48 protein-coding genes and 1 tRNA gene (2 of these 49 cut by a window edge) are annotated in these 57,671 nt (G+C 41.4%); 18 read left to right on the top strand and 31 right to left on the bottom strand.

The window, feature by feature from the left end; all coding sequences use genetic code 11:
• From metK to serA, 5 genes are all read left to right on the top strand, one after another.
• On the top strand, positions 1-836 hold the 3' portion of the coding sequence (metK, locus tag PSH54_RS10130; protein ID WP_004586168.1) for a methionine adenosyltransferase. Its footprint begins 316 nt before the window's first position; the window shows 836 of its 1,152 coding nt (coding positions 317-1,152); its start codon lies beyond the left edge, outside the window; the stop codon is at positions 834-836.
• 308 nt (positions 837-1,144) lie between these two features.
• Entirely contained in the window at positions 1,145-1,687 is a 543-nt protein-coding gene (locus tag PSH54_RS10125; RefSeq protein WP_273606067.1) for a hypothetical protein, read from the top strand.
• A 19-nt stretch (positions 1,688-1,706) separates the two neighbouring features.
• Complete coding sequence (locus PSH54_RS10120; protein ID WP_024033134.1) at positions 1,707-2,303, top strand: 5-formyltetrahydrofolate cyclo-ligase; 597 nt, start codon at positions 1,707-1,709, stop codon at positions 2,301-2,303.
• Between the two features lie 37 nt (positions 2,304-2,340).
• Positions 2,341-2,994, top strand: a complete 654-nt coding sequence (gene rpiA, locus PSH54_RS10115) for a ribose-5-phosphate isomerase RpiA (protein WP_121637870.1) — start codon at positions 2,341-2,343, stop codon at positions 2,992-2,994.
• 9 nt (positions 2,995-3,003) lie between these two features.
• Positions 3,004-4,233 (top strand): phosphoglycerate dehydrogenase, encoded by a 1,230-nt coding sequence (gene serA / locus PSH54_RS10110; RefSeq protein ID WP_004586164.1) that lies wholly within the window; start codon positions 3,004-3,006, stop codon positions 4,231-4,233.
• 118 nt (positions 4,234-4,351) lie between these two features.
• On the opposite strand, the gene PSH54_RS10105 is transcribed toward serA, so the two are convergent.
• The 3 genes from PSH54_RS10105 to radA form a co-directional block, all read right to left on the bottom strand.
• The gene (locus PSH54_RS10105; RefSeq protein WP_273606066.1) at positions 4,352-5,203 is read right to left on the bottom strand and encodes a tetratricopeptide repeat protein; all 852 of its coding nucleotides are present in this window, start codon (positions 5,201-5,203) and stop codon (positions 4,352-4,354) included.
• Positions 5,204-5,395: 192 nt separating this feature from the next.
• On the bottom strand, positions 5,396-6,328 hold the full coding sequence (locus PSH54_RS10100; RefSeq protein ID WP_029774278.1) for a hypothetical protein: 933 nt from the start codon (positions 6,326-6,328) through the stop codon (positions 5,396-5,398).
• 75 nt (positions 6,329-6,403) lie between these two features.
• Positions 6,404-7,789, bottom strand: coding sequence for a DNA repair protein RadA (gene radA, locus PSH54_RS10095; protein ID WP_004586161.1), 1,386 nt, complete (start codon positions 7,787-7,789; stop codon positions 6,404-6,406).
• A gap of 359 nt (positions 7,790-8,148) precedes the next feature.
• Here radA and PSH54_RS10090 point away from each other — a divergent pair, with 359 nt between their 5' ends.
• The gene (locus PSH54_RS10090; RefSeq protein ID WP_273606065.1) at positions 8,149-10,626 is read left to right on the top strand and encodes a PilZ domain-containing protein; all 2,478 of its coding nucleotides are present in this window, start codon (positions 8,149-8,151) and stop codon (positions 10,624-10,626) included.
• A gap of 189 nt (positions 10,627-10,815) precedes the next feature.
• Here PSH54_RS10090 and serB read toward each other — a convergent pair whose 3' ends face one another.
• Positions 10,816-11,832 carry a phosphoserine phosphatase SerB gene (gene serB, locus PSH54_RS10085; RefSeq protein WP_273606064.1) on the bottom strand — a complete coding sequence of 339 codons (1,017 nt, stop codon included), beginning with the start codon at positions 11,830-11,832 and terminating at the stop codon, positions 10,816-10,818.
• A 151-nt stretch (positions 11,833-11,983) separates the two neighbouring features.
• On the opposite strand from serB, the gene PSH54_RS10080 reads away from it, so the two are divergent.
• Entirely contained in the window at positions 11,984-12,604 is a 621-nt protein-coding gene (locus tag PSH54_RS10080) for an AhpA/YtjB family protein (RefSeq protein WP_004586158.1), read from the top strand.
• Here PSH54_RS10080 and PSH54_RS10075 read toward each other — a convergent pair.
• From PSH54_RS10075 to PSH54_RS10045, 7 genes are all read right to left on the bottom strand, one after another.
• The gene (locus PSH54_RS10075) at positions 12,571-13,338 is read right to left on the bottom strand and encodes a TatD family hydrolase (protein ID WP_273606063.1); all 768 of its coding nucleotides are present in this window, start codon (positions 13,336-13,338) and stop codon (positions 12,571-12,573) included. The genes PSH54_RS10080 and PSH54_RS10075 overlap by 34 nt on opposite strands.
• A 12-nt stretch (positions 13,339-13,350) precedes the next feature.
• Positions 13,351-13,989: a pyridoxamine 5'-phosphate oxidase gene (pdxH, locus tag PSH54_RS10070; protein ID WP_273606062.1), complete on the bottom strand. Its 639-nt coding sequence runs from the start codon at positions 13,987-13,989 to the stop codon at positions 13,351-13,353.
• Between the two features lie 434 nt (positions 13,990-14,423).
• Positions 14,424-16,166, bottom strand: coding sequence for an arginine--tRNA ligase (argS, locus tag PSH54_RS10065; protein ID WP_273606061.1), 1,743 nt, complete (start codon positions 16,164-16,166; stop codon positions 14,424-14,426).
• Positions 16,167-16,228: 62 nt separating this feature from the next.
• Positions 16,229-17,818, bottom strand: coding sequence for a peptide chain release factor 3 (prfC, locus tag PSH54_RS10060; RefSeq protein ID WP_004586154.1), 1,590 nt, complete (start codon positions 17,816-17,818; stop codon positions 16,229-16,231).
• Between the two features lie 289 nt (positions 17,819-18,107).
• On the bottom strand, positions 18,108-19,142 hold the full coding sequence (locus PSH54_RS10055) for an HlyD family secretion protein (RefSeq protein ID WP_273606060.1): 1,035 nt from the start codon (positions 19,140-19,142) through the stop codon (positions 18,108-18,110).
• Between the two features lie 24 nt (positions 19,143-19,166).
• Positions 19,167-20,711 (bottom strand): MFS transporter, encoded by a 1,545-nt coding sequence (locus PSH54_RS10050; RefSeq protein ID WP_273606059.1) that lies wholly within the window; start codon positions 20,709-20,711, stop codon positions 19,167-19,169.
• Positions 20,711-22,219, bottom strand: a complete 1,509-nt coding sequence (locus PSH54_RS10045) for an efflux transporter outer membrane subunit (RefSeq protein ID WP_273606058.1) — start codon at positions 22,217-22,219, stop codon at positions 20,711-20,713. Before PSH54_RS10045 ends, PSH54_RS10050 begins: the two co-directional genes overlap by 1 nt.
• 239 nt (positions 22,220-22,458) lie before the next feature.
• Here PSH54_RS10045 and PSH54_RS10040 point away from each other — a divergent pair, with 239 nt between their 5' ends.
• Together PSH54_RS10040 and PSH54_RS10035 are read left to right on the top strand one after the other, a co-directional pair.
• A complete protein-coding gene (locus PSH54_RS10040) occupies positions 22,459-23,127 on the top strand; it encodes a TetR/AcrR family transcriptional regulator (protein WP_024033146.1) in 669 nt (222 codons plus the stop codon).
• A gap of 428 nt (positions 23,128-23,555) precedes the next feature.
• Positions 23,556-26,228 carry an ATP-binding protein gene (locus PSH54_RS10035; protein WP_096041250.1) on the top strand — a complete coding sequence of 891 codons (2,673 nt, stop codon included), beginning with the start codon at positions 23,556-23,558 and terminating at the stop codon, positions 26,226-26,228.
• Between the two features lie 48 nt (positions 26,229-26,276).
• Here the strand turns inward: PSH54_RS10035 and rimI are convergent, their stop codons facing one another.
• The 3 genes from rimI to PSH54_RS10020 all read right to left on the bottom strand — a co-directional run bounded on the left by rimI (position 26,277) and on the right by PSH54_RS10020 (position 27,177).
• Positions 26,277-26,744: a ribosomal protein S18-alanine N-acetyltransferase gene (rimI, locus tag PSH54_RS10030; RefSeq protein ID WP_096739172.1), complete on the bottom strand. Its 468-nt coding sequence runs from the start codon at positions 26,742-26,744 to the stop codon at positions 26,277-26,279.
• Complete coding sequence (locus PSH54_RS10025) at positions 26,731-27,036, bottom strand: hypothetical protein (protein ID WP_273606057.1); 306 nt, start codon at positions 27,034-27,036, stop codon at positions 26,731-26,733. Before PSH54_RS10025 ends, rimI begins: the two co-directional genes overlap by 14 nt.
• A gap of 64 nt (positions 27,037-27,100) precedes the next feature.
• Positions 27,101-27,177 (bottom strand) — tRNA-Trp (locus tag PSH54_RS10020).
• 543 nt (positions 27,178-27,720) lie between these two features.
• On the opposite strand from PSH54_RS10020, the gene PSH54_RS10015 reads away from it, so the two are divergent.
• Positions 27,721-29,319, top strand: a complete 1,599-nt coding sequence (locus PSH54_RS10015) for a BCCT family transporter (RefSeq protein ID WP_273606056.1) — start codon at positions 27,721-27,723, stop codon at positions 29,317-29,319.
• A 153-nt stretch (positions 29,320-29,472) separates the two neighbouring features.
• On the opposite strand, the gene guaA is transcribed toward PSH54_RS10015, so the two are convergent.
• A complete protein-coding gene (guaA, locus tag PSH54_RS10010; RefSeq protein WP_024033152.1) occupies positions 29,473-31,050 on the bottom strand; it encodes a glutamine-hydrolyzing GMP synthase in 1,578 nt (525 codons plus the stop codon).
• 96 nt (positions 31,051-31,146) lie between these two features.
• Positions 31,147-32,616 carry an IMP dehydrogenase gene (gene guaB, locus PSH54_RS10005; protein ID WP_004586134.1) on the bottom strand — a complete coding sequence of 490 codons (1,470 nt, stop codon included), beginning with the start codon at positions 32,614-32,616 and terminating at the stop codon, positions 31,147-31,149.
• 134 nt (positions 32,617-32,750) lie between these two features.
• Here guaB and xseA point away from each other — a divergent pair, with 134 nt between their 5' ends.
• Positions 32,751-34,082 carry an exodeoxyribonuclease VII large subunit gene (xseA, locus tag PSH54_RS10000; protein WP_273606055.1) on the top strand — a complete coding sequence of 444 codons (1,332 nt, stop codon included), beginning with the start codon at positions 32,751-32,753 and terminating at the stop codon, positions 34,080-34,082.
• A gap of 11 nt (positions 34,083-34,093) precedes the next feature.
• Here xseA and PSH54_RS09995 read toward each other — a convergent pair whose 3' ends face one another.
• From PSH54_RS09995 to PSH54_RS09985, 3 genes are all read right to left on the bottom strand, one after another.
• On the bottom strand, positions 34,094-34,774 hold the full coding sequence (locus PSH54_RS09995) for a hypothetical protein (protein ID WP_273606054.1): 681 nt from the start codon (positions 34,772-34,774) through the stop codon (positions 34,094-34,096).
• 42 nt (positions 34,775-34,816) lie between these two features.
• Positions 34,817-35,635, bottom strand: a complete 819-nt coding sequence (gene cysE, locus PSH54_RS09990; RefSeq protein ID WP_004586131.1) for a serine O-acetyltransferase — start codon at positions 35,633-35,635, stop codon at positions 34,817-34,819.
• 124 nt (positions 35,636-35,759) lie between these two features.
• Positions 35,760-36,689 carry a sensor domain-containing diguanylate cyclase gene (locus PSH54_RS09985; RefSeq protein WP_273606053.1) on the bottom strand — a complete coding sequence of 310 codons (930 nt, stop codon included), beginning with the start codon at positions 36,687-36,689 and terminating at the stop codon, positions 35,760-35,762.
• A 296-nt stretch (positions 36,690-36,985) separates the two neighbouring features.
• Here PSH54_RS09985 and PSH54_RS09980 point away from each other — a divergent pair, with 296 nt between their 5' ends.
• The gene (locus tag PSH54_RS09980; RefSeq protein WP_273606052.1) at positions 36,986-37,393 is read left to right on the top strand and encodes a hypothetical protein; all 408 of its coding nucleotides are present in this window, start codon (positions 36,986-36,988) and stop codon (positions 37,391-37,393) included.
• A 1-nt stretch (position 37,394) separates the two neighbouring features.
• Positions 37,395-37,709 (top strand): helix-turn-helix transcriptional regulator, encoded by a 315-nt coding sequence (locus PSH54_RS09975; protein WP_024033157.1) that lies wholly within the window; start codon positions 37,395-37,397, stop codon positions 37,707-37,709.
• A gap of 87 nt (positions 37,710-37,796) precedes the next feature.
• On the opposite strand, the gene PSH54_RS09970 is transcribed toward PSH54_RS09975, so the two are convergent.
• Positions 37,797-40,676, bottom strand: coding sequence for a M16 family metallopeptidase (locus PSH54_RS09970; protein ID WP_273606051.1), 2,880 nt, complete (start codon positions 40,674-40,676; stop codon positions 37,797-37,799).
• Positions 40,677-40,935: 259 nt separating this feature from the next.
• Between PSH54_RS09970 and PSH54_RS09965 the strand changes: the two genes are divergently transcribed.
• A complete protein-coding gene (locus PSH54_RS09965; RefSeq protein ID WP_024033159.1) occupies positions 40,936-41,892 on the top strand; it encodes a methylenetetrahydrofolate reductase in 957 nt (318 codons plus the stop codon).
• Positions 41,893-41,969: 77 nt separating this feature from the next.
• Here PSH54_RS09965 and PSH54_RS09960 read toward each other — a convergent pair whose 3' ends face one another.
• The 3 genes from PSH54_RS09960 to PSH54_RS09950 all read right to left on the bottom strand — a co-directional run bounded on the left by PSH54_RS09960 (position 41,970) and on the right by PSH54_RS09950 (position 45,280).
• Positions 41,970-42,947 carry a sensor domain-containing diguanylate cyclase gene (locus PSH54_RS09960; RefSeq protein WP_273587436.1) on the bottom strand — a complete coding sequence of 326 codons (978 nt, stop codon included), beginning with the start codon at positions 42,945-42,947 and terminating at the stop codon, positions 41,970-41,972.
• A 55-nt stretch (positions 42,948-43,002) separates the two neighbouring features.
• Positions 43,003-44,253, bottom strand: a complete 1,251-nt coding sequence (locus PSH54_RS09955; protein ID WP_273606050.1) for a DEAD/DEAH box helicase — start codon at positions 44,251-44,253, stop codon at positions 43,003-43,005.
• A 325-nt stretch (positions 44,254-44,578) separates the two neighbouring features.
• A complete protein-coding gene (locus tag PSH54_RS09950; RefSeq protein ID WP_096739166.1) occupies positions 44,579-45,280 on the bottom strand; it encodes a DUF3581 domain-containing protein in 702 nt (233 codons plus the stop codon).
• 167 nt (positions 45,281-45,447) lie between these two features.
• Here PSH54_RS09950 and PSH54_RS09945 point away from each other — a divergent pair, with 167 nt between their 5' ends.
• Positions 45,448-45,840, top strand: coding sequence for a hypothetical protein (locus PSH54_RS09945; RefSeq protein ID WP_029773896.1), 393 nt, complete (start codon positions 45,448-45,450; stop codon positions 45,838-45,840).
• 4 nt (positions 45,841-45,844) lie between these two features.
• Here the strand turns inward: PSH54_RS09945 and PSH54_RS09940 are convergent, their stop codons facing one another.
• The 5 genes from PSH54_RS09940 to proB form a co-directional block, all read right to left on the bottom strand.
• Entirely contained in the window at positions 45,845-46,144 is a 300-nt protein-coding gene (locus PSH54_RS09940; RefSeq protein ID WP_024033163.1) for a hypothetical protein, read from the bottom strand.
• A gap of 161 nt (positions 46,145-46,305) precedes the next feature.
• On the bottom strand, positions 46,306-47,790 hold the full coding sequence (gltX, locus tag PSH54_RS09935; RefSeq protein WP_024033164.1) for a glutamate--tRNA ligase: 1,485 nt from the start codon (positions 47,788-47,790) through the stop codon (positions 46,306-46,308).
• 45 nt (positions 47,791-47,835) lie between these two features.
• Entirely contained in the window at positions 47,836-48,195 is a 360-nt protein-coding gene (locus PSH54_RS09930; protein ID WP_004586118.1) for a glutaredoxin domain-containing protein, read from the bottom strand.
• A gap of 55 nt (positions 48,196-48,250) precedes the next feature.
• On the bottom strand, positions 48,251-49,225 hold the full coding sequence (locus PSH54_RS09925; protein ID WP_248530597.1) for a GGDEF domain-containing protein: 975 nt from the start codon (positions 49,223-49,225) through the stop codon (positions 48,251-48,253).
• A gap of 349 nt (positions 49,226-49,574) precedes the next feature.
• Positions 49,575-50,678 (bottom strand): glutamate 5-kinase, encoded by a 1,104-nt coding sequence (gene proB, locus PSH54_RS09920; protein WP_024033166.1) that lies wholly within the window; start codon positions 50,676-50,678, stop codon positions 49,575-49,577.
• A 116-nt stretch (positions 50,679-50,794) separates the two neighbouring features.
• Between proB and PSH54_RS09915 the strand changes: the two genes are divergently transcribed.
• A complete protein-coding gene (locus PSH54_RS09915; RefSeq protein ID WP_054982757.1) occupies positions 50,795-51,760 on the top strand; it encodes a DMT family transporter in 966 nt (321 codons plus the stop codon).
• On the opposite strand, the gene PSH54_RS09910 is transcribed toward PSH54_RS09915, so the two are convergent.
• Genes PSH54_RS09910 through pdsO form a run of 3 tightly spaced genes read right to left on the bottom strand, consistent with a single transcriptional unit; the run spans position 51,649 to position 55,005 of the window.
• Positions 51,649-52,248 carry a class GN sortase gene (locus tag PSH54_RS09910; RefSeq protein ID WP_273606049.1) on the bottom strand — a complete coding sequence of 200 codons (600 nt, stop codon included), beginning with the start codon at positions 52,246-52,248 and terminating at the stop codon, positions 51,649-51,651. The genes PSH54_RS09915 and PSH54_RS09910 overlap by 112 nt on opposite strands.
• Positions 52,245-54,227: a marine proteobacterial sortase target protein gene (locus PSH54_RS09905; protein WP_273606048.1), complete on the bottom strand. Its 1,983-nt coding sequence runs from the start codon at positions 54,225-54,227 to the stop codon at positions 52,245-52,247. The genes PSH54_RS09910 and PSH54_RS09905 overlap by 4 nt, the downstream gene beginning before the upstream one ends.
• Before the next feature lie 46 nt (positions 54,228-54,273).
• Positions 54,274-55,005, bottom strand: coding sequence for a sortase-associated OmpA-like protein PdsO (pdsO, locus tag PSH54_RS09900; RefSeq protein WP_024033170.1), 732 nt, complete (start codon positions 55,003-55,005; stop codon positions 54,274-54,276).
• 200 nt (positions 55,006-55,205) lie between these two features.
• Here pdsO and pdsR point away from each other — a divergent pair, with 200 nt between their 5' ends.
• On the top strand, positions 55,206-55,895 hold the full coding sequence (gene pdsR, locus PSH54_RS09895) for a proteobacterial dedicated sortase system response regulator (RefSeq protein ID WP_273606047.1): 690 nt from the start codon (positions 55,206-55,208) through the stop codon (positions 55,893-55,895).
• Positions 55,895-57,671: the 5' portion of a proteobacterial dedicated sortase system histidine kinase gene (pdsS, locus tag PSH54_RS09890; RefSeq protein WP_273606046.1), read on the top strand. It continues 359 nt past the right edge of the window; only the first 1,777 of its 2,136 coding nucleotides appear in the window; it begins with the start codon at positions 55,895-55,897; the stop codon falls past the right edge of the window. The genes pdsR and pdsS overlap by 1 nt, the downstream gene beginning before the upstream one ends.

Genomic DNA, 57,671 nt, shown 5'->3' with positions numbered 1-57,671 from the left:
GTGTTGACCGTACTAGCCCAGAAGAACAAGGTGCTGGCGACCAAGGCTTAATGTTTGGTTATGCATGTAACGAAACAGAAGTACTAATGCCTGCGCCAATTACTTACTCACACCGTTTAGTACAGCGCCAAGCGCAAGTACGTAAAAGCGGCGAGCTTAACTGGTTACGCCCAGATGCAAAATCTCAAGTAACTTTTGCATACGAAAACGGCAAGCCAGTAGGTATTGATGCAGTTGTACTTTCTACTCAGCACGCAGAAGAAATTTCGCAAAATGACTTAGTAGAAGCCGTGATGGAAACCATCATAAAGCCAGTACTTCCTGCCGAGCTTATTACTAGCGCGACTAAATTTTTCATTAACCCAACAGGTCGCTTTGTAATTGGCGGACCAATGGGCGACTGTGGTTTAACAGGTCGTAAAATCATCGTAGATACATACGGTGGTATGGCACGTCACGGTGGTGGTGCTTTCTCAGGTAAAGATCCATCAAAAGTTGACCGCTCAGCTGCATACGCTGCACGTTACGTAGCTAAAAACGTAGTGGCTGCAGGCCTTGCTGATAAGTGTGAGCTACAAGTATCTTACGCAATTGGTGTGGCAGAGCCTACCTCTATCAGCGTTGAAACCTTTGGTACGAGCAAGCTTGAAGAAGGTCGTTTAATTGAGCTTATTCGTGAGCACTTTGACCTACGCCCTTACGGCTTAATTCAAATGCTTGATTTAGAGCGCCCTATCTACCAACCAACAGCGGCATACGGTCACTTTGGTCGTGACGAATTCCCATGGGAACGTACAGATAAAGCAGACGCACTTCGCGCAGCTGCTGGCCTTTAAGCCAAAATGCATTAAATAATAAACGGCCCTTTTAAGGGCCGTTTTTATATCTAAAGCAAAGGCTAATTATGCGCTTTATATCAATTGCATTAATTTAGTTATTTATCATAGCACCCAGTAAAGAGTGCAATAACAAAGGAATTTACGGCGTACAGTTATTTTATATAAATAATTTTAACGCAGTCAGTGCGCTATTTAATACGCTAAACTAATCGTGTTTTGAATTAAATTGGTATTAGCTAGCCCTCGAATTTCGTACGGTTTTAGGTATATACTCTTTGCATAATAAAAGCTTAAGGGATAAGTAAATGGCCAATAATTTTCGCGTTATGTTTGTAGGGCTCGCCGAGGGCACTGAGGCTAAAACGGCCTGCGTTAATTTAGCAAGTAAACTAAAAACGTCTGAAGATAAAGTAACTCAGTTTTTTAATGGCAAAGCACTCTTTGCACCTAGCAATAAAGACAAAGCCTTAAAGCAGGCCAAATTACTGGCAAGCCTAGGCATTAAAAGTAAGTTACAAGCCACAGGTGAGCTGCCCACTCAAAGCCCTAGCGCAGCTAGTCAGCGGGATGAACGGATTTTTGATGCCCTTGATTACATAACGAGCAGCCTGATCCGCCTAGAAGAAAAACTAGAAGAGCTAGAACAAAGGCTTCCAAGCAATGAGCTAAAAAGCCCTACAGACGAAAGCGATGACTGGCAAGAAGATGATCTTATGCTTGACGAGCAGCTCGATGAACCCGTTAAAACGCGTAGCAATACTTTGTTATATTCACTGATTGCCACTGCCGTTTTACTACTTATTGTGCTTGCTGTTTACTTAGCTTTTCCTGATTTAGTGTCTATTTAATCAAAGGTGCGTAATTACAATGAGCAATAAACGTACACACATACGCCAATCTATTCGCCAATTACGCAATAATCTATCAAAAAAACAGCAAGAAAAAGCCGCAGCACAGTTAAAGTTGAATTTTACTCAACAGCTAAATAGCGATAAAACAGCCTCAAAAAAACATATAGCCATTTACTTTAGTAACGATGGAGAATTAGATACATCATTGTTAATTAATGAGTTATGGCGACAAGGCCACACCCTTTACTTACCCGTTATACACCCATTTAATGGGGCTACTTTGCTGTTTCAACGCTATGAAAAAAACTCACCCATGAGGGCAAATCGCTATGGTATCTTGGAGCCTAAGCTGAACTGCTCTCAAATATGCCCATTAACTGATTTAGATTACTTACTGATGCCACTTGTAGCATTTGATAATCAAGGTAACAGATTAGGAATGGGGGGTGGATTTTACGATAAAACACTGGCGCAATTACACGCTTACAATTGGCAAAAACCGCAACTTATAGGCTTAGCACACAGCTGCCAAAAAGTAGATGCACTGCCAATTGAATCGTGGGATGTTCCACTTAAAACCATTATTACTCCCGATAAAATTTATCACTGGTAATAAACACCCACTACACATTTGAAATATGAGCATAACAATGACGCAAGACGAATTAAAAAAAGCAGCTGCGTGGGCTGCACTCGAGTTTGTAAAAGAAAACACCATTGTTGGTGTGGGGACAGGCTCTACCGTAAATCATTTTATTGATGCCCTAGGCACAGTAAAAGACACCATAAAGGGTGCGGTATCTAGCTCTGAGGCTTCAACAGCGCGTTTACACGCGTTAGGTATTGAAGTGTTTGAGCTAAACGATGTAGATGCTCTTGATGTATACGTAGACGGCGCAGATGAAATTAATGCCCAAAACGAAATGATCAAAGGCGGCGGCGCAGCACTTACCCGCGAAAAAATAGTCGCAGCCGTTGCAAAACAATTTGTTTGTATTGTTGATGACACAAAATTAGTAGATACATTGGGCGATTTTCCGCTTCCGGTAGAAGTTATACCCATGGCACGCAGCTACGTAGCGCGTGAATTATTAAAACTTGGTGGCGACCCTGTGTACCGCCAAGGCGTAGTAACCGATAACGGTAACGTTATTTTAGATGTACACAATTTAAGTATTAGTAATGCCAAACAACTTGAAACACAAATTAATTCAATTGTTGGCGTAGTTACCAACGGCCTATTTGCGATGCGCGGCGCTGATAAAGTGATTATCGGCACTAAAAATGGGCCACAAATTAAATAGGATGAGGTTATGAGTAAGGTATCGTTAGCAAAAGACAAAATTAAAATTCTCTTGCTTGAAGGTGTTCACCAAAGCGCAGTAGAAACGCTTAAACGTAATGGTTACAGCAACATCGACTACGTAAAAACATCGCTACCTGAGGACGAACTTAAAGAGCGTATTAAAGATGTGCACTTTGTAGGGCTTCGTTCTCGTACTCATATTAACCAAGCAGTTTTAGACTCAGCTGAAAAGCTAGTAGCCATTGGTTGTTTTTGTATTGGTACTAACCAAGTTGACTTAAACTCAGCTCGCGAGCGCGGTATTGCGGTATTTAATGCACCGTTTTCAAACACTCGTTCAGTAGCTGAGCTTGTACTTGGCGAAATACTATTACTATTACGTGGTATTCCAGAGCGTAATGCAGCAGCGCACCGTGGCGGCTGGTTAAAAACAGCAACCGGCTCGTTTGAAGCGCGCGGTAAAACGCTCGGGATTATTGGTTACGGCCACATAGGTACACAGCTTGGTATTATGGCTGAAAACATAGGTATGAACGTAGAGTATTACGACATTGAAGATAAGCTCTCTTTAGGTAATGCAACACAAATTCATAACCTAACACAGCTTTTACAGCGCGCTGATATTATTAGTTTACACGTACCAGAAACACCGCAAACTAAAAACCTAATTGGCACAGCAGAACTTGCCGTAATGAAGCAAGGGTCAATACTAATTAACGCTTCACGCGGTACTGTAGTGGATATTGATGCACTTGCCGAAGCACTTAGCGAGAAAAAGCTAAGCGGCGCAGCTATTGATGTATTCCCTGTTGAGCCAAAATCTAACGAAGAAGAATTTGTATCGCCACTGCGTGAATTCGACAACGTTATTTTAACGCCGCACATTGGTGGCTCTACCCAAGAAGCGCAAGAAAACATTGGTATTGAAGTAGCCGGTAAATTAGCTAAATACTCAGATAATGGTTCAACTATTACAGCGGTTAACTTCCCTGAGGTTTCGCTTCCAGAGCTTGCTAACCGTAGCCGCTTATTGCACGTACACCACAACCGCCCTGGCGTACTTACACAAATTAACCAAGCGTTTGCCCAGCACGGTATTAATATTGCCGCTCAGTACTTACAAACTGATGAATCAATTGGTTATGTAGTTATTGACGTAGATACCGATCAGTCAGAAGTTGCACTTAAAGAGTTAAGCGCAGTAGAAGGTACAATTAGAGCGCGTATTCTTCACTAAAAGATGAAGTGTAAAAAATAATTAAATAAACACCGTGTTTAAAATAAATACGGTGTTTTTTATTTTAAAGCTAACTTAACTTTAAGCTCTCATTTCAACGCATTTACCTAGGTGCCCATTATAAACCTTGAGTAGCTCCTTGCTTAAACAGTTTCAAGTTTTCATAGCCACTTATACTTTCACAGCTGATGCTATCCACGCATTTACCTCCTTTAATACGACTCGATACGGCGGTTCGCATACTAGGCATATTTTTTATATTAGTGATAAAATTACCCATTGTTTGCTTTTCTCTAACAACGGTTATACGCTCAATATCTTTATTTTCAGGCTCTCTTGGTAAATCAATGCCTAAAGCGGCAAGCTTTAGTTTTGCCCTTGGGTCTTTTATAGCCGCCTTTTTATAATGCTTAATTGCTTTTTCTTTATTGGATTGACCTAAAATTGCTGATTCATACACTTTAGCTAGTAAAAAATTTGCCCTCACATAGCCCTTATTTGCTGCCAGTTCTAGCTTTTCTTTTGCTTCTAAAGCATTATCTTTTGTCGGGTTATTAGTTAGCATATATGCTGCAATATAATAATTTGCTTTTGGTAACTTTTTAGCGGCGTGTCGTAAGTTTGTAAAGCCAAGGCTTTTATTAACTTCACCACCTTGGCCTTCAATCATCATTATGCCAAGTTTAAACTGGCTATTAGGCAGCCCCCAACGAGCGGCGTCATAAAAGTACCTTCTTGCTTTTTTTAAATCTTGCTCTACACCATAACCATTATAATAAAAAGTGCCCAACATCTCTTGAGCAAGTGGGATCTGTTGACGTGAGTATCGCTTTAGTTTCTTAAACTCTTCCTTACATTTTTCTGAAGAGCATGACTCCACCTTGATATTGTGCTCAAAATTAGTTTTTGCTGATAAGGCAGGCGAAAGCGATAAGATTATTACTTGGGTAAGAATTAAAAATAAGCGCATAATTAGGTCCATTTCCGTATGTATAACTAATACACTAGCCAAACAGAGACTAAAAAACAAGCAGTTCAACCAATGAAAAAGCATTTAAAAACAGATTATTATATTGCATAAAAAAGCGTGAGATATACCCACGCTCTAACAACTTCATTGTTTGCAGCCAACCATATAGGCAACTACAAAGCTAAAACGACTTTACTCGCCTTTAACTTCTAAATTAACAAATTTAACTAGCTCTTCTGGCTGGCCAGCTAACATCATTATTTGCTGGTTTACTTCCATCATGGTTTTACCTTCAGGCAATTTTGCCGATATGCTTAATGAGTTTAAACCTTTGGCAAAATCAGTCAGCGCCTGTGCTATTTCTTCAGTTACGGGAGCTTGCTGTAACTGTTGCTGTAGCGTCATTTGCATTTGCTCAAGCGTCATACCTTGTTTTTCAAGCTCGCTCACAAATAGCTCTTTTAATTTGCCTTGGTTATTAAGTACTAAATTAATATTACGTGGCTCAAGCTTGCTCATAGCTTGCATAACTAAGGTTTGCTGTTGTAACTCTTGCTCGTACGTAAGCGGCGTGTCACCTGCTTCTTGCTGTGCTTTGCTTATCGCAAGGGATGCGTCCATTAATGCTTTAGAATTGGCAAGGCCTACATCCATATTAAAACTAGCAATATCTTTTGCATCTAGTTTTAAAACTACGTCACTGTCGCCAGATTGTTCATCGTAATCGAGCGATGAGCTTAAGTCGTAACTTGCAGAGGCAAGCATTTCGTTTGTATCAGCAGGTAGTTTTGCTACAAAGTCTTTATCGAACTGAAAGCTTTTTACTGTAAACGATGTATGTGGCGATATTTTATCGGTTTCGTAACCGGTTACTTCAATACTTTGAATATGCGCTACGTTATCACCTTCAGGGCTAATTACTTCCATGTTAGTAATTTCAACACTTTGAGAAATAACACTTGCCGATAAACCCGCGTATTTAAATGTTGCACCGGTTTGATCGCTCACTAAAGCAAGCTGCTTGTCTACTTCGGTACGTACTTCTTGAGTTGCTACATAGTTTGCGTAGCTAACACCGCCTACGCCAGCTGCAACAATGGCTATGGCTATTACGAGTTTTTTCATGCTATTTCCTTATTCTGATCTGTATATAAATTATATTTGCTCAAGAGTAACATTGCACAGCAGCCGCTGTAAGCGTTAATTAATTAAACTCAGTAACTCGTGCACGGTTTTTACTGGCGTAATTTTAGCCCCTAGTCCTTCCATCGATTTATGGTAATTACGAAACGGAATAAATATTTCAGTAAACCCATGCTGAGCCGCTTCTTTAACCCGTGGTACACCGCTGTCGATTGGGCGCACATCGCCGTTTAAACTAAGCTCTCCCATAATGCAGGTTGTACGCGGTACAACAAACTCGTTTAAGCTGCTTAAAAGCGCGGTTACTAACGCTAAATCAATACAGGTTTCGGTTTCATCGATTCGTAAGCCGCCCACAATATTAAAAAATGTATCGTGAAATATTTTAGTTTTGGTGTGTTTGCGTAAAATACCAGTGAGCATTTTTATTCGGTTCATGTTTAAACCCACGCACACACGCTGCGGAAATTCGGCTTCGGTTTCGGTGGTTAAACATTGAATTTCGAGCAATAAATTACGGTTACCTTTTCGGATACACGTAATAGTAGAGCCTGGTGATTCAGTACTTGATCCCGATAAAAAAATCTCGCTGGGGTTATCAACACTTAGCATGCCGCGTTCGCACATTTTAAAAATGCCTACGGTATCAATATCACCAAAACGGTTTTTATTAGCTCTAAGCGTACGTACTTGTCCATCATTCGTGTCAATGTGCAATAAGGCATCCACTATATGCACTAATGTTTGCGGACCTGCAATTTCGTTGTTTTTGTTTACATGGGCAATAATAAACATAGTGACATCGTTTTGCTTACAATACTGAGTAAGCGCTTGCGCGGCACTTTTTACTTGCGAAGGCGAACCAGGGCTGCCATTTGCAGTATCGGTTACAACCGCCTGAATAGAGTCGATAACAGCAAACTTAATTTTATTTTTATCAAGTTCTTCAATAATGGTTTCTACGCTAGTTTCAGAAAGTAAATAAAGCTCATCGGCGTTATAGTTAAGCTTTAAGCGGTTTACACGGTTTTTAAACTGCGACAACGACTCCTCAGCAGTACAATAAAGTGATGGCATACGCTGCGACATTCTGGCTACTAAATCAGATAACAGCGTTGTTTTACCTGCCCCTGGGTCGCCCGATATAATATTAACCGAGCCCGTGGTTACGCCGCCGCTTAGTACACGGTCAAGCTCGCCTATTTCTGTTAGCTGCTTTTCGGCCTCGGTGGTGGCTACATCATCAATTTTTTTAGAGCCACCACCAATACCACCTGCATAACCACCAACCGTTGCTCGCGCAGCGGCTTTTTTACTTTGCCCTGCAGAGGGTTTAAATTCTGCCAACGTGTTCCACGCACCACAGCGACACTGACCTTGCCAACGTTGGTAGTTCATACCACACTCTGTACAAACAAATTCTACTTTTGCCGCCTTAGCCATTTATAACCTTACCTACTATTCTTTAATTTAAAATGCATACATTTAGTTGTTTATTTTATCATGGGGAGAACGACATAGCAGCGCTACATTGCTAAAGCCAATCAAGGATCTATATTAGAAACAAACACATGTAATTTTCTCTTTTACTTTAAGTTAGGGCATACTTATTGCTTTTAAATACTTTAAAGTAACTTGCCAACAAATTGGCATTTAACACATAATAACAAGAGTTAAACTGTACTTACACGAAAAATCGTACCTATATTAACAACATAGCACGATGTTACGTTTATTGAATTTTTCAAATAAATGGACTTTACAGTATACCTACTTTTCAATTAGACGGTGACGATTTATAAATGGCTGAAGACATACTGCTCAAACACGAAGACCTCGTAAATGAGCTAAAAACCTATTTAGGTAACGCAAAGTTCGACCTAATTTTCAAATCTAAAACGGCAGGTTTAACAAAGCCTGAGCAGTTTTTAATGAAAATGGAAATGTCGCGCCTATCTCAGCCAGTTGCCCGTTTTGTTGACCTGCGAGGCTTAGTAACAGGCCAAGTTCGCCCGTATGAGCACAATGGTAAACAACACTTTATGGATGACACCGCCATAGAAGTATTTGAGGCAGCCTTAAAACAACACGGCGGCTATACTTTAGCGGTATACGAAGCGGTAATGAATACCGAAAACAACCATCGCGTACTACAAAAACAAGCACAAGAGCAAAGTGATACACAAGTTGAAAACGACACTCTGACTACCAGCGTAATAAAATTTGCCTCTTATGAAAGCCGCTCTGAGGAGCGAATGAACTACTCGATTAAAGTTAAAATTGAGTACAACGATAAGAAAAACATTGCCGCGAGTACCTCAGATATCTCTTTGAGTGGTTGTAAAATTAAGCTTCCTACCCGCCAAATTATAAAAAAAGGGCAGCTAATTGCCATGCGGCTAGTAGGGCTTGAGCAAGATTTTGAGCTAGGCCTTAAAAATGGCATTCAATATGAAGTAGTTGCAGTTGAAAACATATCTCGTGAATATAACCACATTCGTTTAAAGCGTACTTTTATAGAAAAAAATGAAGCATTCGATAATTTTTTAGATAGCTTTATAAACGGTAATAAACGCCGCTATAAAGTGAACTTAGATAACACCCTAGATGCTTTGGTTTCAAAGGGTTATGAGCAATATTATATTCCGCGCGTTACCTCTTTATACGTATTTTTAAGTAAAAAAGGCGAACAAATTGTTCCTAGTTTAAGCCTAACCACTGAAAATAATATTTTTATTCAGCGCTATTTTACTGATGAACGAAAAGTGCCCTGCTTATATAGCATTTTAAATAATCAACGTATTAGCCAAATGCTTACCCAAGTAAACGCAGTAAAAGAAGATTACTTATATACGTTTACTCATGTTTCTGCAGGAAAAATCTATTACTACTCAGCCACGCGTACAGAGCTTAATAACAACCCTAAATTAAGAAACCTATTTTTAGGGTTTGGTAGCCAAAAAGACAGCTGGCAATGCTTTAAATTACAAGTTATGCCAAGCCACCCAGATGATTCGTTTATTCCATTATCGTTGCCTAATTCGGCGGGTAAAAACATAGAAAAGCTAAATAAGCCACCTTCTCCAAGAGTGGCAGGCCTTATAAAAGATGTAAAATATATTGCGGTTTTAACCACCATTGGCAACAGTGAAGAACAAGCGCATTATAAGAAGCAGCCCTACGATAAGGCGTTAGTTAACCAGCTTAAACATTTTGGCCACGCTAAGCATAATAAGCCTCCTTATTTAGATATTGTGCCACTAGAGTATGTAAATTTACGCTCTCACAAACGATACTTATATAAAACACCTGCCGAGCTTACGTTTGAGGATAAGCAGTATCAGGCTCATACTCGGGATTTTTCGGTTATGGGTTTGCAATTAGAGTCAGCCTCGCCGGTTAGCTTTAAAAAAGGTGATATTGTTTTACTGTCTTTCCCCGATTTACAAAAAATAACTAAAAAGCATAATTTAAGTGAGCTTAAATACGAAGTGATGGCAATTAGTAAGTCGTTAACGACCATTAATTTAAAAGCCAACAGAGTTGCTGACTTACCACATGCAGGGGTTAACTTTTTTACCCAATTAATTCAAAGTAATAAAGATAAATTAAAAGTGTCTGAAGAAGCGCCTAAAATAGAAGGCCTTTCTACCGCACTGAGAAATATGGTGACCAAAAGTGTGTGCCAATTCCCGCTTTATTTACATAAAGAAGCAAGCCACTTTATTCCAGGTGCCATAGGTTTTGGTTTATATGCCAGCCCAATTCACGTGATTTTACAAAATTTTGGCTTATTAAATAATAAAACTGACCTAAGCCATATTTTAACGCAGCAACAAATTATTGATGTGATCACCCCAAGCATTAAAGATCGTAGCCGACAAGACCCGCCTTTGCCGTTTACACTCGCAATTAATTTTGACCCTAAACAAGATAACATTGAAAAGGCTGTGACGAGCCAATGCGTACTAGGCGAAACCTATTCGAGCTTTAGTGAGCAAATTAGCGCAGGCGTTAAGTCTGAGCTGGTATTTGTTATGCGCTTGTACTTATCGCGAACGGGTCGCCCAGATACAGACTACCTATCAAACGAACTTAAATATGTAAGCCAATATGCAATGCACAAAGCAAAAGACATAGAAGAAGCGCTGTGGGCAGTATCTGGGGTGGGTGATATTGTAGATATAACCGACGAAGCGCTTAGCCATTTAGAGTTAGATCAAAAGCAGGTCGCTCAAATGGGCCGCAGAAAGCTGTTATGGTTAAACCGCTTGCGCTAAGCGGCTTAATACCAATCGACTTAAAAGTTTATAGCGTGCTAAATAAAGCGTTAGCGGCGTTATAAATTTCTCATGTAGAACAACTACATGTCGAAATTTATGCCTTGTTATCACGCTATTTATCTGTCGCTATAAATATCTAATAACTTAACCCGATTGGTATAACTTATTTTGGTGGTTATTCTCAGGTTACTTATTTAAGGGAATAGCCAGCATATACAGCAATTGCAGTAACGAGCCCTGACATATAGCCGCTTGCGCTTGCTCCACCACTTTTGGTTTACCGTGTACGGCAACGCCTAATCCTGCTTTTTCCATCATGAGCAAATCGTTCGCACCATCGCCAATGGCTACCGTTTGCGTATTTGCTAAGCCCAGCTTTTGCTGCAGTGTTTCTAAAACAACCGCTTTATGCTGCGCATCAACAATGGCACCAGAGACTTTTCCTGTCAGTTTATCGTTTGCAAATTCAAGCACATTAGCATGTACTTCATCTAAATTAATCAGCTGCTGCACACGCTCGGCAAAGGGCACAAACCCGCCTGATGCTATAGCAAGATACCAATTATGCTGCTTTAATATTTGGCATAACGCTTTAATACCTGGCATTAATGGTAGGGTGTTTTTTAGATCTTCAATTAAGCTTTGTTCTATGCCGGCTAACTTTGCCACACGCTGATTTAAACTTTCGCTAAAATCTAGTTTGCCTGCCATTGCAAGCGCGGTCACCGAAGCCACATCGTCATATACATCTGCTAAACGTGCAATTTCATCAATGCACTCTATAGTGATGGCGGTAGAGTCCATATCCATAACTAGCAGCCCTGGCTCATATAGGTTAGGTGGCGTTGTAACTTGCACTAGCTGAAAATCAAGCGTGTTTGCAAACTCTCTTAGCGCAAGCGGGTTAATTTTTTGCGCAGCCTCTGGGCTATAAAAACACAGAGCTGGGGCTAACCCTAAGTCGGGCTGATATTGACATACAGCGGTTACTTTGAGCGCGTGCGTTTTTAAAAAGTCGATAATGCTCGTTACATGCTTTAGTTCAAAATCGCCCGCAAACGCAATACTAAATAACCCAACGGCTTTATCTGGTATTGTTTGAGCAGGAGTAAAACTCCCTTCTTTGTAATCAAACCATGTGTTTAGCGTTAAAGAATGTAATGCTTGCTCAGCAGCTGGCTGTGCCATGTTCATTTGCGACATGGGTTCTCCGTGTTTGTTATTTATTTTTCTAATTTGGCGTATCAATTAGGGTATTCATAACGCTAAATTCGCCATCGGGGTAGATTTAAGGTTATAGTTAGCGTAGTTGTAACATCAAATCAAAATGCTGTCAGTAGCATATACGGTGACTATGAAAAATAACCATATAAAAAGCCCTTTGTCTGCATCACAAAGAAAGCGAATCGTTCGCTTGTTATTGGCTGCGGGCTGTTTTGTATTACTGAGTTTTGTAGGTGTTAACAGTAGCTTTGAAAGCCACCAACTACTTTATAATAGTGCCGATAATACTGCCAAAAGCTTAACCTCATTTATGGCACTTAATGCTAAAGAGCCATTGCTTGCTAAAAATAAGCCACAGCTTAGAGCTTTGTGTAATGATATAAGCAAAGACGAGTTTGTACTTTCAGCCACAATTTACGATCAGCAAGGCGTACTTATAGCCAGCAGCGATCACTGGCAATCGCACCATATATTTGGCCAATTGCCAGAGTCCACCCCAGGGATTAGTAAACTAAAAACCCCGTTTGTTGAGCCTGTTGTAAGCGACATAGATAAGCCTTTAGGCTTTGTATCTATTACTTATTTAACCCGCGCGGCAATATCTGACAGCCACAATCACTTTCATGATTTAGGCAGGCAAGTTTTATTAATGCTAGTAATAGCCTGTATTTTTACATGGCAGCTAGGGCGAGGCCTAAAACGTTGGCAGGTAAATCGCTATATGCAAAAAACCTCAGAGCAAGAATCGTAAAGCTGCTGAGCAACTTCGGCTTTATTACTATTTGGCTTTAAGCTGCATAAAACTTCAAATACAGCAGGAATATGCGCAGGGGTGTTAATTTCTCCCTGATGGCCACTTAATGGCATTGAGGGCGCATCCGTCTCAAGCACTAAATGCTGCGGTTCTATTTGAGCAATTACATCACGGGTTTTAGCCGCACGTTCATAGGTAATAACGCCACCCACGCCTAATTTAAAGCCCTGTTTAATATAATATTGTGCTTGTTGCATGGAGCCTGAGTATGCATGTATCACCCCGCCATATTTTGGCTTGCAGCGCTTAAACGCATGCGCAATTAAATCATGGCTTTGCCTGTGATGCACAATAAGCGGCAGCTTGAGCTCGTTAGCAAGGGTAATGTGTTGCTCAAATAGGCTGGTTTGTTTTTCAAGGTCATCAATACTTCTATCAAGCCCGCACTCCCCTATTGCCACCAGCTGCTTTTTATTGGTTTTTGCAAAATCGAATAACTGCGCTAAGTGAGCATCTTTATGCTCATCTAAAAAGTAAGGGTGAAGCCCTGCGGCAATATGTACTTGTGGGTATTTAGCTTTAAATTCAATTAGCAGCTGAGATTGCGCCAAGCTAATACCTGGCACAACAAAGCGCTCAACGCCTTTAGCCATACACTCTTTTATGAGTGATCCGCGGTTTGCGTCAAACTCAGTAAAATCGAGGTGGCAGTGGGAATCTATAAACTTCACAGCATAAACCGGTTAAGGGTTTAAACGTGTTATTTGCCAGCTATTATCAGTTTGGCGCTGATATATAAAGCGGTCGTGTAAACGATGTGCGCCACCTTGCCAAAACTCAATTTTAGAAGGGACTACGCAGTAACCGCCCCAAAAATCAGGCAGTGGAATTTCACCATTAGCAAATTTACTCTTCATATTGACAAAGGTTTCCATAAGTACTTTGCGCGATGAGACTGGCCTGCTTTGCGCTGAGGCCCATGCTGCTAATTGGCTTTCTTTAGGGCGCGATAAAAAATATTTAGCGACTGCAGCCGTCGGTAATGGTTTTGCCTCACCGTATACAATCACTTGGCGCTCCATATGATGCCACGGAAAATGCAGCGATATTTTGTTATTGCCTTTTAGCTCTTGCGCTTTACGTGAGCCGGTATTAGTAAAAAATACAAACCCGTTATCATCTAAATGCTTTAACAATACAATACGCTGTGAAGGTTGGCCGGTTTCATCAACCGTTGCCACAACCATGGCCGTTGGGTCTGGGATATTACTGCCCGCAGCATGCTCAAGCCAGGTTTCAAATTGTTTGAATGGATCATCTTGCAAGTTATCTTCGCTTAGCGCGTCTTGCAGGTATTCACGGCGGATATCTTCGAGTTTCATAAACAAATCCTTCTAAAGAGCTATCAGCTATCAGCTATCAGCTATCAGCTATCAGCTATCAGCTATCAGCTATCAGCTATCAGCTATCAGCTATCAGCTATCAGCTATCAGCTATCAGCTATCAGCTATCAGCTACAAAATTGATGCACCTATAGGAGACGTCAAGTATAAACACCTAACATTATCTGCAAGTGTAGAAGTGCTAGCAAGGCGGTAGAACTATCTATGCCAAGGAGCATACAATTAGTATGTGACTTAGGCTGAAAAAGCACGACAACGTAGTCAAAGCGAACCACACGAAGCAGACGTTCACCTAAGTAGTTTAGCCTAAGACAAGGCATCCAACCCTACTTATCCCTATGAGCATACGGTTTGTATGTGATTAGGGTAAGTCGGATTGGATAACGCAGTATTAGGTTAAAATACGACGGTGATTACATTTGCTCCATGACTTCAATGCCTAACAAATCTAATCCCGTTTCTAGTGTTTTAGAAACCAAATTACATAACACTAAACGGCTGTCACGTACGCTTGGCTCTACGCCTTCTTTTAGTACTGGGCAGGCTTCGTAGAATGTCATGTATAGGCTAGCTAGCTCGTATAAGTAGCTACATAGTACGTGCGGAGTAGCCTCAGAGATCATTAAATCAAGGACTTCTTCAAGCTGTAACAGTTTAAGCGCAAGTGCTTTTTCTTGCGGCTCGGCTATAGCTACATCTGCATTTAGCGTAGCGGCATCGACTCCTGATTTACGGAAAATACTGCGTACACGGGTATAAGCATATTGTAAGTAAGGTGCTGTCGCGCCTTCAAAGCTTAACATGGTGTCCCAGTTGAAAATGTAATCGCTGGTACGATGCTTAGAAAGATCAGCGTATTTAACAGCGCCAATACCTACTTTACGCGCAATTTCGCTGCGATCATGATCTGATAAATCAGATTCACGCTCAGCAAGTTTTGTTGCTGCACGACTAATCGACTCTTCAAGCAAATCAGCAAGTTTTACTGTACCACCAGTACGGGTTTTAAATGGTTTACCATCGGCGCCCATCATGGTGCCAAACGGGCAAAACTCATAGCTTGTTTCATCGCGTAAAAGGCCTGCTTTACGTGCGGTAAGCTCCACTTGATTAAAGTGAAGGCTTTGGCGTGCATCAACAAATATTAAAATACGCTCAGCGCCTAAGGTATTTGAGCGGTAGTTACACGCGGCTAAATCGGTGGTTGCATATAAAAAGCCGCCGCCAGATTTTTGCACGATAAACGCCGATGGCTCACCATCTTTATTGGCAAGTTCATCTAAAAAGACCACTTGTGCGCCTTGCGACTCTACCGCTATGTTTTTATCTTTTAATAGGCTAATAATATCGTTAAGCTCACTGTTGTAAGCACTTTCAGCCATAATATCGTCTTGGGTAAGCGTTACGTTTAGACGTTTGTAAACTTCTTCAGAGTGCTTAACAGAGGTCGCTATAAATAGCTTCCATAGTTTTTCACAGTGCGCGTCGCCGCCTTGTAGTTTAACTACATAGTCACGGGCTTTATCGGCAAAGCCTTCTTCATCGTCAAAACGTTTTTTTGCATCGCGGTAAAACGTTTCTAAATCAGCAAGCGCTACCGACTCTAAGTCTACGCCTTGGCTAATTTGATCTTCTAAATGCGCAATTAGCATACCAAATTGTGTGCCCCAATCGCCCATGTGGTTTTGACGAATGACTTTGTCGCCTCTAAATTCAAGCGCACGTACAATGGCATCACCAATAATGGTTGAACGTAAATGGCCTACGTGCATTTCTTTTGCAAGGTTAGGTGATGAGTAATCTACCACGACAGTTTGTGGGTTAGCGTGTTCGTTTACAGCCAGTTTTGCATCGCTGTTTGCTGCTTTTACACTGTTGGCTAAAAACTCAGGCTTTAAATGAATATTAATAAAACCCGGGCCGGCAATTTCTGTTTTTTCAGCGATGTCGGTTACATCTAGGTTATCAATAATTTTTTGCGCAAGCTCACGTGGGTTGCTTTTCATTTTTTTAGCGGCGCCCATTGCTCCATTAATTTGGTAATCACCAAACTGTGGGCGTGTGCTTTGTGTAACAGCTGGGTTTGTGTCTTCTGGTAGGCCTGCTGCGGTCATGGCGGCAATGGCTTTTTCTACTAAAATAGTACGAATGTTCATTATATTATTTACCTTTGTAAGCCCGCCATAGCAGGCTTTCAGTTAACTTTAGTCAGTCGATTCTAGTTTTCGCGCGTATGGTTAAAGGTTACCTCTGGGTAACGCTCTACCGATAAGTTAAGGTTTACACGGCTCGGTGCTATGTAAGTTAAGTTATCGCCACCATCGAGTGCTAAGTTGCTTTCGCACTTACGTTTAAACTCTTCAAACTTTTTAACATCGTCGCTGCTTACCCAACGTGCCGTATTTACATTTACGCCTTCGTAAATTGCATCTACGTTGTACTCAGCTTTTAAGCGCGCTACAACTACGTCAAACTGAAGAACACCTACCGCGCCTACAATTAAATCGTTGTTAGTAAGCGGTCTAAATACCTGTACAGCACCTTCTTCAGAAAGTTGTACTAAGCCTTTTAATAATTGCTTTTGTTTGAGCGGATCGCGCAAACGAATACGACGAAATAGCTCAGGCGCAAAGTTAGGAATACCGCTAAATTTAAGCTTTTCGCCTTGCGTAAAGGTATCACCAATTTGAATGGTACCGTGGTTATGCAAACCAATAATATCGCCCGCATATGCATCTGCTGCACGCTCACGATCGCCCGCCATAAAGGTTACCGCATCAGAAATACTAATTTGCTTACCAAGGCGTACGTGGTTCATTTTCATGCCTTGGCTGTATTTGCCCGACACAATACGCATAAAGGCAATGCGGTCACGGTGTTTAGGGTCCATGTTGGCCTGAATTTTAAACACAAAACCGGTAAAGTTTTCTTCTGTTGCGATTACTTGGCGGTCATCTGTTTCGCGCGGTAATGGCGTTGGTGCCCATTGCGTCAAACCATCAAGTACATGGTCTACACCAAAGTTACCAAGGGCTGTACCAAAGTACACCGGTGAAAGCTCACCCGCTAAAAACAATTCAAGATCAAACTCATTTGAGGCACCAATTACCAGCTCTAGCTCTTCACGTAATTGCTCAGCGAGTTCTTCACCAATGGCGGTATCAAGCTCTGGGTTATCTAGGCCTTTTACAGTGCGAACTTCTTGAATAGTATGACCTTGGCCTGTTTTGTATAAAACAGCTTCGTCGTTATGAATGTGATAAACACCTTTAAACTCTTTACCACAACCAATTGGCCAAGTAATAGGCGCACAGGCAATATTTAGCTCTGTTTCTACTTCATCAAGTAGTTCCATTGGGTCACGAATATCACGGTCACACTTATTCATAAAGGTAACAATAGGCGTGGTACGTAGGCGCGTAACTTCCATTAGCTTACGGGTACGTTCTTCTACACCTTTTGCGGCATCAATAACCATTAAACACGAATCTACCGCAGTCAATGTACGGTAAGTATCTTCTGAGAAGTCTTCGTGTCCAGGGGTATCAAGTAAATTAACCAGCGCATTGTTATACGGAAACTGCATTACAGAGGTAGTAACCGATATACCACGCTCTTTTTCCATTTCCATCCAGTCAGACTTTGCATGCTGATTAGAGCCACGGCCTTTTACAGTACCGGCTTTTTGAATCGCTTGTCCGAACAAAAGTACTTTTTCGGTGATGGTGGTTTTACCAGCATCCGGGTGCGATATGATTGCAAAAGTCCTTCGCTTGCTAATTTCGTTGATAATATTCTGGTCTGCCATTAATAAGTTCTTTTAGTTTGATGCCAAGTTACATGCATAACATTGAGTGTATGCAAGGCAACCCGTTAAGTTGATCGTTATTAACTGGGCTTTGAGCAATTTAGTGTGAATAAATTGACAACAATTAACGCCATATAGCTAATTTTTTAATAGTGGCAATTGTAACAGGAGTCGGTATAAAAGTGTGCTATCTAACTCAAAAATATCTTGGCTTTATATGCAAAAGGAAGGAGTAACTAATTTTAAGGGCCAGCAACATGGTTACTGGCCCTGTAATTAACGCAATGTGCTACTGCGTTATTGAAATACTTGGCACCACCGACATACCTACTCGTAACTGCTTAAGCGCCGGCTGGTTTGCATCTAAGCTAATTTTAACCGGTAAACGCTGCACAATTTTGGTGAAGTTTCCCGTGGCGTTATGAGCACCAATGGCTGAGTAGCTCACTCCACTGGCAGGGCTTAGGCTATCAACATGGCCGCGTAAAATTTGCCCTGGTAGTGCATCCACTTTTATTTCAACTTCTTGGCCAACTTTTACATTAGCTAGCTGAGTTTCACGGTAGTTTGCACTAACAAACACTTTATCAAGCGGTACAACAACCAATAGCGGGCTGCCTGGGTTTACATACGCCCCTACACGCACCGATTTTTGGCCAACTACGCCATCAATAGGCGCAGTAATTTGGGTATACGATAACTTAAGCTCGGCATCTACTACACGTGCTTTAGCTTGTACAAGCACAGCTTTGGCTTTTTCAATATCGGCACGTAAAATTTCAATCTGCTGCTTTGCTGCTGCAAGGCCTGCTTGGTTTTTATGCAAGTTTGCTTTTTGAATAGCCAGCTTTGCTTGTGCTTCTTCTCGTGCTTGCACAGTGCCTGAGCCATCGCTGGCTAAGTTGGTATAACGCTTTAAATTTAACTGTGCTAATTTAAGTGATGCAGTGTCGGCCTCTACCGCAGCTTGCGCTTGTTGTACCAGCGAATCTTGATAAGTTAGCTTAGCTTGCAAGCTAGCTACACTTGCTTTAGCACTATTAGCTTGGGCTTTAGCAGAATCTAGGGCCACTACAAAATCGCGATTATCTATGGTGGCAATTAAATCGCCTTTTTGTACTCGCTGGTTATCTTTAATGAGTACTTGATCTACCGTGCCAGATACCTGAGGCGCCACAAAGGTAAAGTCGGCTTGCACGTAGGCATCGTCAGTTGTTTGAGTTGCACTTTGCGACTCCGGTTTATTAAGATAAATAATACTGCCTGCAACAACGGCAAGTATAGTTGCTGCAACGGTTAATTTAACTACTTTTGGTAAGGCCATAATATATTACTCAACAATTAAAATTTAAGATTTATTAAGATTCGGGGCTGGTACAAAGTTCATACATAGCGCCAGCGGAATTAATACAAGTGCTAACACACCAAGCACCAAGTAGGCATCACCTACCGACATCACTAACGATTGCTGGGCAATAACGCCACCTAATTGATCATTAGGTATGGTGTTTGCCAATGAATTACCGACCATAGAGGCGCGGTCTAATAGCATTTCGTTATGAAAATGACTGCGCACCGTTAATAGCTGCCCCACAACAGCCCCGCCAATAAGCGAGCCAAACACACGTAATGTGTTTATGGTTCCCGAAAAAAACGGCCCTTCGCTTGGGTCTAGTACACTGGTCATTAAAAATAAAATAGAGACCACTGCCATGGGCTGGCCAAATGCTTGCAACAGCTGCGCTGTGATAAATTGATCCCGATGCCATAAAGGCGTAATTTGTGCGCCGCTAAAACAGGCCAGCGCAATTAAAAATAATCCAATTGACATCACAATGCGGGCGTCTACCCATTTTTTGTATAAAAGCAGTGCCACTACCGAGCCAAGTACAAGTTGTGGTAGCGCAATTAATAACCCTACTGGCGCTAGCTGTAATGCTCTATAGCTATGCAAATTGGCTAAGTGGGTTGAGGGCAACATTGAGCCCGACATCAACACCACTAACAACATGGTAAGTAGTACAGAGCCAATACCTAAATTGCGACGGCCTAATAACTGCGGTCTCATAAATGGCGCTTTGTGATGCCACTCGGTTAATACGTAGCAACCAAATAAAATTAGCCCACCAAAAAAACACACACTAATAAGCGATGAATTAAACCAATCTAAACGCACACCTTGATCAAGCGCGATGGCAATTAACGTCAAAGACGATACGCCGCATACTAGGCCTAACCAGTTTCCTTCTTTAAAGCGCGTATATTTAACGCCCTCTTTTGGGAGCCCCCACGCAGTTAGTGAGCCTGCAATAATACAAAGCGGAATAACTTGCCAGTAAATCCAGCGCCAGTCCGATAACACATCAGCCCACTGCCCGCTTAGCCAAATAGCTAAATTTGGAGCGAATGTAGCGGTCATGGCGTAAAGCGCTAAACCGTGTAAACGTATGTTAGGGGGTAAAAATTTAAGTGCAGCCATCATTAATATAGGTATGAGTGCGCCACTACTTACTCCTTGCACAAAACGCAGTGCAATTAATAAGTTTAAATCATGAATAAAAGGCAAAATAGCCGCAATAACACCACATATAGTCACCATAGAAATATGAAAGCGTCTAACCGATAACGTAATGGCGAACCACGAAGCAAAAGGCATAGCGATTAGCTCCCCAACGGTATAGGCGCTTGAAAGCCAAGAGGCATCATCTAAACTTGCCCCCATTACGCCCCTCACATCTGCTAATCCAAGTCCCCCTACTCGGTTATTTAAACCCGCCATCATAGCGGCAATAAAAATGCCTAATAACCCAGCCAGTGCTTGTTTTGATGGCCCTGCGGGCTTAGCAACAGGTGCTGCATTTTGTACAGGCACATTAATCGTGACTGCATTCATTACTCGCCCTCCGCCTTGGCTGACATTGGCGCAAGCGCACTTTCAGGTAACGCGTCTGGGTTCCAGCCACCGCCGAGAGATTTATACAAATTTACAACCGCAATCGAGGCATTGGTTGCACTGTTATTTAACTTAGTTTGGCTTGCTAATAAATTACGTTGCGCCGTTAAAACACTAAGGTAGTCGGCTGCACCTTGCTGGTAGGCTCTTTCAACGGTTTGTAAAGCCTGCTTATTAAAGTCGTGGGCAATTTCAACTTTGTGATGGTGATTTTGCTGCGCAGCCCAGCCATCTACTGCGTTATCAACTTCGTGCCACGCTTTTAGTACAGTTTGACGATACGTTAATGCCGCGTTTTTCTCGCGCTCTTTAGTAAGCTTAAGCTGTGACTTTAAGCGCCCACCCTGAAAAATAGGCAAATAAACATTTGGTCCCACTGAAAAAACACGTGAATCCCAGGTTGATAAATCACTCTGCGCATACCCTTCAACTCCTAATGAGCCCGTTAAAGTAATGCGTGGGTAAAAATTCGCTTCGGCCGCGCCAATAGCGGCAACAGCGCTGTGTAAGTTTGCTTGCGCTTGTAAAATATCTGGGCGGCGTTTCACAAACTCTGATGGAATAGCCGAAGGGATTTCGCTTGGCATAACAGGCGCAGCAATACGCTCGGCTAACAAAGTATTTAAGGCACGTGGTTTTTCACCTACTAGCAACGCAAGCGCGTTCATTAACACATTACGGCGCTGCGTTTGCTCTGGTAGCGCAGCATTAATTGTTGCCAGCTCTGCTTTTGCACTAATTGTTTCAAAACGTGTACTTACACCGTTTTTTTCGCGGCTTTGTGCAAGCTTTAACACACGCTCTGCAATGGTTTTGTTTTCGTGTGTTATGTTGAGCTGCGTTTGCGCACTGCGCAGTAAAAAATACGTTTTAGCCACCTCGCCAGCTAAACTAACACGGGCGGCTTCACGCGCATACAAAGAGGCCTGCAGCATAGCGACGGCCCCTTCTTCAACACGTTTATTACGGCCCCATAAATCAAGTTCCCAGCTGGCATCAAAACCAAGCTGCCAAAAGTTATCAGGCTCTGAGGGCGCACCGAGTGCAACAAACTTACCATTTTCGCTCAGCCCTTCGCGCTTGTAGTCAAACCCAGCAGATAGAGTGGGTAAGCGGTCTGCCGATGCAATACCCAATGCCGCGCGGCTTTGGGCAATTCGGCTTGATGCTAGCTGTAAGTCAAGATTACCTAACTGTGCTTTGCGCTCTAGCTCCGTTAAAATAGGATCGTTTAAAATTGTCCACCAATTCCACGCCAATTCAGCATTACCGCGTTGTAGCTGAGTAAATTCGGGAGTTGGCTTTATAGCATCGTTGTTTATATTTGTATTAGGCTCTTCAAAGTTAGGACCCACTACACAACCCGACAAAGCCGCAGCTAATGTAAGCGCAATAGCTGAATGCCGCGAATAATTAAAAAGTCTTTTATTAAGACACTGATTAGCCATTTTTAAATCCTAAATTAATAACACAATTATCTATGTACTGTACCGCTCGGTTCGAGTGATGAGCAAAAAAAAGCTAAGCACGCTAATTGCTGCCTAGTCACACCTTAAATACATTTAAACAGGGTAATACCGATAGTTAACAGCTGCTAAAAACACCCTTAACTCAAAGCTCAAATTGAACTGTACCGCTCGGTTTGATATGCTAGGCGTAATTTAACATTATGTCAAGGTGAAATGTAATGACAAAAACGCTTACTAATGCCCAAAACACTCTGCCTCCAAGTGAATTAGAGCTTGGCGCAAAAGCACGAACGGTATTACACGCTGCACGTAAAATATTTTTAATTCATGGTTTTAATGGTGCAACCACCGACATGATCCAACGTGAGGCAGGCGTATCAAAATCGACGGTTTACGCTCACTTTGCAAATAAAGAAATTTTATTTTTAGCGGTCATTAAAAGCGAATGCGAAATATTTACAGCATCAATCGATAATATAACGTTTAAGCCAGGCAACTTAACAGAAAACTTACGCCGCCTTGGGCATGCTTATTTACAAATCGCTCTATCAGAGACAGCCATGGCTCTATACCGAATTGTTGTTGCTGAAGCCCCCCGCTTACCCGCCCTAGGTCATATGTTTTATAACTCTGGCCCGCGGGTGGTAAAAGACAAGGTCTCTAATTATTTAAAAGCGGCAGTGGAATCTAAAGAGCTTGATTTTGAAGAATTAAACATTGAAGAAGCCACTAACCTATTTGTTGCCTTAATGCGCAGTGAGCTACATTTAATGTACTTAACTCACCCCGATCAGCCTGTGCTTAAAAAAGATATAGACCGCTGGGTAGAAGTAGCAATAAACTTTTTAGTGCGCTCTTACGGTACGGCTCACACTCAAAAGAACTAATTTTTAAATGTGTAATACTTTAAATAAATAGCATTTTAAAGCCACGCATTAATTTTAAGCGTGGCTAAATTACCCTCAATGCCAATGCCCTAAAAACGCATATTTTAATGCATTGTGCTAAACACTAATAAATATAAAAATAGCGCTACGGGTTAGCCCCTTGCGCTCAATTTATGACAGGCATTGATACTGCACTGTTAGCTATATAATTAAAAAACCAAGCAGCGCAGCCGCTAACTTATTTAAAATAAAGCTAAATATAGCGCCTTAAAAGATAATCTCGCTTTCGGTGCTCACTAGTCGTATTTAAACCAATTATATACACACTTTTTTTACGCTAAATTAACCCAAATCAGCTTACGCTTCTTGTGTAATAAAGTCGTAACGCATATCATTGCTAGATTGCACGGAGGATAAGTAGTTTGGTCATGAAAACCAGTAAGTTAAGTATTCGATTATTATGGTATATAACCCCGCTTGTTATATTACCCTTGTTGTTTTTAGGTGGTTTTACATTAACTAACGTAACCAACTCAACACAAAAGCAGGCTGATCTTATAATGAGTCGCTTTGTTGAGCAGCAACAGCAAAAGGTTTTCAACTACATAGACTCGTTTCATTCAACAGCAAAACTACTGTCTACTTCGCCTGTTTTAAACGATTTTTTATCAAACGACATTCATGCTGATGGCAGCTATACCCGCCGCTTAGGGGCACTAATGGATGTTTTTGCCAGTTACAGCGAAGCCTACCCAGATATAATTAGTATTAACTTAGTCTCGGCCAGTGGTAAAAGTGACGCGTATTATTCTAATAATTTAACAACCGCACCGCAGTCATACCCATTTTTTAAGCAAGTACTGCAAAGTAATTTGCGCCAACAACAATTTATGGTGCAAAACAACGACGGCACCACCAACTTATTTTTTGTACAGCGCGTACAAAGTGTTGATTACTATTTAAAACGCCCACAACAACTTGGCTTTATAGTATTACAAGTTGAGCCTTCTATATTAAACACCAGTATTTTAGAGGCGCCTTATAACAACACCCTAAATTTACTGCTAACCAACGACGGGCAAATTTTATTTAGCTCAGACTACAGCTTACGCGGGCAATATATTACCGAGCACGAGCTTGAGCAGGTTCACGATTTAGCCGATGTAGGCACCCTTTCGACGATTGAGCTTTCGAGCATAGATAAAATAGAAAGAATGATATTTGCTGTACAAATGAGCGGCGGTTATTACTTTGTATCAACCATTCCAAAAGGCGTGCTTTATCAATCGGGTAAGGCAATTAGCTTAATCACAGGCTTAATTGTGATAATTTCGGTGATCACCCTGCCTATCCTTATTTTTGTGGTTGTGCGCAATTTACTGCTAAACCCAATTGAGCTTTTAGGGGCCGCCAGCCACCGTGTAGGTGATGGTGATTTATCGGTAAATTTACCTGCTCATACAAATGATGAAGTTGGGGTGTTGTTTAACGATTTTAATCACATGATCAACCAAATAAGACACTACCAAGAACAGCTAGAAGAATATAAACACCACCTAGAAGACAAAGTAGAAAGCCGTACTAAAGCGCTCGAAGCGATGAACAGCCAGCTTGAACTTGCCATAGCTCAAGCAGAGCAAGCAAACCAGCTTAAAAGCCGTTTTTTAGCAAATATGAGTCACGAGATTCGCACCCCACTTACAGCCATTATGGGCTTTACCGAGCAGTTATTAATTAACGATAAAGTGGTTAACGACAAACAGCATTTAAATACCATTTTACGAAACTCTAAACACTTATTAGAGCTAATAAACAACATACTCGATTTATCTAAAATAGAAGCAGAAAAGCTCGCTGTAGAGCAAGCACCCCTTAATGTAGTGCAGCTGGTTCACGATATAGAATCAATTATTGAACCGCTAGCGCACGAAAAACAACTGGCGTTTAGCATTCATTACGAGCTGCCATTACCGCGCACTATTTATAGTGATATGACGCGCTTAAAACAAATTTTAATAAACATAGCCAGCAATGCCGTAAAGTTTACCGAGCAAGGCAAGGTGTCAATTTGTGTGCACTATTTGCAAAGTAAGCAGCAGCTTGAATTTGTTGTTAAAGACACCGGTATTGGTATGTCTGAGCACCAAATAGAGCGTATATTTAAACCTTTTGAACAAGCTGATGCCACCACCACGCGCCGCTTTGGAGGCACAGGATTAGGTTTATGTATTTCTAAAAACTTAGCGCAATTATTGGGTGGCGATGTTACTTTAAAAAGCGAAATTGGCATAGGCAGTCGCTTTGCTATTACCGTTGATTGCCATATTAACGAGCCTAAACAGTCACTAGAGCTTTTAACTGAGCAAGCACAGCTTATTCCAGAAAAAGACCCTTTCTTGTCGTTTGCCACTTCTAGTTTTGATGCCAACATATTAGTTGCCGAAGATAACCCCGATAACCAGCTACTTATAAAACTGCTATTACAAACCTGGGGCCTAGAGCCAGATATGGCTAACAATGGTGCACAAGCAGTAGAAATGGCGTTAGTAAACGACTACCAGCTAATTATTATGGATATGCAAATGCCTGTAATGGGCGGCCTTGAGGCAACTAAAATGCTACGTCATGCAGCCTACGATGGGCCCATTATCGCGCTTACTGCCAATGTAATGAACCATGATATAGACACATACATTGAGGCAGGTTGCGATAAAGCGCTGGCAAAACCCATTGATAAAGACGCGCTTGAAAACGTGCTAGTTAGTTACTTAAATCTTGAAAAAGATAATCAGAACAAGTGGGATAGTTTACTAAAAAGTGAAAAGTTTCAACAAATTAACGATAACTATGTGGCTAACCTGCCAAGTTACTTGCAAAAGGTAAACAGCTTAAAAGCCAGTAACGATGCAGAGGCGCTTCGCAGCGTAGCTCATAGCTTAAAAGGCAGTGCTGGTTGCTTTAATTTTGACGATATTTACCACAGTGCAGCGCTACTAGAAGAAAACCTGCTTAGTAATGACCAAGCGCAGCGCCCCACATTAATTGTAAATTTAATTAATGCTATTGAGCAAACCATAGCTAAAAGTAAAGAAACAGCCTAAAAATACGTGTTTTACTTTAAACGTTTATTTAGCGCTTAATTTAACCCTTTAACTAAACCCTAAGTTAAGCGCCATACCCATTAGTATGGCGTCTTCATAGCCATTCTTAGAGGGCTCATCGCTTGGGTAATAGTTTTTACGTACCGACATTTGCGTAAAGCCAGCATGTTCGTAAAGCTTTATTGCACGCGCGTTTGATTCGCGTACTTCTAAAAAAAGGTTTTCAGCATTTTGCTGCTCGCCATATTCAATAAACTGGCTAAGTAACTGCCTTGCAATGCCTTTACCTTGCTCACTGGGCGTTACACATATATCCATAAGGGTAAAATCAGGCCCTGCCTTTTCACCTATATAAAAACCTACTAGGGTGTTTTCATCAAACGCCGCTAAATTAAAGTAACGGCCGCCCATGCAAGAGCTCATTGTTTTAAGAGACCAAGGATGAGAGTGGCAGGCAGTTTCAATAGCCATTAATTGTGCTATTGCGCTTTCGTTTACAGGTTTAAAGTTTATCAAGGTGTGTGCTCATTAAAGCCCATAAAGCGCGCTTATCAGAAGCACTGAGCTGTGAGGTTGGTAGTGTAAGCTTATCGTCGGCTAACTGTATGTCTGCCCCTTTTAAAACATGATTAATTGTTAAAGAAGGTGCACTAAAACGTATATCACTTAATAACTGCTTGCTCAGCGCTAAAGGCTCAGCTGGAGTGCTTTGTGAAACGGCTAAAGTAGGATCAGTATTTTTAGGACGATAATGCTGATTTAGTTCAAGGTTTTCTATACCCAAAATAGCTGCGTAACGTGGATGCATAACAACTCAGTAGATTAAACACTAGAACAATATATGAAGTAATAAAAACGATGTAAAGAAGAAATGGCAGGGGCGGAGAGATTCGAACTCCCAACCGTCGGTTTTGGAGACCGCTGTTCTACCAATTGGAACTACGCCCCTGCAATGTCGACGAATTATAGAGACCTTTTAGAAAAGGTAAAGTAAAAAATTAACTTTTTAGTTTAACTGCTTTTAAATTATACAAAACGCTGAATTAGCAAGCTAAATAGCGCTGTAAAGCCACTTTAGCTTTAGCAGCACTCACCTTTAAAAAAATAAATGCTGCTCAGCTTAGCGTAATTAAAACTGCAGTATGTGCTTTAAAACCGTACGAGCTTAATAACCGCGGTACTGTTTTTACCTACGCTTAGCCCAAACGCTATGCTGTAAATTCCTTCTTAAGCGTTAAATACTTTAGCTAGCATGGTGTATTTACACTTGCTGCTAGTTATTTTTATAGCGATTTAGCTTGGTGGAGTTGCTGTATACATAAACAAGTCAATAACATTGGCAGCATTTATGATACAATTTAGCGTCTAGGGGATCCGCGCCTTACCACCCAATTGCATATTTCATCATGTATCTTACTTACGCGGATTATTCACAATGCAAATATGGAGGAGCTTTACTATTAGCAGTTGCTGGTAGTTCACGCCGTGTTATATGAAGTTTAAATCAAAAAAATACAGTATCGATTCAACCGATTACCAAGTAGGACAAGATAACGTTAGCAAATGGGGCATGGATATTCATACTAATGTATTTTCTGTTTCTATTGGCCTATCTCTACTTTTTATAATTACTCTACTTGCACTCTCGCCTAACGAAGCTAAAGAGGCGATTAACTCAATAAAAAATGCCGCACTAACTAATTTTGACTACGTATTTATGTGGGGCGCCAATATATTACTGCTGTTTGCAGTAGGTATTGCCGCTTCACCGCTGGGTAAAATTCGCCTTGGCGGCGATAAAGCAACTACAGACTATTCAACCTTATCGTGGGTATCTATGCTCTTTGCTGCAGGCATGGGTATAGGCCTTATTTTTTGGGGTGTGGCAGAGCCCACCGCCTTTTACACCGACTGGTTTGGCACGCCTCTCAATGCAGAAGCCTTTACCGAGCAAGGCCGAGAAATGGCTTTAGGGGCAACTGTATTCCATTGGGGTCTGCACGCGTGGGCAATTTACGGTATGACCGCTTTGTGCCTAGCCTATTTTGTTTATAACAAAGGCTTACCGCTTTCTATGCGCTCAATATTTTATCCGCTTTTAGGAGATAGAGTATGGGGCAAGTTAGGTGATGTTATCGATGTAATGGCGGTATTAGTAACCCTTTTTGGTCTTGCTACGTCGTTAGGCTTAGGCGGGGCACAAGCAGCCAGTGGTATTAGCCACGTACTCGGTTTTAAAAGCTCTTTATTATTACAACAAGGCATTATTTTATTAATTATGAGCTTGGCTATCCTCTCTATTGTGCGCGGTATGGATGGTGGCGTTAAACTCCTAAGTAATATAAATATGGGTATAGCCTTTGTGTTTCTGGGGTTAGTGTTTATTTTAAACTTTACCACGGTACTTGATTCTGCCTACACAGCAGTAATAGGTTATGTTAAAAATATCATTCCTCTAAGCTCAAGCACCGGCCGAGAAGATACGCAGTGGTTACATGGCTGGACTGTGTTTTATTGGGCGTGGTGGGTTGCATACGCACCTTGCTTTGGTATGTTTGTAGCGCGTATTTCAAAAGGGCGCACCATACGCGAATTTTTAGTGTATGTATTACTCATTCCTACTCTTGTAACTACTGCTTGGATGTCGGTTTTTGGTGGTGTTGCGATTGATCAAATTATAAATGAAGTTGGTGTACTTGGCGCAAACCAAGGTATTACAGATGTAACGCTTAGCTTGTTTTATATGCTAGATGCTTATGCATTCGGTACGCTGCTTTCTCTTTTAGCTGTGGCGTTAATAATTATCTTTTTTGTCACCACCCTCGACTCCGGCTCTATTGTAATAGATAGCCTTACATCAGGCGGAAAACTAGAAGTACCTATAAAGCAAAAGCTAGTATGGGCCGTTATTGCCAGTATTATTGCTATGTTAATGCTGTGGATTGGTGGCACCGATTCAATTCAAGCATTGCAATACATTACTATTATTGCCGCCCTGCCCTTTACTATTATTTTAATTTTAGGCTGTATTAGCCTAGTTAAAGGGCTACTTACAGAAACCGAGCAACCTACGCCCGTTCCTGCAAAATAAACCCACTTAGCCCACTTTACTTAATGAGTTTAGTGGGCAAGAGCTAACGGTTTTTAGGCATAAAAAAAGTCCGTGTAAGCGGACTTTTTATTATTTAGATAACAAAACTATGTTTGCTATCTAAAAGGCATTAACCATTAGTAAAAACGGGTGTTATTCCCACTCAATAGTGGCCGGTGGTTTACCAGAAATATCGTAAACAACACGTGAAATACCGTCAATTTCGTTAATGATACGGTTAGAAACCACACCTAAAAACTCATACGGTAAATGTGACCAACGCGCCGTCATAAAGTCGATAGTTTCAACACAACGTAGTGATACAACCCAATCATATTTACGTGCATCGCCCATAACCCCTACCGACTTAACAGGTAAGAATACAGTAAACGCTTGGCTTACTTTATGATAAAGCTCAGCTTTGTGTAGCTCTTCTATAAAGATAGCATCAGCACGACGTAGTAAATCACAGTACTCTTTTTTAATTTCGCCAAGTACACGTACACCTAAACCTGGCCCTGGGAATGGGTGGCGATAAAGCATGTCGTACGGTAAACCAAGCTCTAAACCAATTTTACGTACTTCATCTTTAAATAATTCACGTAATGGCTCAACTAAGCCCATTTTCATGTCATCAGGTAAGCCGCCCACGTTGTGGTGAGATTTAATTACGTGTGCTTTACCTGTGGCTGAAGCGGCTGATTCTATTACGTCTGGGTAAATAGTCCCTTGACCTAACCACTTCGCATTTTTAAGCTTTTTAGCTTGCTCATCAAATACATTAATAAACGTATGGCCAATGGCTTTACGTTTTTCTTCTGGATCTGATTTGCCTGCAAGGTCAGCTAAAAACTGCTCCTCAGCGTCTACTTTAACAATGTTTAAGCCAAATTTATTGCCAAACATGTCCATAACTTGCTGACCTTCGTTTAAGCGAAGTAAGCCATTATCAACAAATACACATGTTAGGTTTTCGCCAATTGCACGGTGGATCAGCATTGCTACAACAGATGAATCAACACCTCCTGATAAGCCTAAAATAACTTCGTCATCGCCAACGGTTTCTTTAATGCGCTCAATAGCATCATCAATAATTTTGGCAGGTGTCCATAGCTTTTCACATCCACAAATATCAATTGCAAAACGCTCTAATAAACGTTGCCCTTGATGAGTGTGCGTTACTTCTGGGTGAAATTGTACGCCGTAAAAACGTTTTTCTTCGTTAGACATAGCAGCATGCGGACACGTTGGTGTTTTAGCTGTGGTGCTAAAGCTTGCCGGCACTTCCATTACTTTGTCGCCGTGGCTCATCCACACGTCTAAAACGCCGTTGCCGCCATCGGTAATATGATCTTCAATTGCATCGAATAATGCACAGTTACCCACTTTTTCTACTTGTGCATAACCAAACTCTTTTTTATCTGAGCTGTGTACACTGCCGCCAAGTTGAGCTGCCATGGTTTGCATGCCGTAACAAATACCCAGCACTGGCACGCCAGCGTTAAACACGTATTCAGGTGCACGCGGGCTGTTCTCTAGTGTGGTTGACTCAGGGCCACCAGATAAAATAATACCTTGTGGATTAAATTCGCGAATTTGCTCTTCGGTCACATCCCATGCCCACAGCTCACAGTAAACGCCAATTTCGCGGATACGACGCGCGATTAATTGAGTGTATTGCGAACCAAAATCTAAAATTAGAATTCGTGAATCGTGAATATCTTTGCTCATGAAGGATCTCGTAAAGTAGATGCTAGATTCCACTAATTTGCTTAGTGGCTATAAAAGAGGGCTGGTAATTCCAGCCCCGTAATTTAAACGTGTTGTTTAACCTAAGCGGTAGTTAGGCGCTTCTTTGGTAATTTGCACATCGTGAACGTGCGACTCACCCATACCTGCAGATGTAACACGTACAAACTGCGGTTTTGTATTAAGCTCTTCAATGGTGGCACAACCCGTTAATCCCATTGCGCTACGAAGGCCACCCACTTGCTGATGAATAATCGTTGCAATTGGGCCTTTATAAGCGACGCGACCTTCAATACCTTCAGGTACTAATTTGTCAGCTTGGTTAGACTTTTGGAAGTAACGATCCGACGAACCTTCTTTTTGATCCATCGCACCCAATGAGCCCATACCACGGTAAGATTTGTAGTAACGGCCTTGGTAAAGTTCAACTTCGCCTGGCGCTTCTTCTGTACCAGCAAGCATTGAGCCCACCATTACACACGATGCACCCGCAACCAATGCTTTAACAATATCGCCAGAAAAACGAATACCGCCATCGGCAATAACTGGAATGTCACGCCCTTGTAAACCATCTACCGCATCAGAAATAGCCGTAATTTGTGGCACACCACAACCTGTAACAATACGCGTAGTACAAATAGAACCCGGGCCAATACCTACTTTAACCGCATCCACACCTGCATCAGCTAGGGCAATTGCGCCTTCGGCTGTAGCAACGTTACCGGCAATAATTTGTAAATCTGGGTAAGTTTCACGAGTTTGAGAAACACGGTCAATAACACCTTGTGAGTGGCCGTGTGAAGTATCGATAAGTAAAACATCAACACCCGCCTCTACTAATGCAGCAATTCGCTCATCAGTACCTGCGCCAACACCAACTGCTGCACCTACACGTAAACGACCTAGCTCGTCTTTACATGCATGTGGTTTGTCTTGCGCTTTTTGGTAATCTTTTACGGTGATCATGCCTTTTAGTTTAAACGCATCATCAACCACTAAGATTTTTTCAATGCGGTGTTCGTGCATTAAACCTAAAATTTCTTCGCGCGATGCGCCTTCTTGAACCGTTACCAGTTTGTCTTTTTTAGTCATAACGCTAGAAACAGGCTGTTCAAGCTTCGTTTCAAAACGCATGTCACGACCAGTAACAATACCTAGTAGGTTATTTTCGCTATCAGTAACCGGGAAACCCGAGAACCCTTTTTCTTGCGAAAGAAGCGTCGCATCTGCAATGGTTAAATCGGCAGACACAGTAACAGGGAATGACACAATACCTGCTTCATAGGTTTTAACTTTACGTACGTTTCTCGCTTGTTCTTCAATGGTCATGTTTTTATGAATAAAACCAAGACCACCTTCCTGCGCGAGGGCAATAGCTAAACGAGCTTCTGTAACAGTATCCATAGATGCTGAAATAAGCGGCAAGTTAAGTTTGATACCACGCGTTAAGCGAGTTGAAATATTTGCCGTGTGTGGCAAAACAGTAGAATGACCAGGTACTAAAAGTACGTCATCAAAGGTAAGAGCTTCTTTAGCGATTCTAAGCATTTTGGCAACTTCTCACATGTGGATCTAAGATAAGGAATTGCGGCCAAATTTTAACAGCGTTGTGGGCATTCGTAAATAATATTTCGCAAATATTTATGATAAACTTGCCTCATAATAGTTTTAGGTTGTTTTTTATGTTTTCGAAGCCTTCGCAAACGGTTTACACCGTATCGCGCCTTAACAGAGAGATTCGTACAGTTCTTGAGCAGGGCTTTGCATCGCTAATTTTAACAGGCGAAATTTCTAACTTCATTACCCCTGCTTCTGGGCACTGGTACTTTTCATTAAAAGATGAAAAAGCACAAATTAAAGCGGCTATGTGGCGCGGCAATAACCGCTCTCAAAGTTACCGCCCCGAAAACGGCGCACAAGTAACAGTAAGAGCCCGTGTTTCACTTTACGAACCACGCGGTGATTATCAGCTTATTGTTGAGCATATGGAACCTGCCGGTGAAGGCCAGCTTAAGCAAGAGTTTGATGCATTAAAAATGCGCCTAGCCGCTGAGGGGTTGTTTAGTTCGGCCTATAAAAAACCACTGCCGCTAAATATAAACCGTGTAGGTGTAATAACCTCAGCAACGGGCGCTGCCATAAAAGATATATTAACCGTACTTAAACGCCGCGCACCGCAATTAGAAGTCATTATTTACCCAGCCATGGTGCAAGGCAAAGAAGCCCATGTGCACTTAATTAACCAAATACAGTTAGCCAATGCACGCAATGAGGTCGACGTACTTATTGTAGGGCGAGGCGGTGGCTCGTTAGAAGATTTATGGTGCTTTAATCATGAGCAGCTTGCGCGTGCAATTTATCAAAGTGAATTACCCATAGTCAGTGCGGTAGGCCACGAAATAGACACAACCATCAGTGACTACGTAGCCGATGTACGCGCAGCAACGCCTTCAGCAGCTGCTGAGCTTGTCAGCCCTAACACGCAAGAGCTACATGGCAAGGTTATTGAGCTCATTAACCGGTTAAATAATGCCTTTAAACACGATATGGCCGATAAGCGCGCACTAGCAACACAGTTACAGCATCGGCTTTACTTGTGTCATCCGCGCAATCAACTTAATCAAAAAGCGCAGCGATTAGATGAGCTAACTATTGCCTTACAGCAGGGCATGCGCAATCGCCTTTACCAACAAGAGCGCACGCTTAATAATTTAACCCCGCGTTTAATGCGTCAATCGCCTGATAAAAAGTTATCGCAGGCCAGCCATCAGCTTATGCAGATACAAACTCGGCTTGAGCAAGCAATGCAGCACAAGTTGCAACACGCGCAAAATAGTTTAGCGCTGCAAGCGAGTAGGCTCGACTCGGTAAGTCCACTTAATGTTTTAGCGCGCGGTTACAGCATAACCAAAACCCAACAAGGCAAAGTGGTTAAATCGGTAGATCACATTAAAACGGGTGACGTGCTAATTACAGAGCTGGCCGACGGCGCTATAAAATCAACGGTGTTGTAAAGCTCTTTCAGTTAAAGCTCTGTGGCCATTAGTAAGGTTAGTTCGGTGTCGCTTGACGTTGAGGTTGTTCTTTTAAATTGCAACCAAAACTCTTGCTTCATTAACTTATCGTTTAGCTCTCGCCATTGGGTATGATCAAACGAGTCGTTATCAGTAGGTGCAGCAAGTTCAAATTTACATACGGTGGTTTTACACGCTGCACTAACAATCTCTGGGATAGAGCTTAGATCAGAGGTAAGTAAAAAATCTTGTAAAGCTATTTCTGTTTGATAAGCCCACTCTTCATTACGTATTTGCTCATCAAATTGCGCTTGCAAAACGGCTTGTGCATCAGAGGGGTCACGCAGCTGCTGCGCCGCGTTTTTCATCAAAGCTTTTTGCGCTGCTAATTGCTGTTTAAGCTGCGATACTTGCTCTTCTAAAGGAAGCTCATCTAGCGATTGTGGTTCTGGTTTAGAGGGATTATCTTTTTGCTCTATACGAGCGCTTTGCTCAGGGGCAGCGGGTGCAACACGCTTTGCTGTTGCTTCACTGCTTTTAACTGGCTGAACAAAAGGTGCCTGCTGCTTTGTATCAGCATGTTGTAACTTTGCGGGGTTTGCGTCACTTGAAGATAAATTAAAGTAGCTCCACGTTAAACCTACACCCGCAATAAATCCTATCCCTAGTGTTAATAAGCTATTTTTGTTCATTTTAATTCCTTTTAAAATTATTTTTATTTATACAGGCTGCTATTACAGCATGGCGCTGGTGTGTGATTCGTTTTCAGGCTCTGGAGTGGTTAAAAAGTTTTGGTTCATACTTTGCGCCGGACACGGACAATCCGGTCTGCCAATAATTTTAGCCGGTACGCCTACAGCGGTGGTATGTGGCGGTACCGCAGTTAAAACAACTGAACCTGCGCCAATACGTGCACCCTCGCCTACTTCAATATTACCCAGTACTTTTGCGCCTGCACCAATAAGCACACCGGCTCTAATTTTAGGATGACGGTCGCCCTGCTCGTTACCCGTACCACCAAGCGTGACCGATTGCAGTATTGATACGTTATCTTCAATTACTGCAGTTTCACCAATAACAATACCGGTGGCGTGGTCAAACATTATCCCTTTACCAACCTGACACGCAGGGTGAATATCAACCCCAAACACTTCTGAGGTTCGGCTTTGAATAAAACGAGCAAGCTCTTTACGGTTTTGCTGCCACAAGCAGTTAGCTAAACGATGCGCTTGAATAGCATGAAACCCTTTTAAGTTTAAAATAACCGTAAGGTAGGTTTCGGCTGCCGGGTCTCTGTCTTTAACGGCTTTAATATCTTCGGCCACATAAGTAAGCATACGGTCGCACTTTACAAACGCTTGGTCAAACAACTCACGTATTGTAAAAGCCGATACAACAGCATCTGCCAACTTATTAGCAACAATAAAGCTTAACGCCGAACCTAAACACTCATGATTTAAAATGCATGAATACACATGACTTGCTAAAAGTGGTTCGCGAGTTACAACTTCATTCGCTTCACTACGAAGCTGTTGCCAAATTTCATGACGCATAATACTACACTGCCTTAAATTGATATAAAAAGAGCCTTTTCCTAAGTTTAACGGATTTAAAGCCTAAGGTGTTAACGCCTTAGTTATTTGTTCTGGTTATTAGGTATAACTAAGAATAAAAAAATTATATGAGTGCTAAATCACTCACACACAAAGCATCTTTTCCTTTATCTTTTGCTTTATAAAGTAAGTCGTCTGCTTCTTTGATTAAATACGCACAGGTAAAGTCACTATTAGGTGTAATAGTAGTGAGGCCTACACTCACTGTAAGGGTTTGGCTGGGTAATGAATGTTTATTTTCAATGTTTAACTGTTTTAATTTTTCTAAAATATCGTTCAATACTAACAAGGCCTGATCTGAGTTTGTATTTCCATACACTAAAACAAATTCTTCACCACCAAAACGGGCACATAAATCACCTGGGCGTTTAGTAAATTCATTGAGTACTTTAGCCACCCTTTTTAAGCATGTATCGCCTTGCTGGTGTCCGTAAGTATCGTTGAGTAATTTAAAATCATCTATATCAATAATAGCCAACGAAAGCGGCATACCTAAACGCTGACAACGATTCCACTCTTGCTCTAAAAAGGTATCAAAAAAGCCTCGGTTAGCAATATCAGTTAAGCCATCAATAGCGGCAAGTTTTTGTACTTGCTCTTCAGCCAGTTTACGCTCGGTAATATTTTGATGGCTAATAGCGTAATACGCTTTATCTGTATGGCTAAACGACACTACTCGCATCATAAACCAACGTTTTTCATCTTCACTATGGCATGGATATTCTAAATAGAAGTCGTCATTAGCCCCCGAAATAACTGATTTAATGCCGTTAAATGCCTTTAAACCAAAGCTATCTCCTTTTTGCGCAGCTTTTTCACACTCTGCTAAGTAATTTTGCTGCTCCCACATATCACAGCAGGCACAGTCGTTTTGCTCACCAAAATTTTGCCAGCTTCGGTTTATATAGACTATGTCGCCGTTAGAATTAATAACCACTACTTGGTCGGGCGTGGTATCTAGTACCAACTTAAAAAACGCTTTATCGTCAATCACGAGCTTTCCATTTTAGCTTTGTTGTTAATCAGTATAATCAATAACAATTTTTTAACACAATATTGTTACTTTACTTCACGCTAGTTGCATAATTTATTAATGTGAAGTAATACTCCGTATGACAGCTAAGTAGTCTATAAAAAATATAAAAAATTTACTTTTACATTAAAAATCAGATACTAAAGCAGCATGACAGGGTTACTGTCATATGCCAAACTAGCTACTGGCATACTACTGACGGCGTAAAAAATAAAAACAAACGCTAAATTAGCATCATCAACTCAACAAGGATTACGATGATGAAAAACGATATATTGAATACAAAAAAGCTTGGTTATAAATTTTACTTTCAAGATGGCGACAATCAAATAGCCTGTTTTGGAAGCTACTTTACTGGTAAAGAAGAAGTGTTTGTAAACGATGACCTATTCAGTAAAAAACGAACTATCTACTGTGCAAGCACACACTCTTTTGCTTTTCAGGGCTCACAGTACCAAGTAAAATTTGACATGCTTAATATACTTACGGGGCGTCTGGAGTGCACTCTTTATAAAAATAGCAGTGTGATAGCCAAACAAGTTCAAAGTAGTCTTTCAGACGATCCTAAAAAGGCAGCATTTTTTCTTGCTGGCTGTACATTAGGTGGGGCGGTGTTTGGCTATACAACGGCAACTATTGTTGAACTATTTGTAGGGAAGCTTTAACGTGCAATTAAATCCTACAACAGTTAAATCGCTTAGAAATAAGTTAGATTGGACGCAGCAACAGCTCGCAGATGCCTGCGATGTAAGTTTGCGGACCATTCAACGGGTAGAAAAAGAAGGCGCCGCTTCTAAAGAAACCACTATGGCGCTTTGCGCGGTACTTGAAGTACGCCAAGGCGAGCTAATTAAACTTGATGAGCCTATAAATAATGACGTTAAAAGTACGCCAACTAAAAGCTTTTTAGCGGGAGTGGTTATTAGTTCCTTAATAAGCTTTGCTCTAGGCGCAGGCTCAGTGCTTTTAGCGACTAACTAATATTACGCTTTAATAGCATTAATTAAATAAAAATGCCCCAGGCTATAAGCACTGGGGCATTTTTTATATGTTATAAAAAGAGATTAATTACTGAAACACTTTTTCAACAGCCATTACTTCAATGTTGTTAGCTGGAATAGCTAATTTATAATCGGCAATGACTTTATCCTCAGCAACAAGCGCTGCTGGTTTTTCTGTGTTGTAAACCATTGGCGATGTTTGCTCTGACACTAAACGTTTTTTCATGTCTTCGCCGTCACCGGTAATAAACACGTACTGTACGTTATCTGTTTGCAGATTATCTTTAATCACGCGATTAACATCAGCAAGCGTTAGCTTTTCAAGTTTACTTGTCACGTATTTTACAAACGACTCTGTGTTGTAAAATTCACTATCAAGTGCATAACCTAATTGGCGGTTTTGACTTGCGACAAGCTGCGGCACGTAGTTAATTAAAAAGTTACGTGTTGCTTCAAAGTCTTTTTCGGTTAAACCATTTTTAATAAGCTTATCCAGCTCAAACAACGCGGTACGTGTTGCAAAGTGTGCATCGTTATTAGAGCGCAGCGGGCGTAACCAAATTTGGAATATTTGCTCAGAGCGCCCTAAGTTTGCATCAGGCTTAGTTTGAAACATGCCACGTGGGAAGTACTCAATGTAGGCGTAATCGCCGTAGTTCATACCACGTGTTTGACGAATTCGCTCATACAGGTATGAGTTAGAACTACGGTGCTCACCAAAGTACGAACGCACCAGCCAAAGGGCTGTCCAATCTTCACTACTACGAATAGTATCAATTGGGAAACCAAACGATACCGCAGTAGATTGCGCCGACTTTTCTACAATCGTTGCATGGTGACCTTTAAGCTCTGGCGCATCAGGAATACTTAAACGGCTTTGCTCGCCTTTAGGTAAGGTTGCTAAGTCGCTCATGATTTCTGCTTTAAGCGCTTTTGGCACAGCGCCAATTAAACCCAGTGTTAGTTTAGATTGGGTAAGCTCTGTGTTGTAAAATGCTTTTACATCATCAAGCGTTAATGCTTCTAAATCCGAAATATCCCCGTAATTGTAGCTTTCGTATGGGTGATCTTTGTAAAGTGCGCTGTAAAGCACTTCTTTACCTAGCTCTTCATCGTTAGAGGCTTTTAAGCCCGACTTAATACCGTCGATCATTTCTTTTTTAAGGCGCTTAAAGTCATCATCTCTAAAACCTGGGTTAAGTAATTGATCGCTTACAAGCGCATACCATGTAGCAGCGTTATCTTTATGAATACGCCCTTGGAATGACAGCATTTCTTTATCTATTTGATAACCAAAGCTGCCAGCAAGCGGATAAAGCGCTTTTTGTATGTCTTTGTAACTCGTACTTTGCGAGCCACCTTGAGCAAGCATAGCGGCTGTGAGCGCAGCAACCCCTTTTTTACCTTGCGGGTCTGCAGCAGCCCCTGTATTGAATAAAAAGTTTACATCAATCAGCGGCGAGCTATTCGTTTTATCAAGCACTTTAAATACTGGTGCCTCTGGCGCTTTATCATGCTTAGCTACTAATGCATTTAAGCTTGTTTCTTGTTCAAAGCCTGGCGCTTTATCAAGTGCCGACATAGTTACAGTAGTACGCGCGTCATCTACAAAATACTTATTAGCCACGGCTTTAATATCTTGTGCTGTGATGTTGTCGGCCGATTTATAAAGCTGGTTAATAACCTCTGGGTCGCGCTCAAAATGCATATAACTTGCAAGTGTTGACGCAATCGCTTGTGATGAGTCTAAGCCGTTAATAAAGCTGTATTTAAGGTTAGACTTTAAATCACTTAGTTTTTGCTCATCAACAAGTTCGGTACGTGCTTTTGCATAAGTGCGGTTAATAGCATCGCGTGCTTTTGCTAAATCATCTTCGTTTTCTACTTTTACAAACACATGCAGTAAGCCAGGATCTTTTGTCTCTGGGTTATAGGTAAACATTTGACTCGCTATTTGTTTATCAACCACTAGCTCTTGGTATAAATCGGAGTTATTAGAAAAATAAAGCTGTGAGATTAAATCAAGTGCGGCTCTGTCCTTTTTAGCAGGCTCCCATGCAGCCCCTTTGTAAGATACAAGCAACCAATGACCAGGCAAACCTTCGTTTTTCTCATGTACATATTTAGGTGCTTGTTGTGCAGGCTCGGCTTTTATATCGGCAACGTAATCGCCTTTTTCCCAGCCACCCCAATGTTTTTTAACCATAGCCATTGTAGCTTGTGGGTCAACATCGCCCACAATCACTAGCGATACATATTCAGGCTTATAAAACTTATCAAAAAATTCTTTACCGTAAGCCATTTGATCTGGCATGGCTTCTATATCTTCAAAAAAGCCCATGGTGGTATGTTTATAAGTGTGCGTATCAAACGCTTCTTCGCGTACTGCGCTCAATAACTTACGAATTGGGCTGGCGTTATTTTTTAAATATTCCCCTTTAACCGTTAGCGCTTCGGTTCTAAATTGCTCTTCGGTGTAGGTTAAGTTTTGAAAAATATCGGCTTCAATTTCAAGTACTTTATCAAGGTGCTGCTTTGAAAAGTTTAAATGGTAGTTTGTGTAATCGTTAGTGGTGTAAGCACGGTTATCGACCCCTGCATTTTTAAATATGGCAGTGTATTCCTCTTGCGGAAATTTTTTAGAGCCTTTAAACATCATGTGCTCAAAAAAGTGAGCAAAACCGGTTTTACCTGCTTTTACTTCATTACGTGAGCCAACCGATACCGGAATTTGCAGCGAGACGACATCGGGGTAATCGGTTTTAACAACCATTACACGTAAGCCGTTATCAAGCTCTTCGATTAAGTACTCTTGCGAAAATACACGTTCGTCAGCTTTTGTTGTTTGCTGTTGTTGTGCCGTTTGGGTGTTTTCGCTTTGCTGTGTTGCGCAGCCTGTTAGTGCCAGCGATACCGCTAAGCTTGTTGCTAGTAATTTAAATTTCATTGTTGTCCCTTTTTAAATTGAGCAAATTTGTTATTAGGTTTAATGCTAACTCGCTTAGATTATGCCCCAAAGCCACTAAATATAAGAGCCCATCGGCTATTTATAATGTAAACAACTGTGTCAATTCCCTATTTTAAAAACATTTAAGTATGAAAAAAACTCAAGTTGATTGAAAAACTTTCATTAAATAAATCTATCTAGACGTCTAAATGGCTGTTATATTGAATTACATACATTGGACTAAGCTGGAATGAGGATTATGGCTTTATCACTACAAGAAAAAATAGAAGACACCAATCAAGGTGTTTATCTTATTGGTACTACTCCACCTAAAATTGGTACTGATAAAGCGCAACTAAAAATCATTGCAGAAAAACTACTTGCTCGCTTACACGAAATTGAATACGACGGCGTGATAATTTACGACATTCAAGATGAAAGTAGCCGTACAGATAAAGCACGCCCATTTCCGTTTAAACAAACTGTAGACCCACGTGAATACAGCCACTTACTACGTAATTTATCTGCTCCAGATGTCATTACTTACAAAAGTGTGGCACAACGTGGTGTAGAGGAATTTAAAGGCTGGTTGGATGAAACTAAAAACGACTACGATTTAAAAAATGTCGTTTTAGTGGGTAGCCCCTCATCGGTAGGTGATATAAAACTAAGCTTGCCCGATGCCTATAAAACGCTTGCAGAGCAAAGTGATGACTTCTTTTTAGGGGGCGTCACCATTGCTGAGCGACATTCAAGTAAGCGAAATGAGCACGAACGCCTTATAGAAAAAACAGCACAAGGTTGTCAGTTTTTTATATCGCAAGCGGTTTACGACGCGCAAGCAACTATAGAGCTAATAACAAGTTATGCGCGTACCTGTAAAGCACAAGGTATTACACCAAAACGGATTATTTTAACGTTTACGCCATGCGGTGGCGATAAAACCTTAGAGTTTATGCAATGGTTGGGTATCTCAGTGCCAGAGGCCACTAAATGGCGCATGCTTGATGCAGACAATACCTTAAGTGAATCTGTACGTATTTGCCGAGAAAATCTCGACCTAATACTCAAAAGTTGTGCGCACCTAGATGTGCCACTGGGCTTAAATATTGAAAGCTTAACAAACCGTAAAGAAGAAATTGACGCATCAATAAACTTATACCGTTTATTAAAAGCCATTATGGAATTAAACCTAGCCGAAAAACAAATCGCTTAAAGCCTAATTATCCCCGTTTATAGCAAGCCTAATGGCTTGCTTTTTTGTTGCTATGTTTAAGTGTATTACTTTTATTATTATGCTTTTTTAGCCAATTTGTACGCTTGTTTATTTTTATACATTTGGTGATCGGCCAAATTTAATAACGTATCAAAAGGTTGCTTTTGTTTATTAGTAAAACTTTCGCCTATGCTGAGTGTCAGCGCGCATACGTTGTTTTCTAATAGTGCGTTTGTATACTCAATTTTTATTTTATCAATAATATGGCTAAGCTTACTTCTATCACTAATTTGCATTACTGCTACAAATTCATCGCCGCCTAAACGCCCTACTATATCAGCCTCTCTTAAATGTGTTTTTAAGGTATTTGCTAAGAGGATTAACGCTTGATCGCCTATTTCATGGCCATAAGTGTCGTTTAGTTTTTTAAAGTCGTTTATATCAATAAACAAGCAACACACATCAAAACCTAAACGCAGCGCTAAATTAAGTTTGTGTTGGGCAAGTAAGCTAAGTGCACGGCGATTATAAATATTGGTAAGCGGGTCAAGCATGGCTATTTCGCGCATTTGCTCAAAGCTATAAATAAGGGCTAAATCGTCTTCAATTAAATCACGAAGCTGCTCTATTAGCTCAAAATATTCATCGGTGTAGCTGGTTTTTTTTGAATCTTTTAAACACAAGGTGCCAAATACTTCACCTTCAGGCCAGTGAATTGGCAAGCCTAGGTAGGATTCAACGCCATCTTCAATAACCTCGGGCATGGTATTCCACTGCGTATCGCTGCGGGTATCGCTAACATACAAAGTGTTGTTGTTTTCGGCTACATATTTACAAAATAAGGGAGTTTCGGGAGGGAGTATAGGGTTGGTTTCAAAGTGTGAGCCACCTTCATTAGCTCTAATAACTACACGATAACCTTTACTAGTAGCCTGAACTATATAACCAGAGGGGGCCGAAAAAAGCCCAGTAATAAGATCAATGGTTTTTTGCCATTTATGTAATGATATTTGGCCATCGATACCAGAAAACGCCCACTGATCTGTTTCAAACATAACTATACCTCAGCTATTTAGTGGCCTTAGTATAGCCAAATAAATATGTCTAAGGCTACTTTCTGCGGCGTTTACTTGGTGCTCTTTGCCCGGTAATGCGCTTTTTATCGCGATCTTTACGCGCTTTGTTGGTGTTTTTACGGTTATCTTTAGGTGGCTTGTTTAAATCTGGCTCGTAACCTTCTAGCCATTGTGGTGCTAAACGGGTATCCAGTAGTACTTCAATTTCTTCCAGTAACCACTGCTCGTCAATACTTACCAGCGACATGGCAAGGCCTTGCTCGCCAGCGCGCCCCGTACGGCCAATTCGGTGTACGTAATCTTCTGCTATGTAAGGTAGCTCAAAGTTTATTACATATTTAAGCGCCGGAATATCTAAACCGCGGGCAGCTACATCGGTGGCAACTAAAACCCGCGTTGTGCCTTCTTTAAAGTTTTGTAATGCACGGTCGCGCGCACCTTGTGATTTATCGCCATGGATAGACTCTGTTTTTAAGCCGTCTTTACACATTTCTTTGGCAAGTTTATCGGCCATTTGTTTGGTACGTGTAAATATAAGTACTTGGCGCCAGTTTTTCATGCCAATCATGTGCGATACAAGCTCACGCTTTCGCTCTTCATCAACTGCGTAAATAACTTGCTCTACTTCAACGGCGGCTGAGTTACGTTTATCAACTTCAATCAGCTCGGGGTTTTTAAGTAGTTTTTTACTCAGCTCAAACACGCTGTCATCGAATGTGGCTGAGAACAATAAGGTTTGGCGATCGCCTGGAATGTGGCGCAAAATACGTTTTATTTCATCAATAAAGCCCATATCCAGCATGCGGTCGGCTTCATCAAATACTAACGAATCAACACTTGAAAGCACCACACTGCCTTTAACGATATGATCAAGTAAACGCCCAGGCGTTGCGACTATCACTTGCGCCGTTTTAAGCGCTTTAATTTGCGGGCCAATACTTGCACCGCCAGACGCTAAAGCGCCTTGAATATTTGTGTCTTGGGCATATTTTTCAAAGCTTGCAAACACTTGCTGAGCAAGCTCACGCGTGGGCGTTAAAATAACCACTCTGGCTATGCCTGGCTCATCTTTTTTTGGTGTATTTAAAAGCTTATGTAGTAGTGGTAATACAAAGGCGGCTGTTTTACCTGTGCCTGTTTGCGCGCTGCCCATTACATCGCTGCCCGCTAATATGTGCGGAATAGTTTTAACCTGAATTGCGGTAGGCGTGGTGTAATTATTTTGCTCAATTGCGGTTAGTAATAACGAATCGAGTTTAAGAGATGAGAACGATGTAGCAGACATAAGCTTAGCTTTAAAATAACAAAGAGCGCTATTGTACGCATATTACGGTACTGCGTAAATTAACCAGCTCAGAAAAGTATTCAGCCTAGCTGCATTCGCTAATCAATAAAAAAGGCGCTAAATAACAATGCATTTAGCGCCTTTTTTATACCAATCCGCTTAATTAAGTGATCTATTTTGAGGACAGATAAACGTGTTGATAGCTAGGCAAAAAATTCGCTATTTAGTTGTTCTAAATGAGAATTTTTAACACAGATAGCAACACTTTTAGCCTCTAAAAATGATTAAGTATTATTGCGGATTGGTATTATAATTTAATAACGTTTTAAACCGGTTTTAAGGTGGCTTTTCGCTCATTATAAAACGCGATTAAGTCATCGACCGTTGCTTGGCAGTATTCACGAATACCCGACACCACCATGTGCTTTTCACCAAAACCCACTTTTTCGCCGTTTTCTAGTAAATTAAAGCGCAAGGTAATTTTGCCGCGCTTACCCGTGTACTCAAAACTTGGCTCAGCAAACTCAAGCGTTGGCGTTTGAATATTAATGTTATCAAGGTTAATGATCATCGACTCGTAAATAACCATAGGGCGCGCTGGGTTAATCATTACATTTTGCTTACCCATTAGCGGAATAATTACGTGCGGAAATGCAGCACCAGAAAACTCAACATAATTTTTTATTAAGCTATTAGTAAGTGTTGGGCATTTGCTGGTTTTACCTTCGCGTTTTACCTTTAAAATTACTTTGTCGCCGTTGGTTACATCAAACTCATCATCCCCTTCTGGGAAGTTAAGTTTGGTGTTTTCATCAACCATACCGGCAAAGGTAAATTCCATTCGCTCACTTATACCGTAGCGGTCTAACACTAAAGAAAAAAGTAAGTCTCCTGGCGCGCAAAACTTTTTGGCATCTTTGTCATGAAGTGGGTTGTAATCATCGGCAACGCACTTTGCGAAACGACACCCTTGCTCACGAGAGATAGAAACATAATCAGCATGCTGCTGAAAGTAAGGACTTAACATAGATTGTTCACTGCTTAAACTGCTTATAACCTGCCCATACTACCAGAAAAAATTTAAAGAGAGGTCGAATCACTTACAAATTCATACAATTAACTTAAGAGTAAGTGTTGCACACACCTGTTTTAGTTAGTAATTTAGGTACCAAACTAAATAAGGGACTAATTATTATGTTACGTGTTTTTGCAGTAATAAGCGTACTCACTACTTTGGCTGGATGTTCTAGCGTGACTTTTCATACCGATATAGATAACGATGTTTTATCTGAGGAAATTGGTACGTACGTTAAAAAACGAGATTTACAACAGTTTTATAGCGACCAAGAAGCACACGAAAGTGGCGCCACACTTTTAGGCCGAATTGAAGGCGAAAGCTGCAATGGCGACGGTAGAGGCGACAATAATATAAGCTACAATCGCTTAAAATCAAATGCTATAGATTTACTTAAAGCAGATGCAATGCGCAGAGGCGGTAACGCCTTTACTATAAATTCTTGTAGCGAAATCTCTGTATCGTATTGTGACCTGTCTGTTTTATGCAGCGGACAGGCCTACGACTATTAATAAATTATATATTAAGCGCAAAGCTAAGTAGTACGCGCTTTCCCGACTCAATTTTAGATACGCTATGCTCGTATTTGTCGGGTCTAAATAAATACACCCGGTTAAACCAATTAATAATGCATTTTGAGCATTTAAAAACCCCACCAGCTTTAGGTTTTACTAGTACAAAATTAAGTTTGTAGTAGCGCCCTTGCTGTACTGGATCTATATGGTTCATCACACTGTGATGTGTAGGGTAAGTAACTAGGTTTATTGAAAAGGCATTACTGCTAAATAAAGCTTTGTTTTTTACAGGTGCAATCATGCTGCCTCCTTTTAATTTACATGCAGCATTATAGCATTTGCTAAAGCGCCACGGCTTGCGCTAAACAAGATCAAAACGCGATGACATATAGCCAAACGGCCTGAAACAAAAAAGCCGAGCTTAATTAATAAGCTCGGCTTTTTATAAAGTACGACTAAAGATTATGCACTTGGGTATGTGCGGTACGCACGCTCAATATTTTTAGCCTGCTTTTTAGAAATGCCTAAATGAGCAAGCGCTACACGTAAACGCGCACGTGATAAGTCTGAGCCTAAAATTTCCATTGCATCAAGTACTGACGTTGAAGACGTTTTACCCGTGATTGCTACAAATATTGGCTCTAAAAAGTCTTTAATTTTAAGCTCGTGGAATGTAGCAACTTCTTTTGCAATGGCAAAAATAGCTGGCTTATCAAAACTACGTAAACCTTCAAGCTGCCATACAAAAAACTGTAGCGCTTGGCGTATTACGTTTTCGTCAGCTTTGCCCGCCGTTAACAGTGCTGGGTCGTAAGTTGGAATGCCGCCTACAAAATGCCCTGCTAAATCAACCATATCCGAAAGTGTATTAATACGCGTTTTAGCTTCTGGTAATACTTTAGCTAGCATTTCGCCATTAAACTTCCAATCAACAAAGCGCTGTACAAGCTCTTCGTCTGTTAGGTTTTCGCGGATCCACATGCCGTTTAACCAGCTTAGCTTATCAACATCAAATACTGGGCCACCAAGTGATACACGCTTCATATCGAAGTGTTCAATCATCTCGTTAAGAGTGAATTTTTCACGCTCATCTGGCATTGACCAACCCATACGGCCTAAGTAGTTAAGCACGGCCTCTGGTAGGTAACCCATTTCTTTATAGTAATTAATAGAAGTTGGGTTTTTACGCTTAGAAAGCTTTGATTTATCAGGATTACGCAGTAGTGGTAAGTGGCCTAGTACGGGAGCTTCCCAACCTAAATCTTCGTAAAGTTTTAATAGTTTAGGTGCTGAGTTAATCCACTCTTCGCCACGGAAAATATGGCTTATTTGCATGTGGTGGTCATCCACTACGTTTGCTAAAAAGTACGTAGGGAATCCATCGGCTTTTAATAGCACTTGCATGTCTACGTTTTCCCACGGGATCTCAATTTCGTCGCGTAGGTAGTCGTTAAATTTAAAAGTGCCTTCGCTTGGTATTTTCATACGTATAACGTAAGGCTTGCCTGCGGCTAGGTTTGCTTTAATTTCATCTTCGGTGAGGTTTAAGCCACGGCCGTCGTATTTAGGGCGCAGACCTTCTGCCATTTGCTCTTCACGCATTTGGTCAAGCTCTTCGCTGGTTGCAAAACAGTAAAATGCTTTACCTTGCTCAACTAATTGGTGTGCGTATTTTTTGTATAAATCGCTACGCTCTGATTGACGGTAAGGGCCAAATTCGCCACCTACGTCAGGGCCATGATCCCACTCAAGACCTAACCAACGTAAGCTATCCATAATCGCTTGTTCTGACTCTGGCGTGCTACGAACTTGGTCTGTATCTTCAATACGAAGCACAAACTCGCCGCCTTGTTGTTTAGCAAAACAGTAGTTAAATAAAGCAATATAAGCGGTGCCAAGATGCGGGTCACCTGTTGGAGATGGGGCAACACGAGTACGGATTGTCATGATAATGTCTCTTTTAATAAGTGAGATAAAAATTAAGGGGGTCGTTTAAGCCGCTACTTTGTTTAAGTAAGCAATAATATCGTTAGATTCGTATAGCCACTCTACTTGGCCATTTTTTTCTATACGTAAGCATGGCACTTTAATTTTGCCGCCTTGCTCTAACAGCTCTTGACGAAATTGTTGATTATTTTTTGCATCACGCGTTTCTATTTTTAAGCCTTCGCGCTTAATTGCACGGCGTACTTTTACGCAAAACGGGCATGCTTTAAATTGATAAAGTTTAAATTGTGAGGTTTGCTGATCAAGCTGCGCTTGCACATCGCTTGCACGCTTTTTACTGCGAGGAGTAAATACAAAATTAAAGAATAAAATTATACAACCTAAAAACCAACGAACGAATTTCATGTTTTGTGCCTGCCTACAACAATTTAAGGAGCCAGATTTTAGCACAAATTTACAATCAAAAAAGCTCAATACTATTATCGGTGGTCACTTCTTCATTTACCTCAAGCTCGCTATAAGCAGTCACTTTATTACGGCCGCTATTTTTAGAATGATACAGCGCCATATCGGCTTGGTTTACGATACTAGATACAGTATCAATACTTGCCAGCTCTAAAAAGCCAATACTTATTGTAAGCTGCCCAACTTGCGGAAAAGGATACTCAGCAATATTTGAGCGTAAACGGTTAAGTGCTATATGAGCTTGTGCCTCGGTTTTGGTTTGAAATAACACCGCAAACTCTTCGCCACCATACCTAAATACGTAGTCTTCAAGCCTAAAGTTATTTTTTAACAGCCGCGCCACAAGTAAAATAACTTCATCGCCTATTACATGGCCGTAGCTGTCGTTTACGCGTTTAAAGTGATCGATATCTGCAATGGCTAAATACCATCGTCGCTTTTCGTTTGTATCATCACGAGGTAATAAAAAGCCTTTGCCTGAGACAATTTCGATCACTTTTTTATCAAAGGTTTGTCTATTTAAAAGCTCGGTTAAAGGGTCTAATCGCGATTTATGTAATAGCCCTAGCTGGTTGGCATAAATATTTAAAATATGCACGGCGAGCATTGTGGTGGTTTGCGCTAACTCTTTTGTGGTTTCTATTAGTAATATACCAATTACTTTACCAAAGTAATACACTGGCACATACGTAGTTACTACACCTAAGGCACGGCTTACTCTTATTTTGTTTTGGGTTACTTTATTAAGCAGCGCTAAGGCTTCGTTAGACTCTAATACTTCAAGGCGGGTGTGCGAGTTTATAAGCGTAGGCGGTAATTGCGCACTAAAGTGTTTATTAATATAAATAGCAAAATTTTCAACTTCGAGTAGGTCGCCAATAATCTGCACTAATGATGCATCTAAATCACTTTCTTCTTCTTGCTGAGTTAGACTGATTATCCATTCGTGCCCGCAATTGTTTGCCTTCATTAGTTTGCCTAAACTGTTTTAACTTCAATCAGTTTAGACAAAATCATCAACTTTGCTAATTAATTAACCAATACTTTTTAATTAGGTCGCATTGAGCTATGTGGATTAAAGTTTGTTTTAGCTAAGCGCTATTAAATCGTAGCGCGAGCTTAGTAACTTAGTGAGCTCAATAACTACTGCGGTATTATTTAATAACTTACATACAGCAGAGCCTAAAACAGCCTATGCTTTGCATTTATGTTTTTGTACAACCAGTTATTCTAAACACAACATAGGCCCTGCCTTGCTTAAATACCTAAATCCAGCCGCTATACTAATAACTAATACGCAACACGCGCTATTTAAAAAACTAAAGCAAAACTAAGTCGTCTCTGTGTAGCACCACAGCGCCACTATCAAAGTCGAGTAGTTCGCCTATTTGCTCTGAGTGAGCACCTTTAATTTTATTTACTTCAACTTGATTAAAACGTGTTAACCCTCGTGCAATAACTTGGTTGTTGGCGTCTATTAAATCTATTAAGTCGCCACGCTCAAAACGGCCAAACGCATTGGTTATGCCTTTTGCCAGCAGGCTTGCCCCTTTGTTTTGTAGCGCCGAAATAGCCCCTTTATCAATCATAATTTGGCCGGTACTTTTAGGCCCTGCCATTAGCCATTTTTTACGGCCATCTTTTGGCGCAGTGAGTTTTAAAAACCGCGTGCCGGGTAATTGCTCACTCATGCATTTTAAAATAACGTTGTTGCCAGCGCCTTTTGCAATAATAACCTCTACCCCTGCGCGCCTTGCTACGTCGGCGGCTTGTAGTTTTGTAGCCATACCGCCGGTGCCTAAACTTGTACCGCTACCACCAGCCAGTTGGCGTAACTCATCGTTTATATGAGTGACTTCGTCAATCAGTTTTGCGTCGGTATTTGTGCGCGGATCGCTGGTAAATAAACCTTCTTGATCGGTAAGCAGTAATAGCTTGTTGGCATTAGCCAAAATAGCCACCAGCGCTGATAAATTATCGTTATCGCCTACTTTTATTTCGGCGGTTGCTACTGCGTCATTTTCATTAATAATAGGCACCACATCGTGGCTTAATAACGCATTTAAGGTGTCGCGCGCATTTAAATAGCGTTCGCGGTCATCTACGTCTGCACGGGTAAGCAGCATTTGCCCTACGTTTATGCCATACAAGGCAAATAAGCTTTGCCAAATATGTATAAGTTGACCTTGCCCAACGGCTGCCAACATTTGTTTATCTATTAGGCCGCGGCCACAGGGTTTAATAAGTTGTTCGCGACCCGCAGCAACCGCGCCACTTGATACTAATATAACTTGGTGGCCTTGCTTTTTAAGTTCGCTACATTGGCGAACCAGCTCAACCATATGGGCTTTATCTAACTTATCGGTGCCGCCGGTTAGTACACTTGTACCAAGCTTAACAACAATTACCTGTTCCCTACGCATTATTATTTACTATTAAAATGAAAGATAAATAAACTTATACCAGCTCGGTATTTTTGAACAAGTTAAAATTATTCATGCTAGGATCGGCGTTAATTTAATTTGATAAAATTTCATTTATGCCAGCCAGTTTATGCCTAATTATTGCCACCTTTTTATGGGGTAGCTCCTTTATTGCACTTAAGTATGCTATTGCCGTTTACGACCCTGCATTAGTTATATTTTTACGCATGCTAACCACCTTAGTTTTATCGCTGTGTTTATGGCGTTATGTAATTAGGTTTGAGTATTTAAAAGGCGATTGGAAGTACTTATTAGGTATGTCGCTCGCAGAGCCATGCTTGTACTTTTTATTTGAAGGCCACGCAATGGAATACACCTCGGCCTCTCAGGCGGGAGTTATTGTTTCGTGTTTGCCTATTATTGTGGCATTGATGGCGTTTTTTATGCTTAAAGAGTATATAAGTAAAGCCATTGTGATTGGGTTTACCCTGTGTATTGGCGGCAGTATTTTACTTACTTTGCTTTCACCAAATACCGATCAGGCCCCTAATCCATTATTGGGTAACTTTTTAGAGCTTATGGCCATGGTATGCGCGGCGTTTTACACCATTAGCATTAAGCACTTAGCCAATCGCTACTCGCCGTTAACGCTAATTGCTTTACAAGGCATAAGCGGCAGTGTGTTTTTTGCACCGTTTTTATTTTTTATCGACTTACCAAGCGAAAACCAGCATGACCTAACCGCCCTTATGAGCATTTTGTATTTAGGCTCGTTTGTCACCTTAGGTGGCTATGGTATGTATAACTATGCAATTGGCAAAGTGTCGGTATTAACGGCTGCAGCTTATTCAAATTTAATTCCTATTTTTACGCTTATTTTATCGGCCATTATTTTGGGTGAGGTACTCGATTTTTGGCAATGGGTGAGTATATTTGTTGTTTTTGCAGGGGTGATGATAAGCCAACGACATCAAGAGCTGGTGGTAGATATACCGCTTAATGAAGCTGGCGATGACCCTATCAACTCGGCCGATACTAGCCATCTTAAATCAGTACCTGATGCCAGCGAGTCAAAAGGGTAACAGGTTAATAAATAAAGCCCTGGGGTTTGTAAAAAGGCCTGTTGGGATTGATGAATTACCTCAATCCCTTTCACTTTATAATGCTGTATTACGCCACTTTGCAGCTGCAGCGTAAACGTTTCACCCATTTTGGTGTGTTTTAAAAATGCAAAGTGGGTATCGTTGTGACCCGCTATTAACGCACCGCCATGTTTATCTCCAAGCTTTGCTCCTGGTAAAAAGTGGCTTGGTGCAAATGCTAAATTACGACCACTTGCCCCAGCTAAAACGCTAAGCACTTTATTATGCACAGGCCATTTAAGCTGCGCGGTTACAAAGCTGTCGGCGTAAAACCACGGTTTAACACGAGCGTGTGGCGTAATAAGCGCCTCTTGCCAGGCCTGCTCTATTAATACTTGGGCAAGCCATGCCTTGGCTTGCATATAAGCACCATGAGAAAACAGCCCCAGCCCGGCGATTAATAAGCCCGCACTTAGCCACTTTTTCATTTAAGCCCTCGGTTTATTTTAAACGCGCCATAGCCAAGTAATAAAATACAGCCCAGCAATATGTACAGTCGGCTTTGCCCATCGGTTTGTGGTAAACGCATAGCCAGTCCTTGTGGCGCTGCGTTCTTAGCCAGTGCCGTTTGCTTTGCAGGCTCGTTAATTTGAGTGTGTTCAATAGCTATAAAAGCAGTAAACGGGCTCAGTAGTTGGTGTGTGAGCGCAAGCCCTTGCACCTCATTTTTAACTGACTGTCGGTCATTATACAAAAGCAACGATTTAATTTTTTGGCGCGCCCACAGCTTATCAATCCCTTTTGCGTTGGCGCTATTTTGTGCGCTTAGTTTTATATTTAAAGGGCCTTGAGCGGTTTGCCCACTAAGCGTAATTTGATTCGTATCATTTAGTTTTATAGCCACCATTATTGGCTCGCCAAAATATAAATCAGGCAAAGGAGATGGCCAAAAATCTAAACTGTGAGTGCTTTCATCGCGAAGTGCTAAATTAGTGATAGCGGGATGAGCAAGCTTATCAAATAACTGCTGCATTTTAGGCTGCACCTCATTTGTGCTGCCAATAAACGTAAATGATCCTTTACCTATATCAGCTGCGCGGCGCATAAAAAAGCTATTGGGTGCACTGCCAATGCCTACAGTAAATAAGCGGCTATCACCCAATTTACGTTGAATATTTTTAAATAAGGCATTTTCGTTACTCACACTGCCATCCGTTAAAAACACCACCTGGCGTACAAAGCCTTCAAAGCTGCTGCCATCAAGTACCGCATCAAGTGCACCTTGTATTTCGGTACCACCATCGGCCTCTAGGCTATAAATAAAGCGCTCAGCGCGGCGTAAGTTAAAGTCACTAGCAATAAGGGGTTTATTGCTCATAGGGGTAACCATGTTATCAAAGCCAATAATGTTAAAGCTGTCATCGCTATCAAGCAAAGACAGCGCATAAAACAGGGCCTTTTTAGCTTGCTCCATAGATTGCCCGTGCATAGAGCCTGAGGTATCTACAACAAACACCATTTCGCGAGGTAGGCGCTGCGTTTGTGTAAAGTGATCTGCTGGCGGCATTAGCATAGCAAGCCCGTACCGGTCGCCGTTTTCAAACTGCTGGGTAAAAAATGCTGCTTGTGCGCTTTCTTTTTGCAGCGGTTTAAACTCAAGTACAAAGTCGCGATTAGCCCCCGTTTGCTCATTTAAAGCAACCGTATATTGCCCAAAGGCCGGGTTTTGTACTTCAACATGATGAAATTTAGACGTTATATCTACAAGCTCTAAGCCTACATCTATATTAATATTTAAACTAAATTGGCTGCTTGGCGCTTCGCTGTGCTGCGTTTTGCTATACACAGGACTTAACCACCCCTGAGGAGCATGAGTTAGGCTAGTTTGCTCAGCTTCAATATTTGCGTTTATTGTGTGATAGCGCTGCGTAATAGTACTTGGGAAGCGAATAGCAAAGGTGCCATTGCTGTAATCAATGATCTCTTGGTATTCAAGCTCTATCACAATTTGCTCGCCAGGGCCTATATTTGCCACGTTAGTAATAAACATATTAGCGCGCTGCTGGCGTACAAGTGCGGCTTGCTTGCCTGCATTTTTAGCTGCCTGATACTTTTTTTCGGCCTCTACTTTTTTATCTATTTGGCCTTTTATGACTCGCTCACCTATGCGCATCGTCATCGCATGTACGGCGCTTTCATCAGGTAGCGGAAACACATAACGCGCATTTACCGCAAACGGATTATCGTTTTGATAAGTTTGCTTAACAACCACGTGATTTATCAGCCCGGTTAGGGTCATGTTGGCATCGCTTTTTAATATAATTGCCGGCGCGACAGATGCGCCGCTGCTGTCAAAAAGTTCAAGCTTGGGCGACTGTGCACGGCTATTAAAACTAACCAGAAGCACAGCCACTAAGAAAATAAAAATGCTTACTTTAGTAAGCATTTTGGTTGGGTTACTCAACATAAAATCACTCCATCGAACGCTTAACTTTACACAAATAAAAGTGGCTTTAGTTACTTGCCGTTTGGCCATTTACTGGGTTTATTGAGCGGGTAGTCAGTGTTACGCGTCGATCAAAAAAGTTATCTTCTACGGTATTGCTGCGCGCTAATGTTTGTTGCTCGCCAAAAGCGTGCGCACTTAAACGTGTATGGCTAATACCGTGCTTTATAAGGTAACTTTGCACTGCGTTTACACGTTTTTTAGACAATAAAAGATTCGCTTGCTCATCACCGCGCTGATCGGCAAAGCCACTTAAATCTAATGCTAGTTGCGGCTGATTTTTTAACAGCACCACAAGCTGGTCTAACTGTGTAGCAAAGTGCGGGGCAATAGCACTTGAGCCGGTTTTAAATTGTACTGTCATGGCAAGTAAGTTATTTATTTGCGATTGTGTTAACTGCTCATTTTGATTAGTCAGTACATCTAACTGCTGCTCTAGCCTATTGTTTTGATTAAGCACCTGTTGATAGTCGCTGGTTTTTTGCTGCATCACTGTTATTGCTCTCTGCTGCTGGGCAATTTTGTCATCGGCTACTTTTGAATCACCAATTAAGCCCCCGGCAAATGCGCCAATAAAAGCACCAATTGGCCCACCAACGACACCACCAATAATGGCGCCAGTACCTAAGCCGATGGCAGTTTCTTTATGTGCTTCTTTAGAAGGGGTGTTAGCGGCTGCTGCAAATGCAGGTGTACACACTGTGGCTACTAGCGTTAATGCGATTAATGTCTTCTTCATAATGTAATCCTTAAACTTGTTTTAATTTGTGATGTTTTGTTTTGATGGTTGTATTAAAACAGCTGCAAGTGGCAACAAAGGGGAGCAAAAATGGCAAACCGCTGAGCAATTGTGGCAAAAAAATGGCAATTGCCTTTTTAACCGTACATAGCTGAAAAACTTCGATATAGTGCGTTTTAAAATAAATAAGGGTGAGTAGAATGAAAAAAATAGCCATCATTGAAGATGAAACCGCCATCCGCGAAAACTATATTGAAATGCTTAGCGCCCAAGGTTATCAGGTAAGTGGTTTTACTGATCGCGTCAGCGCAGAGATTGCATTTAAAGACGCCCTACCCGATTTAGCCATTGTTGATATTGGTTTAGGTCACGAAATAGACGGCGGTTTTTTACTTTGCCAAACCTTGCGTACGCTTTCTAAAACACTGCCTATTATTTTTTTAACCGCCCGCGATAGCGAAATAGATACCGTGTGTGGCCTGCGTATGGGCGCCGATGACTACCTAACAAAAGATATTAGTTTAGCCCACTTGGCTGCCAGAATAGGCGCGCTATTTAGACGCATGGAAGCGCTTGAGCAGCCCGCCGATGCCAATGCATTAATTACACGCGGCCAGTTAACGCTCGACACCCAGCGCATGCAAGTATTTTGGCAGCAGCAATTGGTTGATTTAACCGTGACCGAATTTTGGATGTTGCACTCACTTGCGCAGCGCCCAGGCCATGTAAAAAGCCGTAACGATTTAATGAGCGATGCAAAAATTTACGTAGACGACAGCACTATCACCTCGCATGTAAAACGCATTCGTAAAAAGTTTATCGCCCTTGATAAAAACTTTGACTGCATAGATACGGTGTACGGCATGGGCTACAGGTGGGAACAACGCTAATGTTACGATTTGGCCTGCGCAGTAAATTTATATTACTGTCGTGTTTTTTGTTTTTACTGCCTTGGCTAGGCTACGAGTACGTGTGGGAAATGGAAAAGTTTTTACGCCAAGGCCAAGAAAAAACCCTCGTAGGCACCACACGGGCGCTCGCCACCGCCCTGCATGAACGCCCAGCCCTTTTTGATGAGCAAACCAACTTTTTAGATCAGGTAGTAAAAGGGCGCGACTTATATGCGTACAATCTTAAAAACGCCATTCAACTCGATGGCAAACTGAGCGACTGGCAAAGCTATCAACCACTCTTTTGGCATTACGATAAACGCTATTTACAAAAAGCAGACAAGGAGCATAAAGCTGAGGATTTATCGTTTGATCATATGGTTGGAAAATTTGATAACTATTTATATGCCGTGTTTAAAGTAACTGACGATCACCTTGTATATCGTGCTAAAAATAGTTTAAGCATTACTAATAACGACCATTTAATAATTGGCCTAAAAAGCCCAGCCGGAGATTTTAATACGTACATTATTGCCCCACGCCAAGATGGCTGGGTAAATGCGTTTGATGCTAATACCAAAACACCGTTTACAAAAATTCAGGGCTATTTTATACGCACTGAATCGGGATATAACGTAGAGCTGCGCTTTCCTATAAATATGCTTGGTAACAAGCTAGGCTTTGCCGTGGTCGATATTGACACAAAAAAAGCGCCGCTCAATTTTAAAACAATGTCGACCTCTAATTTAAATAACCCAAGCGATTTAGGCTCAGTATTGGTGCCCTCACCAGAAATTAACCGAATTTTAAAAGGTATGGGTCACAGTGGTAGCCGTATTTGGGTGGTTGATAATCATCATCGCGTATTAGCGCAGTCGGGCACAATTCAAAATGCCGATGGCGTATGGGCCGACGGTCTTAAAAACCAGCCGCCTAAAAATGCCTGGCAACGCTTTGAGCAAACGTATTTGCACCCACTTTATTATAAAATTTTAACTCGCCCCGAAAACGAATTTTTAGATACCCTGCACGATGTTGCCTCAATGCAGGGCACGCATTTAGCTAAGGCACTAAAGGGGCAACCAGCGTCGTCTTGGCGGTTAACCCCCGACAGTAAAGCCGTTATTTTATCGGCGGCATACCCTATTTGGATAGAAGATAAAGTGATTGGCGCAGTAATCGCCGAGGAAACCACTAACGGTGTACGCACCCTGCGTAATAAATCGCTGGAAAAGCTTTTTAACGTTATTTTAGCGGTGATGCTAATTGGCACCGTTACGTTGTTCTTTTTTGCCTCGCGTATTTCGAGCCGCATTAGGCGACTGCGCGACACCGCAGAGCAAGCCATTGATGCCCAAGGGCGCATTACCGGCAGTATTAACTACAGCGACTCAAACGATGAAATTGGCGACCTTTCACGAAGTTTTGCCAATATTGTTGGCCGCTTAGGCGGGTACACGAATTATTTAGAAAATATGTCATCGCGGTTATCTCATGAGCTACGTACACCGGTGGCTGTGGTTCGCTCTTCTTTAGAAAACCTACAAAGCTTGGAGCAAAATGACCTTAGCCAAAAATACCTAGAGCGAGCAAGTGAAGGGGTAGAGCGCTTAGGTAAAATAATAACCACCATGAGCGAAGCCACGCGCCTTGAACAAAGCATTCAAAGCAACGAGAGCGAGCCGTTTGATTTACAAAAAGTAATTAATGGCTGTATGCAAGGCTACCAGCTTACTTACCCAGAGCAGTTATTTGAGCTTGATGTATGCCAAAGCG

Origin of the sequence: Pseudoalteromonas sp. Angola-30, assembly GCF_028599215.1 — a bacterium.
Classification (GTDB): domain Bacteria; phylum Pseudomonadota; class Gammaproteobacteria; order Enterobacterales; family Alteromonadaceae; genus Pseudoalteromonas; species Pseudoalteromonas atlantica.
This window is presented reverse-complemented; position numbering and strand designations above follow the sequence as displayed.

What these genes read in the sequence shown, in the direction of transcription:
- prfC (WP_004586154.1), bottom strand. Translation starts at nt 17,818, where the DNA reads ATGGCAGACCAGAATATTATCAACGAAATTAGCAAGCGAAGGACTTTT.
- cysE (WP_004586131.1), bottom strand. Translation starts at nt 35,635, where the DNA reads ATGCGTCATGAAATTTGGCAACAGCTTCGTAGTGAAGCGAATGAAGTT.
- guaA (WP_024033152.1), bottom strand. Translation starts at nt 31,050, where the DNA reads ATGAGCAAAGATATTCACGATTCACGAATTCTAATTTTAGATTTTGGT.
- PSH54_RS10120 (WP_024033134.1), top strand. Translation starts at nt 1,707, where the DNA reads ATGAGCAATAAACGTACACACATACGCCAATCTATTCGCCAATTACGC.
- PSH54_RS09940 (WP_024033163.1), bottom strand. Translation starts at nt 46,144, where the DNA reads ATGATTGCACCTGTAAAAAACAAAGCTTTATTTAGCAGTAATGCCTTT.
- PSH54_RS09995 (WP_273606054.1), bottom strand. Translation starts at nt 34,774, where the DNA reads ATGAACAAAAATAGCTTATTAACACTAGGGATAGGATTTATTGCGGGT.
- PSH54_RS10090 (WP_273606065.1), top strand. Translation starts at nt 8,149, where the DNA reads ATGGCTGAAGACATACTGCTCAAACACGAAGACCTCGTAAATGAGCTA.
- PSH54_RS09950 (WP_096739166.1), bottom strand. Translation starts at nt 45,280, where the DNA reads ATGTTAAGTCCTTACTTTCAGCAGCATGCTGATTATGTTTCTATCTCT.
- PSH54_RS10045 (WP_273606058.1), bottom strand. Translation starts at nt 22,219, where the DNA reads ATGGCTAATCAGTGTCTTAATAAAAGACTTTTTAATTATTCGCGGCAT.
- PSH54_RS10125 (WP_273606067.1), top strand. Translation starts at nt 1,145, where the DNA reads ATGGCCAATAATTTTCGCGTTATGTTTGTAGGGCTCGCCGAGGGCACT.
- PSH54_RS09960 (WP_273587436.1), bottom strand. Translation starts at nt 42,947, where the DNA reads ATGTTTGAAACAGATCAGTGGGCGTTTTCTGGTATCGATGGCCAAATA.
- serB (WP_273606064.1), bottom strand. Translation starts at nt 11,832, where the DNA reads ATGTCGCAAATGAACATGGCACAGCCAGCTGCTGAGCAAGCATTACAT.
- pdsR (WP_273606047.1), top strand. Translation starts at nt 55,206, where the DNA reads ATGAAAAAAATAGCCATCATTGAAGATGAAACCGCCATCCGCGAAAAC.
- proB (WP_024033166.1), bottom strand. Translation starts at nt 50,678, where the DNA reads ATGCGTAGGGAACAGGTAATTGTTGTTAAGCTTGGTACAAGTGTACTA.
- PSH54_RS09945 (WP_029773896.1), top strand. Translation starts at nt 45,448, where the DNA reads ATGTTACGTGTTTTTGCAGTAATAAGCGTACTCACTACTTTGGCTGGA.
- PSH54_RS09955 (WP_273606050.1), bottom strand. Translation starts at nt 44,253, where the DNA reads ATGTCTGCTACATCGTTCTCATCTCTTAAACTCGATTCGTTATTACTA.
- PSH54_RS09915 (WP_054982757.1), top strand. Translation starts at nt 50,795, where the DNA reads ATGCCAGCCAGTTTATGCCTAATTATTGCCACCTTTTTATGGGGTAGC.
- gltX (WP_024033164.1), bottom strand. Translation starts at nt 47,790, where the DNA reads ATGACAATCCGTACTCGTGTTGCCCCATCTCCAACAGGTGACCCGCAT.
- xseA (WP_273606055.1), top strand. Translation starts at nt 32,751, where the DNA reads ATGTTTTCGAAGCCTTCGCAAACGGTTTACACCGTATCGCGCCTTAAC.
- PSH54_RS10040 (WP_024033146.1), top strand. Translation starts at nt 22,459, where the DNA reads ATGACAAAAACGCTTACTAATGCCCAAAACACTCTGCCTCCAAGTGAA.
- rpiA (WP_121637870.1), top strand. Translation starts at nt 2,341, where the DNA reads ATGACGCAAGACGAATTAAAAAAAGCAGCTGCGTGGGCTGCACTCGAG.
- PSH54_RS10050 (WP_273606059.1), bottom strand. Translation starts at nt 20,711, where the DNA reads ATGAATGCAGTCACGATTAATGTGCCTGTACAAAATGCAGCACCTGTT.
- PSH54_RS10015 (WP_273606056.1), top strand. Translation starts at nt 27,721, where the DNA reads ATGAAGTTTAAATCAAAAAAATACAGTATCGATTCAACCGATTACCAA.
- PSH54_RS10100 (WP_029774278.1), bottom strand. Translation starts at nt 6,328, where the DNA reads ATGAAAAAACTCGTAATAGCCATAGCCATTGTTGCAGCTGGCGTAGGC.
- PSH54_RS09905 (WP_273606048.1), bottom strand. Translation starts at nt 54,227, where the DNA reads ATGTTGAGTAACCCAACCAAAATGCTTACTAAAGTAAGCATTTTTATT.
- guaB (WP_004586134.1), bottom strand. Translation starts at nt 32,616, where the DNA reads ATGCTTAGAATCGCTAAAGAAGCTCTTACCTTTGATGACGTACTTTTA.
- PSH54_RS09965 (WP_024033159.1), top strand. Translation starts at nt 40,936, where the DNA reads ATGGCTTTATCACTACAAGAAAAAATAGAAGACACCAATCAAGGTGTT.
- PSH54_RS09970 (WP_273606051.1), bottom strand. Translation starts at nt 40,676, where the DNA reads ATGAAATTTAAATTACTAGCAACAAGCTTAGCGGTATCGCTGGCACTA.
- PSH54_RS10035 (WP_096041250.1), top strand. Translation starts at nt 23,556, where the DNA reads ATGAAAACCAGTAAGTTAAGTATTCGATTATTATGGTATATAACCCCG.
- argS (WP_273606061.1), bottom strand. Translation starts at nt 16,166, where the DNA reads ATGAACATTCGTACTATTTTAGTAGAAAAAGCCATTGCCGCCATGACC.
- pdsO (WP_024033170.1), bottom strand. Translation starts at nt 55,005, where the DNA reads ATGAAGAAGACATTAATCGCATTAACGCTAGTAGCCACAGTGTGTACA.
- PSH54_RS10080 (WP_004586158.1), top strand. Translation starts at nt 11,984, where the DNA reads ATGAAAAATAACCATATAAAAAGCCCTTTGTCTGCATCACAAAGAAAG.
- PSH54_RS09925 (WP_248530597.1), bottom strand. Translation starts at nt 49,225, where the DNA reads ATGAAGGCAAACAATTGCGGGCACGAATGGATAATCAGTCTAACTCAG.
- PSH54_RS10105 (WP_273606066.1), bottom strand. Translation starts at nt 5,203, where the DNA reads ATGCGCTTATTTTTAATTCTTACCCAAGTAATAATCTTATCGCTTTCG.
- PSH54_RS09910 (WP_273606049.1), bottom strand. Translation starts at nt 52,248, where the DNA reads ATGAAAAAGTGGCTAAGTGCGGGCTTATTAATCGCCGGGCTGGGGCTG.
- serA (WP_004586164.1), top strand. Translation starts at nt 3,004, where the DNA reads ATGAGTAAGGTATCGTTAGCAAAAGACAAAATTAAAATTCTCTTGCTT.
- PSH54_RS09980 (WP_273606052.1), top strand. Translation starts at nt 36,986, where the DNA reads ATGATGAAAAACGATATATTGAATACAAAAAAGCTTGGTTATAAATTT.
- pdxH (WP_273606062.1), bottom strand. Translation starts at nt 13,989, where the DNA reads ATGAAACTCGAAGATATCCGCCGTGAATACCTGCAAGACGCGCTAAGC.
- PSH54_RS10025 (WP_273606057.1), bottom strand. Translation starts at nt 27,036, where the DNA reads ATGCATCCACGTTACGCAGCTATTTTGGGTATAGAAAACCTTGAACTA.
- radA (WP_004586161.1), bottom strand. Translation starts at nt 7,789, where the DNA reads ATGGCTAAGGCGGCAAAAGTAGAATTTGTTTGTACAGAGTGTGGTATG.
- PSH54_RS09930 (WP_004586118.1), bottom strand. Translation starts at nt 48,195, where the DNA reads ATGAAATTCGTTCGTTGGTTTTTAGGTTGTATAATTTTATTCTTTAAT.
- PSH54_RS10055 (WP_273606060.1), bottom strand. Translation starts at nt 19,142, where the DNA reads ATGGCCTTACCAAAAGTAGTTAAATTAACCGTTGCAGCAACTATACTT.